Origin of the sequence: Aeromonas sp. FDAARGOS 1408 (genome assembly GCF_019048665.1) — a bacterium.
Taxonomy (GTDB): Bacteria; Pseudomonadota; Gammaproteobacteria; order Enterobacterales; family Aeromonadaceae; genus Aeromonas; species Aeromonas dhakensis.
The window spans coordinates 4,364,689-4,421,519 of the sequence record NZ_CP077394.1 but is presented as its reverse complement, the minus strand read 5'-3'; the positions used below and the strand labels follow the sequence as shown (position 1 = coordinate 4,421,519).

Here is a 56,831-nt window from a genome sequence, read left to right as displayed (position 1 = left end):
ACAACAGCCGCACCCTGGCCGCCGCCGATGCGTTGGCGCAGGGGGATCTGGTGCGCCTCGGTGAGCTGATGGCCGACTCCCACGCCGCCATGCGCGATGACTTCGAAATCACCGTGCCCGCCATCGACGGTCTGGTGGAGATCATCAAGGCCAGGATCGGCACTGAGGGCGGCGTGCGGATGACCGGCGGCGGCTTCGGTGGCTGCGTGGTCGCCCTGCTGCGCCCAGAGAAAGTGGCCGAGGTGATCGCCGCGGTCGATGCCGAGTACCCGGCCCGCTTCGGCCTCAAGGCCGACAGCTACGTCTGCCGCGCCAGCGCGGGGGCGGGAAAACTATGAGCCCATGTATGATGCAGGCCTGCCGGATCGGCAACACAGGTGCAGGCAGACTATGAACGACGCCATGATTCCGTTCGAGCTGGAAAACGAGGAGGGGCTGCGCCTGCGCGGCCTCGACTTCGGCGCCACCCTCACCTCCCTCACCCTGCCGGTGGCGGGTGGGCGCCGTGAAGTGCTGCTGGGCTGCGCCGATGAGGCCTATCCCGCTCAACAGGTGTGGCTGGGGGCGGTGGCGGGGCGCTTTGCCAACCGCATCGGCAACGCCGAGCTGCTGCGCGACGGCCAGCGCTGGCCGCTGGATGCCAACCAGCCGCCCCACTGCCTGCACGGCGGACGGGCGGGGTTTCATCGCCAGCACTGGCAGATCAAGGAGCGGGAGGCGGACCGGGTCAGACTGACCCTGCTCTCCCGTAGCGGGGATCAGGGCTTTCCTGGCAACCTGCGGGTCATGCTGGAGTACCGGCTGGAGCAGTGCGATCTGGTGGTGGATTGCGTCGCCAGCACGGATGCCGCGACCCCGGTCAGCCTCACCAGCCACACCTACTTCAATCTCGACGACAACCCGGACGGTGGCGATGTGCGCGACCACCTCATCCACCTCAACGCCGACCGTTTCCTGCCCACCGACCAAAGCGGTCTGCCGCTCGCGATCACACCGGTGGAGGGGCCGTTCGATCTGCGCCGCGAACGCCTGATCGGACAAGATTGGCTGAGCCACCCCCAGCAGCAACAGGCCAAGGGGTACGATCACGCCTTTGTGCTCAACGGGCCAAGCGCCGAGTGGGCGGCGCGGGTGGTCTCGGGGGATCGTCAGCTGGCGATGGAGGTCTACACCAACCAGCCTTCGCTGCAGTTCTACAGCGGCAACTGGCTGGCCAATACGCCGGCACGCGATGGCCGGCTCCATCGGGATCACGCCGGCTTCTGTCTGGAGGCCCAGCAGCTACCGGACAGCCCCAACCGGCCCGAGCTGGGCGATCCCTGGCTGTTGCCGGGGCAGACCTATCGCCACCAGACCCGCTATCGCTTCATCGCTGCCAGCTGACCCCGGCCCCCTCTTCTCCCGCGCAGACATGCCGAGCGAAGAGGGCTCGGGGTCACCCCTCACATCCGCTCGCAAACAATCCCACGCAAGGAGTCGTTATGGATGATCACTACCTCGCCGCCCCCGACCGTTACCAGCGCCAGCCCTATCGACCCGCCGGTCGTCACGGCCTGCGCCTGCCCGGCATAGCTCTCGGCCTCTGGCACAACTTCGGCGCCGAGAGCGATCCCGCCACCGCGAAAGCCATGATGCACCAGGCGTTCGATCTGGGTATCACCCACTTCGATCTGGCCAACAACTACGGGCCGCCGCCGGGGTCGGCCGAGCAAACCTTCGGCAGGCTGCTCAAGGGGAGCCTGGCGCCCTATCGAGACGAGCTCATCATCGCCAGCAAGGCGGGATACATCATGTGGGATGGCCCCTATGGCGATGGCGGCAGCGCCAAATACCTGTTTGCCAGCCTGCACCAGAGCCTGCGCCGGCTCGGTCTCGACTACGTGGACATCTTCTATCACCACAGGCCGGACCCGCGCACCCCGCTGGAGGAGACCTGTCAGGCGCTGGCCTTGATGGTACGTCAGGGCAAGGCGCTCTACGTCGGCCTCTCCAACTACCCGGCCCTGCTCGCCGCGCAGGCCGCCGCCCGGCTGGCGGAGCTGGGCACCCCCTGTCTGGTCAACCAGCTCAAATACTCCCTCTTTCAGCGCGACATCGAGGCTAAAACCCTGCCGGTCTGCCGCGAGCACAGCATGGGGGTGGTCGCCTTCTCGCCGCTGGCGGGCGGACTGCTGAGCGATCGCTACCTGGCGGGCATTCCAGCGGATTCGCGCGCCGCCAGTGCCAGCCCCTTCCTCAAGCCCGAGCAGATCACCGCCGACAAGCTGGCCACCATCCGTGCCCTGCATGCGCTGGCGCAGCAGCGGGGCCAACCACTGTCGCAACTGGCGCTGCAGTGGGTCCTGCGCGACTCAGTGGTGAGCTGCGCCCTGATCGGTGCCAGCAGCCCGCAGCAGATTGTCAGCGCGGTGGAGGCCCAGGCCCAGCCCCCGCTGGATACGGCGCTGCTGCAGCAAATCGAGGGGATCTTGGCCGGTCAGGGCCCCGCCTGATCGGGGCCGCTGAGCGCCGAACGCCATGTAGGCCCGAATGAAAACCAATGACCTCGCCGTCGATCCCGCCGGCGGGGCCTGGCGCCAACACAATATTCACTGGTTGCCCGCCCGATTTTCCTCCATCATTGGTCGCCCCCGGCTCGGCTCGGGGCCGACTTCAACCGGACCAATAATCAAGAGATCTGAAACATGACAGAGTCTTACGCCCTGTTTGTCGCCTTCGTGCTGGGCATAGTGGAGGGCCTGACCGAGTTCCTCCCCGTCTCCTCCACCGGCCACATGATCATCGTCGGCCACTTGCTTGGCTTCGACGGCCCCAAGGCTGCCACCTTCGAAGTGGTGATCCAGATGGGTTCCATCCTGGCGGTGGTCGCCGTGTTCTGGCGCCGCCTGTTTGGGCTCATCGGCATCCACTTCGGCCAGAAGCCGGCGCAGGGACACGCCACCCTCTCGCTGGTGCACATCATCCTCGGCATGCTGCCCGCCGTGATCATCGGCCTCGCCATCCACAGCTGGATCAAGGCCCATCTGTTCGGCCCGCAGACCGTGATGTACGCCCTGGTGGCCGGCGGCATCCTGCTGATCATCGCCGAGAAGTTCCGCCCGGCGGTACGCTCCGAAACCCTGGACGACATCAGCTACAAGCAGGCGTTCGGCATCGGCCTGTTCCAGTGCCTGGCGCTCTGGCCCGGCTTCTCCCGCTCCGGCGCCACCATCAGCGGCGGCATGCTGATGGGGATCAGCCGTCAGGCGGCGGCCGAGTTCTCCTTCATTCTGGCGGTGCCCATGATGGTGGCGGCCAGCGGACTGGATCTCTACAAGAGTCGCGACTTCCTCTCCATGGCCGACTTCCCCATGTTCGCGGTGGGTTTCGTCACCGCCTTCGTGGTGGCCATGATCGCCATCAAGACTTTCCTGGCGCTGATCCGTCGCCTCGACTTCATCCCGTTCGCCATCTACCGCTTCGTGGTGGCCTTCGCCGTCTACCTGGTGTTCGTGGCCTGATCCGGTCAGCGCACCATGCAAAAAGGGACCCGAGGGTCCCTTTTTTTATTGCTTTGTCGGCTCAGTAGAGGCGATGGCTGATGCCGTTGAGCAGCCGCGACAGCCCCTTGGTGAACTGCACCGGCGCGTCCTGCACCGTGTAGCAGAGGCAGCCGTCCGGCGTGTGTGGACTGTGGGCGTGGCTGGCATCGCGCCAGATGAAGTCCCCCGCCTGATAGCGGGTGTCGCCATCTTCGATGGTGCCGGCCAGCAACAAGGTCAGCTCGTAACCCTTGTGAGTGTGCTCAGGGATGCTGCCACCCGCCTCTATGTGCAGCAGGCTGGCACGGGCTCCCTGCTCGTCGAGCGGCAGGCTCACCTGCCGGATGGCGCCGATGTGGCGCCAGCTGGGGGCGTGGTGACGGGCCAGCACCCGCGGCAACCGGTACGACTGGCCCGCCACCTGCAGCTCGGGCCGGGCCACCGCCGACTGACTCAATGCGGCCGCAGTGGCCACCGGCTGTTGCAGGATGCCGGCCAGCATAGCATCAAATGCCGCAGGCAGCGGCTCGCACTCTTCCGCCGGGGCCAGGTATTGCCGGGCCAGCTCCTCTTCGCAGGCCCGCAGCCGGGCCGCACAGTCGGGGCAGAGTTCGCAGTGGGCGGAGACGCCGACGGCCAGCGGCAGGGGCAGTTCATCGGCGGCAAAGGCACGCAACATGGCCTGAACGGGATGGGCTTTAATCATGGCCTTGCTCCACTTGTTCCTTCAATTTCTGTAACGCCAGTCTGAGGCGGGATTTGATGGTGCCGAGCGGCACGCCGAGCCGGTCCGCCAGCTCCTGCTGGGAGAGCTCCTGCAGGTAGATGCCGCGCACCACCAGCTGTTGCGGTTCCGGCAGGGTGCCGAGGTAGTGGGCCATCTGACGGGTCAGCACCGCATCTTCACCGCCACTCAGGTGCTCCTCTTCCGCCCTGTACTCCAGCATGGGCCACAGCTCCTCGGCGCAGAGCTCTTCCTTGCTGGCGCGGCGCCGGCGCAGCATGTCGAAGCCCTGGTTGCGCATGACGGTGTAGATCCAGGTGGTGGCGGCTCCCTTGTCGGGGTGGTAGAGACGGGCCTTCTGCCAGACCAGCAGCATGGTCTCCTGCACCAGCTCCATGGCGTTGGCCTCGCTGCCGAGGTGGCGCAGCCCGTAGCTGCGGATACGCGGCGCGAAGTGCTGGAACAGGGTGGCGAAGGCAGCCTTGTCGCCATGTTCGGCAACCCTGACGAGCAGGGACTTGAGATCGCCGGCTGGGTCATCCATGGGGGGCGATATCCTGTACGGAGTCGATTGTGATTGGCCAGTATATGCCATTGCGCCATGCCTTGAAGAGGGTGGTGAGTGCCAATACGTGCGGCGCGGCAAAAGGATCACCGGCACTGCCATCAAAAACGGCTCAGTGGCTGGCGACCAGCAATCCGCTCAGCAGGGAGAGCGCCGGCTGGTTGTCTTCCGCCGCCACCAGCCACTGCTTCTGTTCAACGGGGATGGGCAGCACTTCCAGCCAGCGCTGGGCCACCCAGCTGGCATCGTCCCAGTCCGGGTTGCGATAGAGGGCCGCGTACTCCGGATAGTCGTTGAACACCTCCTGCAGCGCCCTGGCCAACGAGTGCTGATCGGCATTGAGCCGGCCGGTGCGCCAGGGGGGCAGCACCTCCACCTCCCCGACCCGCAAGCCGTCCGACTCCTGCCACAGATCGGTGATCCTGACCCGCTCCATGCCGAGCACCGTGATGCCGAGCAGACCGTCCGGCAGCTGATCGAAATCGACTATCCGTACCCGGGTGGCGATGGGGTACATGTTGCGCAGCGCATCGGGCTGGCGAGGATCCAGCATGCAGATAGCAAAACCCTGCTCTCCCGCCTCGGCGATCATGCGCTGATATCTGGGCTCGAAGATGCGCAGCGGCATGATGCCACCGGGCAGCAGGTGGGCCGAGAGGGGAAACAGCGCCAGTTTCATCGACAGATTCCTCGGTAAAAGGTACCTGTTGATACGACCGGGGCGGCGGGGCAGATCATTCAGAACGAGTTGGAATAAAAAACCCCTTAACAATCAGGGGAAAATAGCCTGGACAAGCCGCTTCGATATGCAGTAGAAATGGATAAGCACCGTAATTTCCGTCCAATATTCTGGGATCTGGTGCCAAATGCAGTGAAATATCCGCCCGACCGCGAGCGGCGGGTCATCCCTATAGTTTTCTCGGGCCGATGCGGGTAAAATTCACGCCCTTATATATCAGTCATTTTTCGACGCGCAACCTTGGTGGTCAGTTATGAAAGAGCATATTCATCATCTACTTGAACAAACGGTAGCCAATCTCAAGTCAGCGGGCATCCTGCCGGCGGACCTGGAAGCCCGCGTGCAAGTAGACCGATGCAAGGAGAAGGCTCACGGTGACCTGGCCACCAACCTGGCCATGCTGCTGGCCAAACCGGCCCGCAAGAATCCCCGTGAGCTGGCCGCTGCCATCATCGAGCACCTGCCCGCCTCCGATCTGATCGCCAAGGTCGAGATCGCCGGCCCCGGCTTCATCAACTTCTTCTTCGACCCGAGCTGGCTGGCTGGTCAGGTAGAGGCCATGGTGACCTCCGCCAACGCCAACGTGAAGCTGCCAACCCCGCAGACAGTGGTGGTGGACTACTCCGCCCCCAACGTGGCCAAAGAGATGGCGGTGCACCACATCCGCAGCACAGTCCTCGGTGACGTGGCTGCCCGCGCCCTAGAGTTCCTCGGCCACAAGGTGGTGCGTGCCAACCACATCGGCGACTGGGGTACCCAGTTCGGCATGCTGATCGCCTATCTGGAGAAGATGGCCAACGAGCACGCCTCCGACATGGAGCTGCGCGATCTGGAAGCCTTCTACACCCAGGCCAAGCGTCACTACGACGAAGACGAAGCGTTCGCCGAGCGCGCGCGCAACTACGTGGTCAAGCTGCAGGGTGGTGACGAGTACTGCCGCACCATGTGGAAGAAGCTGGTCGACATGACCATGGAGCAGAACCAGCGCAACTACGACCGCCTGAATGTCTCCCTGACCAACAAGGACATCATGGGCGAGTCCATGTACAACGACATGCTGCCGGAAATCGTCGCCGATCTGAAAGCGCGCGGCCTGGCGGTCGAGAGTGAAGGCGCCACCGTCGTCTTCCTGGACGAGTTCAAGAACAAGGATGGCGAGCCCATGGGCGTCATCATCCAGAAGAGCGATGGCGGCTTCCTCTACACCACCACCGACATCGCCTGTGCCAAGTATCGTTACGAGACCCTGGGCGCCGACCGCGTGATGTACTTCATCGACTCCCGTCAGCACCAGCACTTGATGCAGGCCTGGACCATCACCCGCAAGGCGGGCTATGTGCCGGAATCCGTGCCCCTCGAGCACCACGCCTTCGGCATGATGCTGGGCAAGGATGGCCGTCCCTACAAGACCCGCTCCGGCGGCACCGTCAAGCTGGTTGATCTGCTGAATGAGGCGGAAGAGCGCGCCGCTGCCCTGCTGGAGAGCCGCAACAGCGACCTCTCCGCCGAGGAGAAGGCCCAGGTGGTGCACGCCATCGCCATGGGCGCGGTCAAGTATGCGGATCTCTCCAAGAACCGCACCACCGACTACATCTTCGACTGGGATCTGATGCTCTCCTTTGAAGGCAACACGGCGCCGTACCTGCAATACGCCTACACCCGTATCCAGTCCATCTTCCGCAAGGCCGGCGTCGATGCCGACACCCTGGGCGGCAAGGTGGTCCTGAGCGAGGAAGCGGAAGAGACTCTGGCCCAGAAGCTGATCCAGTTCTCCGACGCGGTCAACGGCGTGGCAGACAAGGGCATGCCGCACCTGCTCTGTACCTATCTGTACGAGCTGTCCGGCAACTTCATGACCTTCTACGAAGCCTGTCCGATCAACAAGGATGGCGTGGACGAGGCGACCCGTCAGAGCCGTCTGCTGCTGTGCGCCGCCACCGCCAAGGTCCTCAAGCTGGGCCTGGGCGTACTGGGCATCCACACCCTGGAGCGCATGTAATAGATGGCGACCCGGGATTATGTCGGCAGCCGCCCGCGACGTCGGGCGGGTGGTCGCAACACCAAGAAAGCGGCACCTCGCCGCTTTCCTGTTATCCCGGCCCTGCTGGCCGTGGTGTTGCTGGCGGGGTTCGGCGGTTTCCTCTACATGATCAGTGGCAAGGGCAACGACGCCCCCACCATTGAGGAGCAGGTGAAAGCCAACAAGCCCAAGGCCCAGAGCAACGGCCTGCCGCAGGAGAAATGGAGCTACATCGAACGGCTGGAGAACAAGCAGGTCGACATCGTCGAGCCGCCGCCCCAGCCGGGCGTGCTGCCGCCACCGCCGGCAGAAACCATGACCCTGCAGCCGGAGAAGCTGCCGCAGCCGGTGCCGACCAATATTCCCCAGCCCGGAACCCCCATCGGCCAGGTGCAGCCCTACAAGCCGCAACCGGTACAACCGGCCAAGCCGGCGACCGGCGCGCCGGTAGCCAGTGCCCAGGAGCAGGTGATCGACCGCAAGGCCGAACGGGATCGGATGGAGCGGGAGCTGCGCGCCGAACTGGAGCGGGAACGGGCCGAGGCCGCCAAGGCCAAGGCAGCGACTCCGCCTGCAACGGCCGACAACGAACGCTACATGATGCAGTGCGCCGCCCTGCGTTCGCAGGATTCCGCGGAATCCCTCAAGGCGCGCATCGCCTTCACCGCCGGGCTCTCCTCCAGCCTGCAGGTGGTGAACGGGGCCGGTGGCGCCGTCTACAAGGTGATGGTGGGCCCCTTCAGCGGCAAGGCGGCGGCCGATGCGGCCAACCGCAAGCTGCAGGGCTCTGGCATCAGCGGCTGCATCCCCAAGAAGGGGTGATCGCAGCGTCCATAAACAGGGCCTGGTGGCAACACCCGGCCCTGTTTCTTTTGGTGCCAGTCGCCACCACTCCCAGCCAACCCCGTTGGCCGCGCCAGAGCGCAGGCTTGAAAAGCCGGATTGCCATCCCCATCTCTCTTGCCATGCACAGTCAGGCCGTCATTCGGCTCAAGCGAGGTAAGTAAAGTGACTACCATAGTTTCAGTTCGCCGCAACGGTCAGGTCGTCATCGGTGGCGATGGCCAGGTTTCTCTTGGCAACACCGTCATGAAGGGCAACGCCCGCAAGGTTCATCGCCTCTACAACGGCAAGGTGCTGGCAGGTTTTGCCGGCGGCACCGCCGACGCCTTCACCCTGCTCGAGCGCTTTGAAGCCAAGCTGCAGGCCCATCAGGGCAACCTGGAGCGCGCCGCCGTGGCGCTGGCCAAAGACTGGCGCACCGATCGCGCCCTGCGCCGCCTCGAGGCGCTGCTGGCCGTCGCCGACGAGCACAAATCCTTCATCATCACCGGCAACGGTGACGTGGTGCAGCCGGAACACGATCTCATCGCCATCGGCAGCGGCGGCAACTTCGCCCAGTCCGCCGCCATCGCCCTGCTGGAGAACACCGAGCTGGATGCCAAGAGCATCGTCGAGAAGTCCCTCAAGATTGCGGGCGACATCTGTGTCTTCACCAACGGCAACCACACCATCGAAGTGCTGGACTACACCGCCAAATAAGGCCGCCAGCCAAACCCCATTTTCCAAGGGGTGGGCCCTGCCCGCCCCGGATACAGGAACACCATCATGTCCGAGATGACCCCGAGAGAAATCGTCTACGAGCTGGACAGACACATCATTGGTCAAGCCGACGCCAAGCGTGCGGTGGCCGTGGCCCTGCGCAACCGCTGGCGCCGGATGCAGCTCTCCGAGGAGATGCGCCACGAGGTGACCCCGAAGAACATCCTGATGATCGGTCCGACCGGTGTCGGCAAGACCGAGATCGCCCGTCGCCTGGCCAAGCTGGCCAATGCCCCCTTCATCAAGGTTGAAGCGACCAAGTTCACCGAAGTGGGCTATGTGGGCAAGGAAGTGGACAGCATCATCCGCGATCTGACCGATGTCGCCATCAAGCTGGTGCGCGAGACCGAGATGGAAAAGATGAAATACCGCGCCGAGGAAGCCGCCGAAGAGCGCATCCTCGACGCCCTGCTGCCCAACCCGCGCAACAGCTGGGGCGAGGAAGAGAAAGCCGACAACTCCAACACCCGCCAGATCTTTCGCAAGAAACTGCGGGAAGGTCAGCTGGATGACAAGGAGATCGAGCTGGAGCTCTCCGCCTCCCCGATGGGCGTCGAGATCATGACCCCGCCGGGCATGGAAGAGATGGCCAACCAGCTGCAGGGGCTGTTCCAGAACCTGGGCCAGAACCAGAAGAAGAAGCGCAAGATCAAGGTCAAAGAGGCCATGAAGGCGCTGATCGAAGAGGAAGCCGCCCGCCTGGTCAACCCGGAAGAGCTGAAGCAGAAAGCGATCGCCTCGGTCGAGAACAACGGCATCGTCTTCCTCGACGAGATCGACAAGATTTGCAAGCGCGGCGAGAGCTCGGGCCCGGACGTCTCCCGTGAAGGGGTTCAGCGCGACCTGCTGCCGCTGGTCGAGGGCTGCACCGTCAACACCAAGCACGGCATGGTCAAGACCGACCACATCCTGTTCGTCGCCTCCGGCGCCTTCCAGATTGCCAAGCCGTCCGACCTCATCCCCGAGCTGCAGGGCCGTCTGCCGATCCGGGTCGAGCTGACCGCGCTGACCACCGAAGACTTCGAGCGGATCCTGACCGAGCCGAACGCCTCCCTGACCGATCAGTACAAGGCGCTGATGGCCACCGAAGGGGTCAACATCGAGTTCACCCAGGACGGTATCCGCCGTCTGGCCGAAGCGGCCTGGCAGGTCAACGAGCGCACCGAGAACATCGGCGCCCGTCGTCTGCATACCGTGATGGAGCGCCTGATGGAAGATATCTCCTACGACGCCTCCGAGAAGTCCGGCGAGACCTTCGTCATCAACACCGACTACGTCAACGCCCACCTCGGCAAGCTGATTGAAGACGAGGACCTGAGCCGCTTTATCCTGTAACAGCTTGATCGAAGACGAGGATCCGAGCGGTTTAATATCCTGCTCAACCCCGTAGCAAGACGCCTCCCCTGTGGAGGCGTCTTCGCTTTCAGCGCTCTCTCAGCTCGCAGCCTTCCCGCGTCGCATTGCCCGGCACGTCGCGTTCACCTCTCCCCGCCAGCCAGAGTGCGCTCATCAGCAGCAGAGCCGTCAGGGCGAAGGTGGCCCGCATGGCGAACGCCAGCTCGCTCGCGCTGGCGACGGCCGGATTGCCGCCTCCCGCCAGGGCGGCAAACAGGGCCCCCAACCCCGCCGCCCCCGTCAGCTGGCCCAGATTGCGCGACAGGGTCAGCAACCCGGCCACGGCACCACGGGTCTGTTCGTCGGCGGCGCCGATCACTAGGCTGTTGTTGGCGGTCTGGAACAGGGCGTAGCCGGCAGTCAGCAGCAACACGGGCAGCAGGTATCCCATCGGGCCCCCGCCGCTGCCCAGGGTGGCCAGCAGCACCACCGCCGCGCTCATCACCAGCAAGCCCAGTCGCACCACTGTGATGGCGCCGACCCTATCCACCAGCCAACCGGCTGGCATCCCGCTCAGTGCCGCCAGCAGGGGTCCACCCGAGATAAGCAGCCCGCTGGTCAGCGGGCCGAGCCCGAATACCCCCTGCAGATAGAAGGGACCGATCAGCAGGGTCGCCACCATCACCCCGGCCACCAGCGCACTGGCCGCCAGAGCGCCGCGCAGCCGCCGGGTTCGCAGCAATGCCAACGGCAACAGAGGGGCGGGGGAGCCCAGTTCGCTGCGCACCAGCCAGGCGGCGGCCAGCAGCGCCCCGCCCCCAAGCCAGAGGGCCAGGATGCCTGTCGTAGTGAGCGCCAGCCCGTAGCCCAGCAGCGTCACCAGCAGCCACCCCAGGCTGGCCAGGTTGAGTCGTGCCCCCTGCCCGCTCGCCCCGTCATCGGGTAGACCGGCACGGGCACAGAGCAGCGCCAGCAGGCCAAGGGGTAGCAGCGCCAGGAAGGCAGCCTGCCAGCCCGCCACCTCCAGCAGCAGGCCGCCAAACGAGGGGCCCAGCGCCGTGCCACAGGCCGACAGGGTGCCGAGCAATCCCATGCTCCAGCCCCGTCTGGCCGGCGACACCAGCTGCCCCACCATGGCCAGCGAGAGCGTCAGCATGCAGGCCGCACTCGCCCCCTGCAGCGCCCGGGCGGCGATCAACCAGCCGATGGTCGGTGCCAGCGCGCAGAGCAGGGAGGCCAGCGCAAATCCCCCCATGCCCCAGAGCAGCAGCCGACGCCGGCCGAACCTGTCACCCAGCCGGCCGGCCACCACTGTCAGGCAGGTGAGCCCCAGCAGGTAAGCCACCAGCACCCATTGCAAGGTGGCGAAGGGCAGATGAAAGGCAGCCCCCAATGCCGGCAGCAAGATGCCGCCCATGCTGGCCGCCAGCATGGGCAACAGGGTGGCGAGGCCAAGCGCCAGCAGACCGAGACGAGGCGCCGCCAGGGGCGGGAAATGGGTTGATGTTGACATGAGCAGGGCTCCACATAGGGGTGATGACGACAAGGCTAGTGGGGCCGGTGAGCAGGCGGAAGACGCACCAGTTGCAGCTTATCAATGCAGCGGACGCCATATGAGGGTACCCGTTCTCGGGTATGATGAAGCTGGCCCCTCTGCTCCCACTCCGATGAAGGCATGCACATGAGCACTCCCGACCTCAACCTGCTGATCACCCTGGATGCCCTGCTGGACGAAGGTAGCGTGGCGGGCGCCGCCAGACGACTGGGCTTGAGCCCCTCTGCCATGAGCCGGGCCCTGGCAAGATTGCGGGAGACCACCGGCGACCCGCTGCTGGTACGGGCCGGCCGCGGCCTGGTGCCGACCCCTCGAGCCCAGTTGCTGCGCGAGCAGGTCGGCCGGCTGGTGCAGGAAGCAGAGAGCATGCTGAGCCCCCGACAGGAGGTCGACCCGGCGCGGCTGGAGCGCACCTTCACCCTGCGCGCCAGCGAGGGGCTGGTGGAACTGTTCGGCGCCGCCCTGCTGAGCCGGCTCGCCACCGAGGCGCCCGGAGTACGGCTCCACTTTCTGGCCAAGCCGGACAAGGAGAGCGGCCCCTTGCGCAGCGGCGAGCTGGATTTCGAGACCGGGGTCATCAGCGCCACCACGGCGCCCGAGCTGCGTACCCAGGCCCTGTTTCAGGACCACTTCGTCGCCGTAATGCGCCCCGGTCATCCACTGTGCGACGGCCTACTCACCGCCAGCCGCTACGCCGGGGCGCGCCACGTGCTGGTATCCCGCCGCGGCCAACCCCACAGCCCGGTCGATGAGACGCTGGCCAAGCAGGGGCTCTCGCGCACCGTCGCCACCCTGGTGCCCGGCTTTGCCACCGCGCTGGCGCTGGTGCGCGGCAGCGATCTGGTGGCCACTGTGCCTGAGCGTCACTGCGCCGCCCTGCTGGGGGAGCTGGTAGTTCGTCCCCTGCCCTTCGCGCTGCCAGCGATCCGGGTCGCCCTGCTCTGGCACCCCAGGCTGGATGCCGACCCGGCCCACCGCTGGCTGCGCACCCTCATCCGCGATATCTGCGCCCAGGAGCCTTACCGCCCCCTTCCCTGACGCCCCCCGGTTCTGCTGGCAACCCATGGCTGCCGCCATCCCATGAAGGAATTTTTCACGCTTTTTGACGGTACGGGCATTTCTTTGCAGGGTCAGCCAGGCAGCCCCTGCAGCGGTGGCTCCGATCCCCACGCCATAACCAATTGCACCACTGGTATACCTATTTATGTATAGCTTTGAATTATCAGGAATTACCCCTGAGGGGATATATAAATAGACACTTGATTTGCATCAATCGCCCGCCCCTGCTGACTGGGTAGCCTAGCCTCAGAATGATGTTTTATTACTCCAAACTAGAGGCAATCATGAGCAAAGTCAGACTGGTCGTTGTGGGCAACGGCATGGTGGGGCACCGCTTCATCGAAGAGCTGATCGAGCGGGCCGACCCGGGCCGCTACGAGATCACCGTCTTCGGTGCAGAACCCCGTCCCGCCTACGATCGCGTCCATCTCTCCTCCTACTTCTCCCACCACACCAGCGAAGATCTCTCCCTCGTCAAACCCGGTTTCTACGACAAGCACGGCATTCGGTTGCTGCTTGGTGAAGCGGTGAAAAAAATCGACAGGGCCAACCGCGAAGTGCACTCCAACAAGGGCACTGTGGTCGGTTACGACAAGCTGGTGCTGGCCACCGGCTCCTACCCCTGGGTGCCGCCCATTCAGGGCAGTCAGCACCACGAGTGCTTCGTCTATCGCACCATCGAGGATCTGAAGGCCATCCGCAGCGCCGCCAAGAGTGGCAAGAGCGGGGTGGTGATCGGGGGCGGCCTGCTTGGCCTCGAAGCCGCCGGTGCCCTCAAGGCGCTGGGTCTCGAGACCCACGTGGTGGAGTTTGCCCCTGTACTGATGGCCGAGCAGCTCGACGGCCAGGGCGGCCAGCTGCTGCGCCGCAAGATCGAATCCATGGGCGTGCAGGTGCACACCAGCAAGAGCACCAGCGAGATCCTGATGCATGGCGGCGAACAGGCGAAACACCGCCTAGCCTTCGCCGACGGCAGCCAGCTTGAAGTGGACGTGGTGGTCTTCTCCACCGGCATTCGCCCGCAAGATACCCTCGGTCGCTACGGCGATTTGGCCATCGCCGAGCGCGGCGGCATCGTCATCGACGATCACTGCCTCACCTCCGACCCCGACATCTATGCCATCGGCGAGTGCGCCTCCTGGCAGGGCCGCTTCTTCGGCCTGGTGGCCCCGGGCTACAAGATGGCCCAGATCACCGTCGACCACCTGCTGGGCGGCGACAGCTGCTTCGAAGGGGCTGACATGAGCGCCAAGCTCAAGCTGCTCGGCGTCTCCGTCGGCTCCATCGGCGATGCCCACGGCCGCACCCCGGGCAGCCACAGCTATGTGTTCCAGGATGACCAGGCCGGCGTCTACAAGAAAATCGTGGTGAGCGAAGACAACAGCCGATTGCTCGGCGCCGTGCTGGTGGGTGACGTGGAGGATTACGGCAACCTGCTGCAGATGATGCTCAACGCTCTGCCCCTGCCGAGCCACCCGGACACCCTGATCCTGCCCGCCTATGCCGGTGCCAAGCCGACCCTGGGGGTGGATGCCCTGCCGGAAAGCGCCCAGATCTGCTCCTGCTTCGACGTCTCCAAGGGCGACATCGCCCAGGCCGTCGCCGAGGGCCACACCACCCTCGCCGCCATCAAGCAGCACACCAAGGCCGGTACCGGCTGCGGCGGCTGCGTGCCCCTCATCAGCCAGGTGCTCAACGCCGAGCTGGTGAAACAGGGCATCGAGGTCAACAACCACCTCTGCGCCCACTTCCCCCACTCCCGTCAGGAGCTGTTCCACCTGGTCAAGGTGGAGGGGATCAAGAGCTTCGACGAGCTGCTGGCCAAGCATGGCCAGGGTCATGGCTGCGAGGTGTGCAAACCGACCGTCGGCTCCATCCTCGCCTCCTGCTGGAACGACTACGTGCTGAGCCCGCTCAACACCCCGCTGCAGGATACCAATGACATCTTCCTCGGCAACATGCAAAAGGACGGTACCTACTCCGTCATCCCGCGCATGGCCGGCGGCGAGGTGACCCCGGAAGGCCTGCTGGCAGTGGCCGAAGTGGCCCGCGACTACAAGCTCTACACCAAGATCACCGGCGCCCAGCGCATCGGCCTGTTCGGGGCCCAGAAGGATGATCTGCCCGCCATCTGGCGCAAGCTGCTGGCAGCGGGCTTCGAGACCGGTCAGGCCTACGCCAAGGCGCTGCGCATGGCCAAGACCTGCGTCGGCAGCACCTGGTGCCGCTTCGGCGTGCAGGACAGCGTCGGCCTCGGGGTCTTCCTCGAGAACCGCTACAAGGGTATTCGCACCCCGCACAAGATGAAGTTCGGTGTCTCCGGCTGTACCCGTGAGTGTGCGGAAGCCCAGGGCAAGGACGTCGGCATCATCGCCACCGACGCGGGCTGGAACCTCTACGTGGGCGGCAACGGCGGCATGAAGCCGCGCCACGCCGACCTGCTGGCGTCTGACCTCGACCGCGAGACCCTGATCAAGCTGATCGACCGTTTCATGATGTTTTACGTCACCAGCGCCGACAAACTGCAGCGCACCTCGGTCTGGCTCGGCAATCTGGAAGGAGGCGTCGACTACCTGCGCGAGGTGATCGTCGACGACAAGCTGGGGCTGGCCGAGACCCTGGAGCGCGATATCCAGACCCTCATCGACAGTTACGAGTGCGAATGGTCGCGCACCCTCAACGAAGAGCAGGCGTTGCAGCGCTTCAGCCATTTCATCAACAGCGACAAGCGCGATCCGGACGTCCAGTTCGTCGCCGAGCGTGACCAGCACCGACCGGCGACCCCGGCCGAGCGCATCCCCGTCTACCAGATCGAGGTGGAGACCAAATGATGAAATTAGCCTGCCAACTCAACGACATCCTGCCGGGCACCGGTGTCTGCGCCCTGCTGGAAGGGCGCCAGATCGCCCTGTTCCGCCCGAACGCGGCCGCCGAGGTGTTCGCCATCGACAACCGGGATCCCTTCTTCGCCGCCAACGTGCTGTCGCGGGGCATCCTCTGCGAACACGACGGCGAGCTCTGGGTGGCCAGCCCCCTCAAGAAGCAGCGCTTTCGCCTGAGCGATGGCCACTGCTTCGATAACCCGGCCATGTCGGTGCAGAGCTATTCCGTTGAAGTGCGCGACCAGCAGGTCTGGGTCGCCGTCTAACACCATGCATATCAGGGCTGCCCACGGGCGGCCCTCTTGAAGGAAACAACGATGTATACAGACACCATCAACAAGTGCGCCGCCAACGCGGCCCGCATCAACCGCTTCGAGCGCAGCGACAAGCTCGGCTTCTGGCTCAGCTCCGCCATGGCGGGGGCCTATGTGGGCCTGGGCATCATCCTCATCTTCACCCTCGGCAACCTGGTGGATCCCACCGTCCGTCCGCTGGTAATGGGGGCCACCTTCGGCATCGCCCTGACCCTGGTCATCATCGCCGGCTCCGAGCTCTACACCGGCCACACCATGTTCCTCACCTTCGGGGTGAAAACGGGCAAGATCACCATGGGTGACCTGCTGCGCATCCTGCCGCAGACCTGGGCGGGCAACCTGCTCGGCTCCATCGTCGTGGCGCTCATCTACTCCTACGGCGGCAGCCTGCTGCCGGATGCGGGCAGTCTGGCCCACAAGGTGGCGCTGGCCAAGACCCAGGCACCGGCCCTGACCCTGTTCATGAAAGGGATCCTCTGCAACTGGCTGGTCTGCCTCGCCATCTGGATGGCGCTGCGCACCGAAGGAGCCGCCCGCTTCATCGCCATCTGGTGGTGCCTGCTGGCCTTCATCGCCTCCGGCTACGAGCACTCCATCGCCAACATGACTCTGTTCGCCCTCTCCTGGTTCGGCGCCCACTCCGAGGCCTACACCCTGGGCGGTATCGGCCACAACCTGCTGTGGGTGACCCTGGGCAACACCGTCTCCGGCGTCCTCTTCATGGGTCTGGGCTACTGGTATGCCACCCCCAAGGCTGAACGCCCTGTCGCGGTGACCGACGCCACCAACACCGCCAGCCAGACCCGAACCGCCTGATCAGGAGGCCCCATGGACTACTTGCCCATTTTTTGCCGACTCGACAACAAACCCGTGCTGCTGGTCGGCGGCGGCGAGGTAGCGGAGCGCAAGGCGCGCCTGCTGCTGGATGCCGGTGCCCACCTCACCGTGGTCGCCCCCGAGCTCGACCCCGAGCTGGCGGAGCTGGCTGCCAACGGGAGCATCGAGTGGCTGGCCGGCGAGTTTGCGCCGGCGCACCTGACGGGCAAGTGGCTGGTGGTGGCCGCCACCGATCGGCGCGAGGTGAACGCCCTGGTCTACCAGAGCGCCAATCAGGCGCGGATCTTCGCCAACGTGGTGGATGACCCCAAGCGATCCAGCTTCATCATGCCATCCATCATCGATCGCTCGCCCCTGATGGTGGCCATCTCCTCCGGCGGCAAGGCGCCGGTGCTGGCCCGGCTGCTGCGGGAGAAACTCGAAGCCATGCTGCCCCAGCACCTGGGCGCCGTGGCGACCTTTGCCGGCAGCCTGCGGGATCGGGTCAAGGCGCGCTTTGCCACCATGGGGGAGCGGCGCCGATTCTGGGAGCGACTGCTCGGGGCCGATCGCCTCGGTCAGGCGCTGGCTCGGGGGGATAGCGCCTCTGCCCACCAGCTGGCCGATACCCTGTTTGCCGAGGAGAGCAAGGCTCACGGCGAGGTGGTGCTGGTCGGTGCCGGCCCCGGGGATCCGGGTCTGCTCACCCTGCACGCCCTGCGCCAGATGCAGCAGGCGGATGTGGTGGTCTATGACCGCCTGGTCTCCGACGAGGTGATGGCGCTGGTGCGCCGGGATGCCAAACGCATCTTCGTCGGCAAACAGGCAGGCAACCACTGCGTGCCCCAGGAGGGGATCAACCAGCTCTTGCTGGACGAGGCGAAGAAGGGGCAGCGGGTAGTGCGGCTGAAGGGGGGCGACCCCTTTATCTTCGGCCGTGGCGGCGAGGAGCTGGAGACGCTCGTTGGTACGGGCATTGGCTTTCAGGTGGTGCCGGGGATCACGGCAGCCAGCGGCTGCGCCGCCTACGCCGGCATTCCCCTGACCCACCGGGATCACGCCCAGAGCGTGCGCTTCGTCACCGCCCACGGCAAGGGGGGTGCCCAGGATCTCGACTGGCCGTTGCTGGCCAAAGATCGGCAAACGCTGGTGTTCTATATGGGGCTTTCATCCTGCGGGGTAATCCGCGAGCAGCTGCTGGCCCACGGCAAGGGGGGCGACACCCCGGTGGCGCTCATCGAGCGTGGCACCCAGCCGAGCCAGCGGGTCATTCGCGGCACCCTGGACCAGTTGCCCGAGCTGGCTGTGGGTGTCGAGAGTCCGGCCCTTATCATGGTGGGCTCGGTGGTGACCCTGGCCGATCAGCTCGCCTGGTTCGGGCAAGGGGCTGCCACGGAGATGGCGCTGGCTTCGGCCTGATATCACCTCATATGCAAACGCCACCCTGGGGTGGCGTTTCTTTTCCTGCATTTACTGTCATAACCTCTTGTTTTGAGTCTGGTATCCTATGGGGTGTGTCAGCCGGACCACAGAATTCAGGAATTCAGTTTCATGTCTCTCCCCGCCAAGAACAACGCCAAGCAGCGTGAACAGGACAGAGCCCGCATCCTCACCCTGCTGCTCGCCGACGACGCCCTCACCGACAGCCTGCTCGACCCGCAAGGGGAGCAGGACGCCGAACTGCGGAACCAGACCAGCGAGCTCACCCGACTGGTCAACAGCCTACCCGCCGCCGATATCGCCGATGCGCTGGAGTCCCTGCCGCCGGACGAGCGCCACGTACTGTGGCAACAGGTGGATGCGGACAAGCACGGCCAGATCCTGGTGGAGGCCTCGGAGACGGTATGGGACAGCCTCATCAGCGGCATGAGCGACAAGGAGCTGCTGCATGCCCTGAGCACCCTCGACATCGACGATCAGATCTATCTGGGCCAGTACCTGCCCCGCAACCTGATGGGGCGGCTGCTCACCTCCATGGCTCCCATGGACAGGGATCGGGTGCGGGAGGTAATCCGCTACGGCAAGCACACGGTTGGCGCCATGATGGACTTCGACCTGGTGACTGTGCGTCCGGATGTGACCCTGGCCACCGTGCAACGCTACCTGCGCCTGCGCGGCCAGATCCCCGACAACACCGACAAGTTGTTCGTCATCGACCGTCGCAACCGGCTGCAGGGAGAACTGCCGCTCACGACCGTGTTGCTGCACAGACCCGAGACCCGGGTGAGCGACGTGATGGAGAAGGATCCGGTCACCTTCGATCCGGAAGACAACGATGAGGCCGCCGCCCGAACCTTCGAACGGGACGACCTGGTCTCCGCCGCCGTGGTGGATGCCAGGGGCAGGCTGATGGGCCGCCTCACCGTCGCCGAGGTGGTGGATCTGGTCTATGAGGAGAGCGACACCGACCTGCGCCGGATGGGGGGGATCAGCGAGGAGGAGGACGTGTTCGCGCCCGTCTCCAAGGCGGTCAAGACCCGCTGGGCCTGGCTCGCCATCAACCTCTGCACCGCCTTCGTGGCATCGCGGGTGATCGGCCTGTTCGAGCACACCATCTCCCAGCTGGTGGCGCTGGCGGCCCTGATGCCCATCGTCGCCGGCATCGGCGGCAACACCGGCAACCAGACCATCACCATGATAGTGCGGGCGCTGGCGCTGCAGCACATCCAGACCGGCAACGTCTCCTTCCTGCTGTGGCGCGAGCTGGGGGTAGCCCTGATCAACGGCCTGGTGTGGGGCGGCACCATGGGGGTCGCCACCTACATCCTCTATCAGGATGCGGCGCTGGGCGCCGTGATGACGCTGGCCATGATGCTCAACCTGCTGGTGGCTGCGCTGATGGGGGTCATCATCCCCATGACCATGAGCCGGCTGGGCCGCGACCCGGCGGTGGGCGCCAGCGTGATGATCACCGCCATCACCGACACCGGCGGCTTCTTCATCTTCCTGGGGCTGGCCACCCTGTTCCTGCTTTAATCCAGTCTGCAACAAAAAGGGAGCCTTCATGGCTCCCTTGTTCATTCTGTGCGGCCGCTATACCCGGTATTTGGCCACCGCCTGGTTGAGCAACTTGGCCTGTTCGGTCAGGCCGTGACTCGATTTGGCGTTCTCCTCCGCCATCAGGCTCGACTCCTGGGCGATGTCACGGATGTTGTTGACGTTGCGGTTCACCTCGTTGGCCACCAGACTCTGCTGCTCGATGGCGGCGGCAATCTGGGTGCTCATGTCCATGATGTGGGTGACGTCCTGGGTGATCTGCTCCAGCAGTTCGCCCGCCATACTGGCCTGCTCCGAGCTGCTGTTGCCCTGCTCGCGGCAGGTCGCCATCATGCCCACTATGTTGCCGGTCTGCTTCTGCAGCGAGCTGATGATGCCGGCGATCTCCTGGGTCGACTTCTGGGTGCGGATGGCGAGGCTGCGCACCTCGTCCGCCACCACCGCAAAGCCGCGGCCCTGATCCCCCGCCCGCGCCGCCTCGATGGCCGCGTTGAGGGCCAGCAGGTTGGTCTGCTCGGCAATGCCGCGGATCACGTCCAGCACAGAGCCGATGGTTTCACTCTCCTGCTGCAGCTGGGCCACTTCGCGGGAGGAGTTTTCCAGGTTGTCGGCCAGGGAGCGGATCTGGCTGACGGTGTTCTCCACCGCACTGCGCCCCTCCATCGCCTTGTTGTTGGTGGTCTGGGCATTGTTGGCAGCCTGCTCGGTGTTGCGGGCGATCTCCTCTATGGTGGAGCCCATCTCGGTGGAAGCGGTCGCCACCATGTCGGTCTCCTGCAGTTGGCGGGCTGCCCCCTCGCTGGTGCGGCGGACGTTGCCGGAGAGGTGATCCGCCGCCTCGGTCAGGGTGTGCACACTCTGCTTCACGTCGCCGATGAGGTGGCGAAAACCTCCCAGCATGACGTCCAGGTTGCTCGCCAGTTGCGCCATCTCGTCCGCCCCCTGCAGCTCGATCTTGAGGCGCAGGTCATTGTCCTGCCGGATGCGGTTGACGGTGTCGTTCACCCGCGAGATGGGGCGATCGATGCTGCGGCCCAGCAGCATGCTCATGATACCCATCAGCACTATGATGACGCCGCCACAGACCAGCATCAGGGTGTTGAGGCGCGAGGTCTGCCGTACCAGCTCGTCGGCGATGTGCTTGTCGACCGCGGCGAACCCTTGCTCGGTCTGGTGTACCAGATCCCGCATCTGGCTGCGCAGCCCTTCCCCCTCATTCAGCCCCAGCACCTGCATTCCCTGCACCAGGGCGATGAAGTCCTGCTTGTACTGCTCGCTGGCCTGCTCCAGCTTGCCGCGTTCAGCCTCCGGCAAAGTTGCCAGCCGCTGCTGGAAATCCTTGTGCAGGGTCTGGAAGCGCTCCAGATACTGGATGTCGGAGCGCAGCATGAAGTCTTTCTCCGCCCGCCGCAGCTGCAGCATGGTGATGAGCAGCCCCTGCTCATCCAGCTGCTTGAGCCCCTCCTCCACCTCGTGCACCGCCGTCCGCAGGCGACCATAGAGTCCATCTTCCGGCCCCAGCCCGATCTTCTGCTGCTGGACCACCAGCTCGTTGAAGGCCTTGCCATAGGCCTCCATCTGCTGATCCAGCATGGTCAGCTCGCCCTGCACGGCACTCAGGTTGTCCTCCTGGCTCAGGGTCTGGTTGAGCCGGTGAAAGTCAGCCAGCACTTCATTGAAGCGGGCAACGAAGGTCGGATCCTTGCGGATCAGGAAGTCCTTCTCCGCTCGTCGCAGGTTGAGCATGGCGATCTCGAGGCTGTCCACATTGCGCTGGGCCTCGGTCAGATGGCGACTCACCTGGTTGGAGTAGAAAAACAGGCTGCTCAATACCAGCATGGCCACGGCGACCAGCGCGGTATTCAGGATCAATTTATGACGGATGAGCACGATGAACCTCTCACAAACATGGGGTGGCATGCATTGAGCTTATGCAGAAAACGTTATCCCTGTTGTTGTTCAAGGAATATTCATTGAAATGCCAGTCCCACTCCTTATACTGGATCCCACCTGTTTCCAGCGGTGGATTTGACACAATGGAATACAACACTTCAGAACTGTGCGACATCTATCAGGACATGGTGGATGTGCTCGAACCCATGCTCTGCTCCTTCGGCGGCCGCGCCTCCTTCGGCGGCGTCATCACCACAGTCAAATGCTTCGAATCGAACGGCCTGATCCGTGAACTCGTCAAAGAGAACGGCGTTGGTCGGGTACTGCTGATCGATGGCGGCGGCTCCATGCGCCGTGCCCTGATCGACAGCGAGATCGCCACCACGGCGGCAGAGAACGAGTGGGAAGGGATCGTCTGCTACGGCTGCGTGCGCGAGGTCGACATTCTGGAAGATCTGGATATCGGCATTCAGGCGCTGGCGGCCATTCCGGTGGGGGCCGACAGCAAGGACGTAGGCGAGACCGATCTGCCGGTCAACTTCGGCGGCGTCACCTTCCTGCCGGACGACCATCTCTACGCCGATACCACAGGGGTGATCCTCTCCCCCGATGCGCTCGACATCGAGTAAGCAGAACAGAGTGAACATGGGAGCCAAGGCTCCCATTTTTTATGCCCACGTGCTGCCGGACGCGGACAAAAAAAGAGGGCCAGTAAAAACTGGCCCCTTAACTGGAAGCAATGTGAGCAATGTCGTGCCTTCACAAGAAGTCCATCACGTTGGAACGAATGAAGTCTTTCCCGGAAAACAAGGTAACAATAATCATTCTCATTTAACTAAGCAACCCTTATTTGCCATAAATGCAAAAAAATTGACCACCCCGAGGGGTGGTCAATGTCGTCAGGCTTGCCGTGTGGCCGTTTGCAAGCCGCTCAAACCGGCCTCGCCCACCAGCTTGCGGCTGAGATAACGCAGTAGCACACCGTAGAGGGGCACAAACAATCCCAAGCTTATCAGCAGCTTGAACACGTAGTCCACGGTTGCGATCTCGACCCAGTGTTCGGCCATAAAGGGATCCGTGCTGCGCCAGAAGGCGATGGTGAAGAAGGTGATGGTATCCACCAGATTGCCGAACAGGGTGGAGGCCGCCGGTGCCACCCACCAGGCTTTCAGCAGCCGCAGCCGGTTGAACACCACCACATCCATGAACTGGCCCACCAGATAGGCCATAAAGCTGGCCAGGGCGATACGTGCCACGAACAAGTTGAACTCGGCCAGATTGCCAACGCCCTGGAAGCTGCCCTCAAAGAACAGCACCGACAGGGCATAGGAGATGGCCAGCGCCGGCAGCATCACGGTCTGGATGATCTTGCGCGCCAGACCGGCACCGAAGATCCGCACCGTCAGATCGGTGGCCAGAAAGATGAACGGGAAGCTGAAGGCCCCCCAGGTGGTATGGAAGCCGAAGATGGTGATCGGCAGCTGCACCAGGTAGTTGCTGCTGGCAATGATCAGGATGTGGAACAACGAGAGGCGCACCAGCGCCGTCTGGTGCTGAGCAGGGGTCAGATTCATATTGTGACCTTTTTGGTTAATGGGGTTAGGGAACCCATACCGCCACCATTGGCGATAATTGAGGGGCGAGATTATACGCCCCCAAATTGATAGTTCAATCTTTATGCGGTGGGTTGAGGCTGCGGCGCCTGCTCAGCCCTGATGCTGGCGGGCCAGCCAGAGCAACACCTCGGCATCGGCCGGCTGCTCCGCCGCCAGCCAGCAGCCGCTGTAGTGTTCGTACTCGAGCCGAAAGCGGCTCCCCTCGAACTCCAGCAGCCAGCTATGACGATCGGCGCCGCACTCACGCTCGAGCGCCACCAGCTCCCACTCCTGCAACAGGGCATCGGCCAGGGTTGGAAAGCTGTCCCAGTCGAGCGCGGGGTGCACCAGCGTCACCACCCCGGCCTCCCTGTCTGTCTGCGTGATCCGCCAGTTCATCGGCTGCTCCTCAACTGCTGCAAGAGAGCTCGCCACCGCAATACCATGCTGGTTGCGGAGTAGCGAGATCCTCGTATTCGGGTTGTTCATCATAGGGGTGCTGCAGGGCCGCAAACAGCCGCTCGAACGGCGCCATGTCTCCTCGCTCGGCAGCCTCGATCACCCGCTGGGCCAGCGCGTTGCGCAGCACATACTTGGGATTGACCGCATCCATCAGCCCCTTGCGCACAGCATCCTCGCTCCCCTCCCGGGCGAGGCGTGCCCGATAGGCCTCAAGCCACCCTTGCCAGGCGGCAGGCTCCGGCAGCAGAGCCAGCAGGCTGGCGGGCCAGTCGCCCTGAGCGGTCAGCGCCCCCAGCCGACGCAGAAACAGGTGGTAATCCACCTTGTGCGCCGCCAGCAGCCTGAACAGCTCGCGAAACAGCGCCGGATCCTCCTCTTCCCACACCGCCAGCCCCAGCTTGGCGCGCATCAGCTCGGAATAGTGCAGCATCAGCTGGTGCTCGTACTGAGCCAGGGCCGACGCCAGCGCGTCGCCATCGACGTGACCGGCCAGCGCCTGGGCCAACTTCTGCAGGTTCCAGTAGCCGACCGCCGGCTGCTGATCCAGCGCATAGCGACCACCCGGATCCGAGTGGTTGCAGACAAAGTCCGGCACATAGGCATCGATGAAGCCGTAGGGGCCGTAATCCAGGGTCAGCCCGAGCAGCGACATGTTGTCGGTGTTCATCACACCGTGGCAGAAGCCTGCCGCCTGCCACTTGGCGATGAGCCGCGCGGTGCGGCGCACCACCTCGGCAAACAGCTCGGCCCCGTTCGCAAGCTCCTGGAAATGATGACGCAGCGCATAGTCGATAAGGGCCGGGATCTTCTCCCCCTGCCCGCTCCAGGCGAAATACTCGAAGTGACCGAAGCGCAGATGACTCGGGGCGGTGCGCAGTACGGTCGCGCCCGTCTCCACCTGTTCGCGGTAGACCGGCTCCTGGCTGTCCACCAGCACCAGTGCCCGGGTGGTGGGGATGCCGAGGGCATGCAGCGCCTCGGAGGCGAGATACTCGCGAATGCTGGAACGCAGCACGGCACGACCATCGCCGAACCGGGAGAAGGGGGTCTTGCCCGCCCCTTTCAGGTGCAGGTCCCAGCGGCTGCCATCCGGTGCCTGCTGCTCCCCCAGCAGCAGGGCACGGCCATCGCCGAGACGCGGGCTGTAGCCGCCGAATTGGTGGCCCGCATAGACCTGGGCCACCGGCTGCATGCCGGGCAAGGGCTGGCCATGGCCACAGCAGGCCAGCCAGTCGGCCTCGCTCACCGTCCCCAGCCCCAGCTCGCCGAGCAGCGCACGGTTGAGGTGCAGCAGGCCGGGGGCATGCAGTGGTTGGGGGGCGACGGGCTCACAGGCCCAGGGCAGTTCGGTGGCAAAAGTGTTGATCAGCTTCATGGTGGTGCGGTTCGTCCCTGCGTATGCTCGTGTCACTCTTTATACCGCCGTCGGCCAGCAGTGGCTAACGGGCGATACGCTATTTCATTTCAAGGAGAAGAAGATGCAAAGATGGTTGGGCGCCCTGCCCCTGTTGCTGTTGTTGTGGGGGCCGGCCCAGGCGGCCGATGTCGAGGCTGGCAAGGCCAAGGCCGCCGTATGCGCCGCCTGTCATGGGGCCGAAGGCAGGGCTCTGATCCCCAATTATCCCCATCTGGCAGGACAGAACGCCCCCTATCTGGTGAAACAGCTGAAGGCTTTCAAGGATGGCAGCCGCAAGGAACCTTTGATGGTGCCCTTCATGGCGCCGCTCACCGAGGCAGACATGGGGAACCTGGCAGCCTATTACGCCAGCTTGAAATAATTCACGGCGTCCGGCCAACGGGCGCCACTCCCCTGATGTACCGCACGGGCCTGAGTCCGCCGCGGCCGATAACGCCTTGCGAATCTCCCCTACCGGCGGCAGTAGTCGATGACCAGGTCCATAAAGGCTTCGCCGAAGCGTTCCAGCTTGCGGTGACCGACGCCGTTGATCGCCAGCATCTCGTCTTCCGTCATTGGCATGAGCTGCGCCATCTCCACCAGGGTGGCATCGTTGAACACCACGTAGGGCGGCACCTCTTCATCCTCGGCGATCTGCTTGCGCAGCGCCCGCAGCTCCTTGAACAGCCGCTTGTCGTAATTGGCGTTGTCGAGCAGGCCGTTGCGCTTCTCCTTGCGGCTGGAGATGGGCTGCAGGCGGGGTACCGCCAATTCCAGCTTCACCTCGCCGCGCAGCACGGGGCGGGCAGCCTCGGTCAGCTGCAGCACCAGGTTGCGGGTGATGTTCTGGGTCAGCAACCCTTTGTGGATCAGCTGGCGGATGACGCTCATCCAGTACTCGTGGCTCTGATCCTTGCCGATGCCGTAAGTCGAGAGCTTGTCGTGGCCGTGATCCTTGATGCGCTGATTGAGCGAGCCTCGCAGCACCTCCACCACATAACCTACCCCGAAGTTCTGACCCACCCGCCAGACGCAGGAGAGCGCCTTCTGGGCGTCTTCGGTGCCGTCATAGCTCTTGGGCGGATCGAGGCAGATGTCGCAGTTGCCGCACGGCTTGTCGTTGTATTCGCCGAAGTAGTTGAGCAGCACCTGACGGCGGCAGGTCTGCGCCTCGGCGAAGGCCGCCATCACGTTGAGCTTGTACTGCTCCACCTGCAACTGCTGGGGGTTTTCGATGTTGTCGAGCAGCCGGCGCACCCGCCCGATGTCGGCAGGATCGTAGAGCAGCAGCGCCTCGGCCGGGGTGCCGTCGCGGCCGGCACGGCCGGTCTCCTGATAGTAGGATTCGATGTTCTTCGGGATGTCGTAGTGCACCACGAAGCGCACGTTGGGCTTGTCGATCCCCATACCGAACGCCACCGTCGCCACCACTATCTCGATGTCATCCTTGAGGAAGGCCTCCTGGGTCTGCTGGCGCAGCTCGAGGGGCAGTCCGGCATGATAGGGAGCTGCCTTGCAGCCGTGGCGGGAGAGCCGCTCGGCCACCTCCTCCACCCGGTTGCGGCTGGAGCAGTAGACGATACCGCAGTTGCCCTTCTGGCTCTGCACATAGCGCAGCAGCTGCTCGGCCGCCTTGAACTTCTCCACCAGGCTGTAGCGAATATTGGGTCGGTCGAAGCTGGCGGTGTGGATAAAGGGATCCTGCAATTCCAGCCGGTGCAGTATGTCGCTGCGGGTCGCCTCATCGGCGGTGGCGGTGAGCGCCACCACGGGCACCTGGGGGAACCACTGCTTGAGCCGGCCCAGCGCCGCATACTCCGGCCGAAAATCGTGTCCCCACTGGGAGACGCAGTGCGCCTCGTCGATGGCGAACAGGCCGAGCGGCAGCTCCGCCAGCCGGTCCATGAATTCGTGCTGCAGCAGGCGTTCGGGAGAGACGTAGACGATTTTTATCTCGCCGCGCCGCATGGCGGCAAAGTTCTGGATCATCTCCTCCCGGCTCAGGGCCGAGTTGATATAGACCGCCGCCACGCCGTTGGCGCGCAGGCTGTCCACCTGATCCTTCATCAGCGAAATGAGGGGAGAAACGACCACCCCGAGCCCGGGCCGCAGCAGCGCCGGGATCTGGTAGCAGAGCGACTTGCCGCCGCCGGTGGGTTTGAGCACCAGCGCATCGCGCCCCGCCACTATCTGCTCGATGATCTCGAGCTGACCCGGCCGAAACTGCTGATAGCCGAACACCGCCTGCAACAGGGCAAGGGGGTTCTCTGGCTGAGGGTCAGGCAGGGTTTCGGCAATGACGGTCATGGGCTCTCCTTTGGGGTCGCCATTCTAAAGCAGCCGCCGCCCACAATAAACCTGCCATTGCGACTGTTATGGAAGTGTTGCAGACTGGCTGGAGTTTTTACTCGGCTATGCCGACAGGGATTGGACTCAAGGAATGAAACAGATGCTCAAGAAGATGGCGCTCAGTGGCATTGCCAACCTGTTCGCCGAGAGGATGCCCTTCAACAAGCTGATCGGCATGCAGGTCACCCACTACGACTTCGACAAGGTGGAGCTGCGCATCAAGATGGAGGAGAAGCTGATTGGCAATCCCTTCCACAACATCCTGCACGGTGGCGTAACCGCCAGCCTGCTCGACGTGGCCGGCGGCATGATAGTCGCCGCCTCCTGCATCGACGAGCTGGAAGACTTCTCCCCCAGCTATCTCAAGGAGCGCTTCTCCCGCCTCGGCACCATCGATCTGCGGGTGGACTATCTGCGGCCGGGGCGCGGCAACGAGTTCATCGCCACTGCCCACATCATCCGGGCCGGCAGCAAGGTGGCCGTTGCCCGGATGGAACTGCACAACGAAGAAGGCACCCATATCGCCTTCGGTACCGGCACCTATCTGGTGGGCTGAACCCGCTCATTGCATAAAAACAGCGCTGCTAATCTGATTTTAATCATTAGAAACCTTACCCCCTCTGCCGCCACGGGGTTCATACTGAAAGTCGGGATTGTGTGCAGAGGGAGGATTGCAGGCGATGAGTGCGAAACTGGCCACCAAACCATCCAGAGCCTTGTTGAGGCAGCTCGAGTCCATGCTCGACGAGGTGCAGACACCCGAGTGTCGCCACTGGCTGGAACAGGAGCTTGAGGGATACTCTCTCTGTTCGCCCCTGCCCTGGTATCGCATCATAGCCTGTCGGCAACGCGGTCACTTCTTGGATCTGAAGACGGGAAAATACCTGACCTGTCACATCAACAGTCAAACGCTAAGCCAACGCGATCTGGCCCAGATTCAGTTCATCTATGCCCGTGAACCCGCCGCCCACTATTTGCTGCAACGCAATTCCGGTATTGAGCCCTGGCCAGAACAGCTGCTGGAAGATTATCAGGAGCAGCTGATCCCTGGCCATCTGTGCCTGCAAGCCTGGCATGAGCCCGTGTCTTCATTACGCGAACAACTGATGGAGGGAATAGAACATTTCATTAGTGAGTACCCCAAGCACGCGGCCTTGCAACCTCAACACAGCTTCAAGGCATTGCGGCATCAGCACTGGCATATCTAACAGGCGCCTGGCGCGCAAGGAGGGCACCATAGACAGAACCCAACGAGAGATTGCCACAATCTAGAGTGCCGGAGTCAGGATCAGACTCCACCCTGGGCCACCGAGCGGTGGCCCTTTTATTGTCTGACACAGGGCAATCCTGCAAACGAGATAGGCGAGGCTGCGAGGCTGCGAGGCATCGCATACCATCGTACGACTGCCAGCGTTGGAGCCAGCCTCTGCTTAGGCGAAAGCCAAATGCAAAAAGGCCGCTCTATTGAGCGGCCTTTTCTAATGTGGTCGGTGTGAGAGGATTCGAACCTCCGACCCCTTCGTCCCGAACGAAGTGCGCTACCAAGCTGCGCTACACACCGATGTCTGCGGGACGGGAATTTACCGAAAGCCCCGACCCGACACAAGCCTTTTTTGCATTAAAAAGGAAAAAAAGTGCTGTTCGCTCAACTATTCAGCACTCCCCCCGCCGTTTTACCGAAATGCAGCCGGACGGTGACATTTCGCTAACCCAGCCTCAGGGCAGACGAAGCGACTCAGGCCCCAGCAACCGGCGTTGCCAATCCGCAATCGTGCCGTGCTCCAGCCAGTCCGCCGCATGCTTGCGCCAGTTGGGCGAGAGGGCCGGATTTTCCAGCAGCAACAGCAGGTCCGCCTCGTTGCGTAGCTGATTGAACAGGATATCGGCGGTACGCTTCACCGTGAGCTCAGGGTAGGGTCTGTCCACCAGCTCCAGTCGCTCCTGCGGCATCACCATCCCCTCCTCCAGCACCCGCAGCAACCAGCCGCAGCGGCCACTGAGCTGCATCACCTGCGACATCTGGCCATAGCCGAAACGCTGGTTGAGCTTGAAACAAGGCGATCTGGGCTGGCTTATCTGGATCAGCGCCTCGCCGAGCCGATAGACATCGCCGATGCAGGCCTGCGCCTCGGTCAACCCGACCCCGGAGAGGTTCTCGCCAAAGGCGGCGGGCTGCCAGGGGGTACGCGGGGCCGCTAGGCCCAGCGCCGTCTGCCAGTTGTGCCACCAGGGGTAGTGATCGGCGGGATAGTAGTGCAGCGCCCGATCCGGGCCGCCATGGTGGCGCTGGTCGCACTGTTCGTCGCCCGCGAGACCGCTGACGCCGCACCAGAGCGGTATGGTGGTGGCTTGTTTGTGGATGGCACTGACAAGACCGGGAACCAGTTCGGCACCCTGGCCGCTAAAGATGGAGATCCGCATTCTCATCCTCCGGATTGACGAGAGAATGCGGATCTTATCATGTGAGGGGTCAGGCGACTGCCTGCATCTGTGTGGTCATGGCGATCTCGGCACGGCGGCGTTTCTCAGCCTTGGCCATCAGATACCAGCTGCCGAAGGTGAACAGCGATACCGACAGCAGGATCAGGCTGGCCACCGCGTTGATCTCGGGCTTAACCCCAAGCCGCACCGCCGAGAAGACCTCCATCGGCAGGGTGGTCGAACCCGGGCCGGAGACGAAGCTCGCCAGCACCAGATCATCCAGCGACAGGGCAAACGACATCATGCCGCCCGCTGCCAGCGAGGGGGCGATCATCGGAATGGTGATCAGGAAGAACACCTTCCAGGGTTTGGCCCCCAGATCCATGGCCGCCTCCTCGATGGAGAGATCCAGCTCCCGCAGCCGCGCCGACACCACGATCGCCACATAGGCGGTACAGAAGGTGGTGTGGGCTATCCAGATGGTCACCATGCCCCGCTCGGCAGGCCAGCCCACCAGCTGGGCCATGGCCACGAACAGCAGCAGCAAGGAGAGACCGGTGATCACCTCGGGCATCACCAGCGGCGCCGTCACCATGCCGCCGAACAGGGTCCGACCGCGGAAGTGCGGGATCCGGGTCAACACGAAGGCCGCCACCGTCCCCAGCGCCACCGCCGAGATGGCGGTGTAGAAGGCAATCTCCAGCGAGCGCAACACGGAGCTGATCAACTGCTTGTTGTCGAGCAGGCCGAAGTACCACTTCAGCGACCAGCCCCCCCATACCGTCACCAGCTTGGAGGCGTTGAAGGAGTAGATCACCATGATGATCATGGGCAGGTAGATGAACAGCAGCCCCAGCCACAGCATCAGCTTGGCAAAACCGAAACGTCTCATCATGCCTTGCCCTCCAGCTCTTTGGCCTGGTTACGGTTGAACAGGATGATGGGGATGATCAGCACCGCCAGCATCACCACCGCCAGCGCGGAGGCCACCGGCCAGTCGCGGTTGTTGAAGAACTCCTGCCACAGCACTTTACCTATCATCAGGGTCTCGGGGCCGCCCAGCAGCTCCGGAATGACGAACTCGCCCACCACCGGAATGAACACCAGCATGCAGCCGGCGATGATGCCGTTCTTGGAGAGCGGTACCGTGATCCGCCAGAACCGGGTCAGGTTGCGGGCCCCCAGATCGGAGGCCGCCTCCAGCAGGCTCTGGTCATGCTTGACCAGGTTGGCGTAGAGCGGCAGCACCATGAACGGCAGGTAGGAGTAAACGATGCCGATGTAGACCGCCAGGTTGGTATTGAGGATCTGCAGCGGCTCGTCGATGAGGCCGATGCCCATCAGCAGGCTGTTGAGCAGGCCGTTGTTGCTGAGAATGCCCATCCAGGCGTAGACCCGGATCAGGATCGCGGTCCAGGTCGGCATCATGATGAGCAGCAGCAGTACGGTCTGGGTCTCCTTGTTGGCCCGCGCAATGGAGTAGGCCATGGGATAACCGATCAGCAGGCAGAGAATGGTGCTGACCAGGGCCATCTTGAGGGAGCCGAGATAGGCCGCAATGTAGAGCTCATCCTCTCGCAGCAGCAGGTAGTTGCCCATGTTGAGCAGTATGGTGAGCTGATTGTCCGCCCAGCTCACCACGTCGGTGTAGGGCGGGATCGCCACGTCCGCTTCGGCGAAGCTGATCTTCACGACGATGATGAAGGGCAGCAGGAAGAACAGGAACAACCAGAAGAACGGGATGCCGATCACCAGCTGCCGCCCCCCCAACGACTTCAGTCGTTTCAATGCCATCATGATTGCAGCACCACGCCGCTGTCATCTTCCCAGTAGAGGAACACCTGGTCATCCCAGGTCGGCCGCTTGCCGTGGCGTTCGGCGTTGGCGATGAAAGCCTGAACGATTTTGCCCGAGGGCAACTGGATGTAGTAAACCGAATGACCGCCCAGATAGGCGATGTCGTAGACCTCGCCCTTGGTCCAGTTGAAGTCCGGATGCTCGATCTCCACCGGCTTTTGCAGGCTCATCAGCAGCTTTTCCGGCCGCAGGGCGTAGGTCACCTTCTTGTTCTCGGCGCGGGAGCTGATGCCATGGCCCACGTAGATGGGCTGCTCCAGATCGGCGCAGGCGATGGTGGCGTGGTCCTGCTCATCCTCCACCAGCAGGCCGTCAAACAGGTTGACGTTGCCGATGAACTCGCACACCAGCCGGCTGGCCGGGGTTTCGTAGATATCCATCGGGCTGCCGATCTGCTCGATGCAGCCCAGGTGCATGATGGCGATCCGCTCGGCCATGGTCATGGCTTCTTCCTGATCGTGGGTCACCATGACGCAGGTAACCCCGACCCGTTCGATGATCTCGACCAGCTCCAGCTGCATCTGGGAACGCAGCTTCTTGTCGAGCGCCCCCATGGGCTCATCCAGCAACAGCAGCTTGGGCCGCTTGGCTAGCGAGCGCGCCAGCGCCACCCGCTGACGCTGGCCACCGGAGAGCTGATGGGGCTTGCGGCGGGCATACTGGGTCATCTGCACCAGCTTGAGCATCTCCTCTACCCTGGCGTCGATCTCCGCCTTGGGCAGGTTGTCCTGCTTGAGACCGAAGGCGATGTTCTGCGCCACCGTCATATGGGGGAACAGGGCGTAGGACTGAAACATCATGTTGATGGGACGCTCATAGGGCGGCATGTCGGTGATGTCGACGCCGTCGAGGAACAGCCGCCCCTCGGTGGGGCGCTCGAACCCCGCCAGCATCCGCAGCAGGGTCGACTTGCCGGAGCCGGACCCGCCCAGCAGGGCGAAAATCTCGCCCTTGTGGATGTTGAGGGACACGTTGTCGACCGCCAGCGTTTCATCGAACTGCTTGCTTACCCTGTCTATCTTGACCAGCACTTCTTTGCGTTGCTGGCTGCCCTCGAGGGCTTTCTTGTAGGCACTGGAGGCTATCGCCATTACCAAACTCCCAAAGGTAATACCGGCCGGGGCCGATCCATAAAACAGTCTGGCGCCCCGGGACGGGCGCCAAGGTTAGGTTCCGGACTTGATCCTGGTCCAACTCCGGGTGATCAGACGCTGCACCGCACGGGGATGTGCCTGCTGCACATAGAGCCGTTCCAGCACCGCCTGGGGTGGATAGACGGATTCGTCTTCGCGCACGCGTTTCTCCATGAACTCTCCCGCCCTGCTGTTGGGGTTGGCATACCCCACGTAATCGCTCACCTTGGCGATGACGTCAGGCTCGAGAATGTAGTTGATGAGGGCGTGCGCCTCTTTCACGTTGGTGGCATCGGCCGGGATCGCCATCATGTCGAACCAGAGGTTGCCCCCCTCCTTCGGAATGCTGTAGGCGATCTTGATCCCCTTGCCCGCCTCCTCGGCCCTCGCCGCCGCTTGCAGGATGTCACCGGAGAAGCCGGCCGCCACGCAGATGTTGCCATTAGCGAGATCACCGATGTACTTGGAGGAGTGGAAGTAGGCCACGTAGGGGCGCACCTTGAGCAGCTGCTCTTCGGCCCGCTTGAGGTCCGCCGGCTCATGGCTGTTGGGGTCGAGCCCCAGATAGTTGAGCGCCGCCGGGATCATCTCGTCCGCCGAATCGAGGAAGGCCACCCCGCAGTGGGAGAGCTTCTTCATGTTTTCCGGCTCGAAGATGGTCGCCCAGGAGTCGATCTTGTCGACCCCCAGCACCGCCTTGACCTTCTCGACGTTGTAACCGATGCCGTTGGTGCCCCACAGATAAGGCACGGCGTATTGATGGCCCGGATCCACCTTGTCGAGCTGCTTGAGCAGCACGGGATCCAGATTGGCCAGATTGGGCAACAGGGCGGGATCCAGCTTCTGGAAGGCCCCCGCCTTGATCTGCTTGGCCAGGAAATTGTTGGAGGGCACGACCAGATCGTAACCGGTACGGCCGGTCAGCAGCTTGCCTTCCAGCGTCTCGTTGGAGTCAAACACGTCATAGACGGTCTTGATCCCGGTCTTTTGCTGGAAGTCGCTGAGGGTGGTCTCGCCGATATAGTCGGACCAGTTGTAAAAATGAACCACAGGGGCTGCCTGGGTCAGATTTGCAAACCCCAGGGTCAGGGCCAGCGTAGCTATCTTGGTCATGTGCACTTACTCAGTCCTCTTTATGTGTGATTTGCCAGTGCGCATCCATACGCGCCGTCCAACCTGTCGGGTGGGTCACCACCCTCCCGGCCGAACTGCGGACCGGGAGGGGCACTCTTCACTTACTTGCCTGACTTGATCTTGGTCCAGCTACGAGTCATCAGACGCTGCACCTTGGCCGGCAGATCCGGGAAGGTGTAGATCTTCTTGAGGGTCTCATCGCTCGGGTAGATGCCCGGATCGTTGCGGATCTTCTCGGACACCAGCGGCACGGAGGCCTTGTTCCCGCTCGGGTAGCTGACGGCGTCGGAGATCTGGGCGATCACCTCGGGCTTCATCAGATAGTTCAGGAATACATGGGCCGCTTCCACGTTCTTGGCATCGGCCGGAATGGCCAGCATGTCGAAGAAGCTGCCTGCCCCCTCTTTCGGGATCACGTAGGTCAGATTGATGCCGTTCTTGGCCTCGATCGCCCGGGACTTGGACTGCTGCAAGTCACCGGAATAGCCGACCGCCACACACAGGTTGCCGTTGGCCAGATCCGAAATGTACTTGGAGGAGTGGAAGTAGGCGGTGTAGGGACGGATGGAGAGGAACAGCTCCTCCGCCTTCTTCAGCTCGTCTGGCTTCTGGCTGTCCGGCTTGAAGCCCAGGTATTGCAGGGCGGCCGGCAGCATTTCAGTCGGCGAGTCGAGGAAGGAGACACCGCACTCCTTCAACTTGGCCATGTTTTCCGGTTTGAACACCAGATCCCAGGAGTCCACCGGCGCCTTGTCACCCAGCACGGCTTTCACCTTCTCCGGGTTGTAGGCATAACCGATGGTGCCCCACAGGTAAGGAATGGAGTACTGGTTACCCGGGTCGCTCGGTTCGAGCGCCTTGAGCAACGAGGTATCCAGGTTTTGCCAGTTGGAGAGCTTGGACTTGTCCAGTTTCTGGAACACGCCCGCCTTGATCTGCTTGGCCAGGAAGGGGTTGGACGGCACCACGATGTCATAGCCCGAGCTGCCTGCCAGCAACTTGGCTTCCAGCACCTCGTTGCTGTCGAACACGTCGTAGACCACCTTGATGCCCGTCTCTTTCTGGAAGTCTTCCAGGGTGTTTGGCGCGATATAGTCGCTCCAGTTGTAGACGTGCAACACCTTCTCTTCGGCCATCGCCGCGCCGCTCATCATGACCAGCGCCACCGAGGCTGCAATCATTCCCGTTTTGAAAGACATCGTCCTTGTCTCCTAAGCAAATTGTATGCGCAAGCCAACCTGCCCGGCGCCCGCCTATCCCCGCAGCTTTGCCGCCGTCAGATCCAGACTGAGCCTGGCCAGATTGACCAATTCATCCACCTGTTCCTCGGTGATCACCAAGGGGGGCGATATGATCATGGTATCGCCGACCGCCCTCATCACCAAGCCATTGTTAAAGCAGAACTCCCGACAGGTCATACCGGCCTGCAGCTCAGCCGGGAAGCGGCTGTTGGTCTGCTTGTCCTGCACTATTTCCAGCGCGGCCACCAGGCCTTTACCACGGGTTTCGCCCACCAGCGGATGGTCCGCCAGCTCCGCCCAGCGACGCTGCAAATAGGGGCCGATACTATCATGAACTCGCTTAACTATGCTTTCGTTTTGCATAAGCGTAATGTTGGCAATGGCCACGGCGCAGGCCACCGGATGACCGGAGTAGGTGAAGCCGTGGTTGAATTCGCCCCCCTCTTCCACCATCACCTTGGCGACCCTGTCCCCCACCATCACGGCCCCCATCGGCAGGTAGCCGGAGGTGATCCCCTTGGCCAGGCACATGAGGTCCGGCTTGATACCGAAGCCTTCACTGGCAAACCAGTGACCGGTGCGGCCAAAGCCGCAGATCACCTCGTCGGCGATGAGCAGGATGCCGTACTTGTCGCAGATGTGCTGGATCTCCGGCCAGTAGCTGTCGGGCGGGATGATGACACCGCCGGCGCCCTGGATCGGCTCGCCGATGAAGGCGGCCACCTTGTCCACCCCCAGCTCCAGAATCTTCTCCTCCAGCTGACGGGCACGAGCCAGGCCGAATTCGTGGGCGCTCATCCCCTGCCCCTCGCCGAAGTGATAGGGCTGATCGATGTGCACTATGCCGGGGATCGGCAGCCCGCCCTGGGCGTGCATCCCCTTCATGCCGCCCAGGCTGGCCCCGGCCACGGTGGAGCCGTGGTAGGCGTTGTGGCGGCTGATGATCACCTGCTTGTCCGGCTGCCCCTTGCTGGCCCAGTAGTGGCGCACCATGCGCAGCACGGTATCGTTGCACTCGGAGCCCGAGCCGGTGAAGAAGACGTGGTTGAGGTGCGGCGGCGTGATCTCGGCCAGCAGGGTCGCCAGCTCGGCAGCGGGCGGGTGGCTGGTCTGGAAGAAGAGGTTGTAGTAGGGCAGTTGCTGCATCTGGCGGGTGGCGGCGTCCACCAGCTCCTGGCGACCGTAACCCAGGTTGACGCACCACAGACCCGCCATGCCGTCCAGAATGCGCTTGCCTTCAGAGTCTTCCAGATAGACCCCCTCGGCACGGGTGATGATGCGGCTGCCTTTCTTGTTCAGCGCCTGAAAATCGGTAAACGGATGCAGATGATGGCTGGCTTCCAGTTGCTGCCACTCACGGGTGGTGTGCTGCATTGCTTGCTCCTCGGTTCCTTCGATGTAAGCGATGTTTGTTCGTCAACGGATGAGGGAGGGGGGCTCCCCCACTCACGCGTGGGAGAGCCTGACCTTGGCCCCGGCATTGTCGATATGAGCGGGAACGCCCTCGGGCGCTCCCGGCAGGCCGATGCGCGTCAGGCGCGCACCCGGGTCACACGTTCAGCAGCAGGAACTCCCGTTCCCAGCGGCTGATCACCCCGAAGTAGGTTTCATACTCCTTGCGCTTCACCGCCACGAAGGCGCGGGTAAAGCGCTCGCCCAGCATCTCCTTGATGGGATCGCACTGCTCCAGGTGGCTCAGTGCCTCCTCCAGCGAGCGGGGCAGGCTGTAGGGCAGCTCGTAGGCGCTCGACTTCATCTCCGGCAGCGGCTCCAGCTTCTCCATCATGCCGAGGTAGCCGCAGGCCAGGGTGGCGGCCAGCGCCAGATAGGGGTTGGCATCAGCGCCGGCGAAGCGGTTCTCCACCCGGCGGGCGCTGGCCTCGGAGAAGGGCACCCGCAGCCCGCAGGTGCGGTTCTCCACCCCCCACTGGACGTTGCGCGGCGCGCTCTCGCCGAAGGTGAGGCGGCGGTAGGAGTTGACGTTGGGGGCCAGCAGCGCGGTCACCGCCGGGGTGTATTTCTGCAGGCCGGCGATGAAGTGCATGAACAGCTCGGAGTTGCCGCCGTTCTCGGCCCCGAACAGGTTGCGACCGTTCTCATCCTCCAGGCTCTGGTGAATGTGCATGGCGGAACCGGGCTCGTCGCTCATCGGCTTGGCCATGAAGGTGGCGTAAATCCCGTGACGGTGGGCCGCCTCGCGCATGGTGCGCTTGAACAGGAACACCTGGTCGGCCAGATCGATGGCATCCCCGTGCAGGAAGTTGATCTCCATCTGGGCGGCACCGGATTCGTGGATCAGGGTGTCCACCTCCAGCTCCTGCGCCTCGCAGTAGTCGTACATGTCCTCGAAGATGGGGTCGAATTCGTTCACCGCGTCGATGCTGAACGACTGGCGGGCCGTCTCCGGGCGACCGTTGCGGCCGGTGGGCGGCACCAGCGGATAGTCGGGGTCTTCGTTGCGCTTGACCAGGTAAAACTCCAGCTCGGGGGCAACCACCGGCTTCCAGCCCTGCTTCTCGTAAAATGACAGGACCCGACGCAGCACGGAGCGCGGCGCTATGTCGATCAGCTTGCCATTGATGTCGAAACAGTCGTGGATCACCTGGGCGGTGGGCTCCAGTGCCCAGGGTACGAAACGAATGGTGTTGGGATCTGGATAGAGCTGCATGTCCCGCTCCAGCGGGTCGATCATGCTGTCGTCATCCGGATACTCGCCGGTCACCGTCTGGGTGAAGATGACCTCGGGCAGGCGCATGCCCCCTTCGCGCAGAAACTTGTTGGCTGGAATGATCTTGCCTCGGGCATTGCCGGTGAAATCCGGAAACAGGCACTCCACTTCCGTGATGCGATTGCTCTCCATCCAGCCCTTGATACTGTCCATGTTAAACCCCGACTCTACGGTTGCCATTGGCAAGGGTGTCTAATATATGGAACACCCTTGTTATCAAATTGTAATCGACACCACCATAAAAGCCCGCCATCAGGGGCAATGTCAAGCGGTGGTGTTTAAAAAACTATAAATAACGGCGCATATAATGACCATGGCGGGAACAAATACTAAACACCCTGTCATGGTAACGACCCACTGCAAAGCCGGTGCCAACGAGGCGTGTTACTCCCGTATGTTCTCAGTCAGACCCTGTCGGAATCGGGCCATTTTTTTGCAAGGGCGCACAATCCTTGTCCTCTTTGCTTTGCATGCCTGCATTTTTTTGGTACAAGGCCCGCCCTGATTTGCACTCTCCTGCATGGATTTGGTGCAAATACAGGACACAGGGCTTGGTCTGCAGGCAGACAGCCCCCATAAACAGGGATAATTGGGTTAGTAAACTGACTGGTAGTAAATCGTATGTGTGATTTCATGACTGAAGACCAACTGGCCTTTTACAAGGGACAGATCGAGCGCCAGATCCTCGAACTCGAAGATCGCCTCAACTCCCAGGCCAGCCAGGCCATCGCCACCGATACCAACGAGATGGCTGATGAAATTGACCGTGCCAGCATCGAGGAAGCCCGCCGTCTGGAGCTGAACCGCATCGAGCATGACAAGCTGCATCTGCGCAAGCTGCGTGGTGCGCTCAAGCGCATCAGCGAAGGGGATTTCGGTTACTGCGAATCCTGCGGTGACGAGATCTCCCTCAAGCGGCTGCAGGCGCGTCCCGAGTCCCGCTTCTGCGTTGAATGCCAGAGCACCAAGGAGTTCAACGATACCCACGTGTATCGTCGCGTCGCCTGACGCCTCCCCACGCCGTCACTGGCGCTCGCCGGCGGGATGACGAGCAGGCCCTGTCTGCCTCGATGCAGGCGGGGTCCCTGCCTCGCCGCTCCCCGCGCCACGGCAGCGCAGCAACAGAGTGACAAGTTCTGTTAGACTCCGGGCAAGCCCCGGAATCTACAGGAGAGCAGAGAGTGAAATGGTTCCTCAAACTGTGCTTGTGTCTGCCGTTGCTGGCACAAGCACAGACCCTCACGGTCAAGGTGCCCAGCCGACCGATCAACGACCTCGACAAAGAGTACCAGCTCAAGCTGCTGGAACTGGCCCTCACCCATGCCGACCAGCCGTTTCGCATCCAGCAGGTCGAACTCAACCTCAACCAGTACAGCCTGCAGCAGCAGCTCAGCAAGGGCAAAACCATTAATGTGTTCTGGATGGGAACCTCCAGCGCCCTCGAATCCTCCCTCATCGCCGTGCCGATCCCGTTGTTTCGCGGTCTGGAAGGGCTGCGGCTCTCTTTCATCCACGCCGATGCCCAGGAAAAATTCAACCAGATCAACTCGCTGGCCGATCTCAAGCAGCTGAAGGCGGCGCAAGGGGTGGGCTGGGCCGACAACAAGATCCTCGAAAACGCAGGCATCCCCACCTATTCGGGGCGCTACAGCAACCTGTTTCGGCTGATCAACGACGGTGACAAGCTGAACTTCTTCCCGCGCAACCTGGTGGAGATCTTCGCCGAGCGCAGCGAGCTGGTGGCGCAATACCCCAACCTGGTCATCGATCAGCATCTGCTGATCCGCTACCCCTTCGCCGAGTTCTTCTTCGTCAGTCCCGAGGCGCCGAAACTGGCCAAGGCGATTCAGACCGGGCTTGAGCGGGCCTATGCCGACGGCAGCTTCATGAAGTTCTTCCGGGAGAACCCCAAGATCCGCGAGGCGCTGGCCAGTGCCAAGCTCGACCAGCGGGTCACCATCGCCCTGCCCAATCCCGACATGACCCCCTTGCTCAAGAGCATTCCGGCCCAATATTGGGAGTATCCCCCGCAGGGATGACGAATCGGCCACCTCAACCGGGGTGGCACACACAGCGCGCCAGGGAGGTGCCATGAAGGGAATCGAGGAGTGGTTTGAGCTGTACGGCCAGAGCCACCAGCACCCGGTCAATGTGACCATCCACAAGCTGGCGGTACCGGGTATCTATCTCTGCGCCCTGGCCCTGCTCTGGTGCCTGCCGGCCGGGCCGCTGCCACCGTCGCTCAACTGGGCTGCGCTGGCTGCCATTCCGGTGCTGGCCTTCTACCTGCGGCTGTCGTTTGCGCTGTTCGTGGGGATGGTGGTGCTGACCGCGCTGGGCTTGGTCGCTTGCCACAGCTGGCAAGGCCCCTTGCTGTGGCCGGCACTGGCCGGGTTCGTGCTGCTCTGGATAGCCCAGTTCGTCGGTCACAAGATCGAGGGCAAGCGCCCCTCCTTCCTCGCCGACCTGCAATTTCTGCTGATCGGCCCCGCCTGGGTGCTGGCCAGCCTCTATCGTCGTTTGGGCATTCCCTACTGAGGGAAGCCAACAGGAGAGACCATGAGATACCGTCACCCCCTTGCTCGCGCCCTGCCGCTGCTGCTGGGTGCATTGATTGCCGGCCCGGCGCTGGCCGACAAAGCCGATCCCGTCGGCGAGGTGAGCACCGCCTTCAAGCTGTTTGGCCCCAACCACAAGATCCTGGTGGAGGCGTTCGACGACCCGCGCATCGACGGCGTCGCCTGCTATCTGGCACGCCCCAAGACCGGCGGTGTCAAGGGCGGGCTCGGGCTGGCGGAAGACCCCTCCCACGCCTCCCTGTCGTGCCACCAGATCGGCCCTATCACCCTGCCTGCCAAGCTGAAGGCGGGGGAAGAGGTGTTCGACGTCAGCACCTCGCTGGTGTTCAAGGAGCAGAAAGTGGTGCGCTTTTACGATCAAAAGCGCAACGCGCTGGTCTATCTGACTTACAGCACCAAGCTGGTGGATGGTTCTTACAAGAGTGCGGTCAGTGCCGTGCCCATTATGCCGTGGGGCTGAATCCCCACCATTTATCCCGTGATGACGCCCCATATTTGTTGTAATTTAACTACATCATTATCTGCGGAGAGCGCACCATGAGAGTCGCCGTTTTCAGTACCAAGAGCTACGACAAAGAGCACTTCAATCAGGCCAACAGCCAGTACGGTTATGAACTTGAGTTCTTCGACGTGCGGCTGGAGGCCAAGACTGCCCGGCTGGCCCACGGCTTCCCCGTGGTGTGCCTGTTCGTCAACGACGATGCCGACCGCGAGGTGCTGACCGAGCTGGCCGCCAACGGCACCAAGGTGATCGCCCTGCGCTGCGCCGGCTACAACAACGTGGATCTGGCCGCCGCCAAGGAGCTGGGGCTGAAGGTGGTGCGAGTGCCCGCCTACTCCCCGGAAGCGGTCGCCGAGCACGCGGTGGGCCTGATGATGACCCTCAACCGTCGCATCCACAAAGCCTATCAGCGCACCCGTGACGCCAACTTCTCGCTGGAGGGGCTGGTCGGCTTCAACATGCACGGCCGCACCGCCGGCATCATAGGCACCGGCAAGATCGGCATTGCCACCCTGCGCATCCTCAAGGGCTTCGGCATGCGCCTGCTGGTGAGCGATCCCTATCCGAACCAGGCGGCCATCGATCTGGGTGCCGAGTACGTGGATCTCGATACCCTGTTCCGCCAGTCCGATGTCATCAGCCTGCACTGCCCGCTTTTCAAGGAGAACTACCACCTGCTGAACAAGGAGGCGTTTGCCAAGATGAAGGACGGGGTGATGATCATCAACACCAGCCGGGGTGGCCTGCTCGACTCCAACGCCGCCATAGAGGCGCTCAAGACCGCCCGTATCGGCGCGCTGGGGCTGGACGTCTACGAGGAAGAAGAAGATCTCTTCTTCGCCGACAAGTCCAACGAGGTGATCACCGATGACGTGTTCCGCCGCCTGTCGGCCTGCCACAACGTGCTGTTCACCGGCCACCAGGCCTTCCTGACCCGCGAGGCGCTGCACGCCATCGCCGACACCACCCTCAGCAACATCCGCGCCATCGACAGTCAGGGCCGTTCTGACAACGAGGTGGAATAAGGGGCCTCCCCTGCCCCTCAGCGGTTCATTGCCGTGCGCCGGGTTGTGAGACCCGGCGCCTTCGGGTAGGCTACCAGCCCTTTTTTGCTCAGGAGTCTGGCTGCCCATGTTTATCGGATTTGATTACGGTACCTCCAACTGTGCCGTCGCCGTGATGGAACAAGGCAGCCCCCGGCTGCTGAACCTGAGCGGTGCCCACTACCTTCCCTCCACCCTGCACGCCCCCCATCGGGATGCCATCGCCGGCCTGTTGGCCGAAGGGCTGGCGCCTGCCCAACAGAGCGAGTACCTCAAGCTGCGCGGCCCCGTGGTGACCCGGGCCCAGGCGGTACGCCGCCAGATGCGTGAAGAGGGGCTGATCGACGAGCTCAGCTTCGGCGCCGCGGCGTTGGAGCGCTATCTGGAAGAGCCGGACGATGGCTACTACATCAAGTCGCCCAAATCCTTCCTCGGCGCCTACGGCCTCAAGGCACCGCAGATCGCCCTGTTCGAAGACATCGTCTGCGCCATGATGCTGCACGTGCGGCGCGAGGCGGAGCAGCAGCTCGGCGCGCCTATTCGCCGTGCCGTGGTTGGCCGCCCGGTCAACTTCCAGGGGTTGGCGGGGGAAGAGAGCAACCGTCAGGCCATCGCCATCCTGAGCGAGGCGGCACGCCTCGCCGGGTTCGAGCAGGTGGAGTTTCTCTATGAGCCGGTGGCGGCCGGCTTCGAATTCGAGGCCCGCCTCAACGAGGATGCGGTGGTGCTGGTGGTGGACATCGGCGGCGGTACCACCGACTGCTCGGTGCTGCGGATGGGCCCGAGCCATCGTGCCCAGCTCGATCGCAGCGGCGATCTGCTCGGCCACAGCGGTCAGCGCATCGGCGGCAACGACTTCGACATCCGGCTGACGGTGGAGGGCATGATGCCGCTGCTCGGCATGCACGAGACCCTCAAGACCGGCAAGCCGCTGCCCCACCCGCTGTTCTGGGACGCCGCCGCCATCAACGACGTCAGCGCCCAGAGCCGCTTCTACAGCCTGGAGACGGGCCGCCAGCTGCAGGATCTGCAGCTCGACAGCCTGCCCGGCAGCAAGCTGGGACGCCTCGCCAGTCTGCGTGCCCACAAGCTGAGCCACCAGCTGGTGTGGCGCGCCGAGCAGGGCAAGATCGCCCTCTCCCAGGAGGAGTCGGCCCAGCAATCTCTGGCCGAGCTGGAGCGCGGGCTGACGGCCGAGCTCAAGCGCGATCAGCTGGCCAGCGCCTCCACCCCGCTGCTGGAGAAGATCGGCGAGCTGATGGACGAAGCCATTGCCGCCGCCGGCGTCCAGCCGGACCGGGTCTTCATCACCGGCGGCAGCGCCCGCTCGCCCCTCATCCAGGCCTTCATCCGCCAGAAGCTGCCCCAGGTACCGCTGGAGGGGGGCGATGACTTCGGCTCGGTCGCCTCCGGTCTGGCCCGTTACGCCGAGCGCCTGTTCGGCAACTGACACCCCGGCGGGGATGCCAGCGACGACGCAGGCACCCTTTGCAAGGCCGGTGTTGCCATTTAACGACACAGGCCCAATCCGCAGGACGACAGAAGCGGTCGGGGGCACTCCCCCTTGCCCTGCCTGGGGGGCCGCACAGAGGGTATGCTTGTCACTCCCACTACCGGAGCCCTTTCATGCCCAGATTCTTGCTACTGCTGCTCGCCCTGCTTCTGCTCAGCGCCTGCAGCAGTACTCCCCGCTTTGCCTCGCAAGACCTGCAGCACCACCACTGGGTGCTCGACAAGCTGGATGGCCAGCCCGTCACCGCGGCGCAAGACAATCCGCCCGATTTCGAGATAGGTGAGCACTTCACCGTCAACGGCATCGCCGGTTGTAACCGCTACTTCGGTCAGGGCCACCTCGAGGGGAACAAGTTCTGGGTGACCAGTCTGGGCAGCACAGAGATGGCCTGCCAGGCCCCGCTCGATGCGGTGGAGCAGGCGGTGCTGACCACCCTCACCGAAGGGGCCACTCTGGACGGCACCACCCAGACCCTGATCCTGCAGGGCAAACGGCATCGTTTGGAATACACCCTGCGCGACTGGGTGCTGTAACCCCCCCTTCGCATCACAAAGCCGGATCACAAACAGGAACATGTGCCCCGCCTGTGGCACAATATGAGGCAGTGCTCGCAATGGAGGCTGCCTCAGCCATGTCGATGGACCGTCTGTTTGACAAGATCAAACAACTCCCCACTATTCCACAGCTGCTGCATGAGTTGATGCAGAGCTTCAGCGATGAAAATGCCCGCATCGACCAGATCGCGGCCAAGATCGCCATGGATCAGGTGATCAGCGTCAAGGTGCTGCGGATGGCCAACTCGGCCGCCCTGCGCCGCGGCAACGAAGTCACCTCCATCGAACAGGCGGTGATCCGCCTCGGTTTCAACCGGTTGCGATCTGTGGTGGTCGCCTCCGGCATCATCGGCAGCTTCAAGGCCCCTCCCAGCTTCGACAAGAACAAGTTCTGGACCGAGACCTTCCAGGTCGCCACCATCGCCAAGACGCTGGCCCAGGAGGCCAAGGTGCTCGACCCCGAGACCGCCTTCACCTGCGCCCTCATCCACAACATCGGCGAACTGCTGATCCAGAGCACCCTGCCGGAAGAGGCGGAGCTCATCAATCTGGCGATCCAGAAAGGGAGCAGCCGGGTCGAGGCCCAGCGCGAGATGCTGGGGTACGACTACGCCCAGCTCGGTGCCGAGCTGGCACGGCGCTGGAACCTGTCGGAGGCCTTCGTCGACGCAATCTCCCAGCAGCTGGATCCCCTCTCCCACGATCCGGTCAGCAAGGAGGCGGTACTGATCCGCCTCGCGGTCTTCATCTCCTTCGCCTGGAACGCCGGGGTGCCGGCCCAGGCAATCATAGCCCGCTTCCCCAAGCCGCTGGCCGACCAGCTGGGACTGGATCCCAAGTCCCTCGCCGGTCAGCTCGAAACACTGCATGAACAGGGTAATGCCCTCGCCGATCTTCTGACTCAATAAGCATCATGACCCATCCGTTTCTGTTTCATCCCCAGGTGGCGCCCTGGTTCAAAGAGAGCGCCGACGCCCTGCAACTCACCCTGTTCAGCGAGCTGGACGCGCCGATCCGCGAGGTGTGGCTGCGCCACGAGCCGGACAACGAGGAGTACCTGATCCCGATGACGGCGATCTCCACCCGCGATCGGCTGCAGGTATGGCAGGGCACCCTGCCGCTTCACAAGGGGCAGGATATCCACCTCTACTGTTTCAAGTGCCTCACCGACGAGGAGCAGTGGTGGCTGCACGGTGCCGGCGTCAGCTCGGCCATGCCGCCGCGGGAACAGCATTTTCGCTTCAACAGCCTGCACCAGCCGCCGGCCTGGGTGCAGGATCAGGTGTTCTACCAAATCTTCCCGGATCGTTTCTGCAACGGCGACCCGTCCCTCAGCGTCAAGCATCACGAGTACGAGTACCGCGGCAAGGCGGTCATCAGCAAGGCCTGGGGCGAGCCGGTCAGCCGCCACGAGGAGGGGCACGGCGCCTGCGAGTTTTATGGCGGTGACCTGGCGGGCATCGATGCCAAGCTGCACTATCTGCAGTCCCTCGGGGTGACGGCGCTCTACCTCAACCCCATTTTCGATTCGCCGAGCAACCACAAGTACGACACCCAGGACTACTTCAAAGTGGATGCGCATCTGGGCACCAACGCCCAGTTTGCCGAGCTGACCCGCAACCTGCACCAGCGCGGCATGAAGATCATCCTGGATGCGGTGGTCAACCACACCTCCACCGAACACCCCTGGTTCTGCCCGCCGCTGGGGGCCCAGCGCAACCCGGACTCGCCGTGGCGCAGCTTCTACACCTTTGACAGCGAAGGGGATTACGTCAGCTGGAAGGGCATCCGCAGCCTGCCCAAGCTCGACTTCTCCAGCGAACAGGTGCAGGACGCCGTCTATCGCGCCGACGACGCCATCCTGCGCTACTGGATGCGCGCTCCCTACCAGATCGATGGCTGGCGCTTCGACGTCATCCACATGTTGGGGGAGCGCGGCACTGCCGAGGGCAACCGCGGCCACGTGCGCGCCATTCGCGGCGCGGTGAAGCAGGAGAACCCGGAAGCCTACGTGCTGGGCGAGCACTTCTTCGAGGCGAGCCAGTGGTTGCAGGGGGATCAGGAGGATGGCGCCATGAACTACTACGGCTTCGCCCACCCGATCCGCGCCTTCCTGGCTGGCCAGGACATCGCCTACCACCCCATCAAGATCAGCGCCGAGGAGCTGGATCGCTGGCTCAAGCTGGCGCGGGCCCACATACCGTTCAAGAACCAGCTGGCCCAGTTCAACCTGCTGGACAGTCACGATACCGCCCGCTTCCTCCATCTGCTGGGGGAGGACAAGCAGCGGATGCGGCTCGCCGCCACCCTGCTGCTCACCTACATCGGCGTGCCCTCCATCTACTACGGCGATGAGGTGGGGCTCTCTGGCGGCAACGATCCGGACTGCCGCCGCTGCTTCCCGTGGGAGACCACCGCCTGGGATCACGTGCTGCACGACCACTACCGCCGGTTGATCCAGATCCGCCGCCAGCGTCCGGCACTGCGTCGCGGCGACATCCAGACCCTCTATGCCGGCCCGCACAGCTATGTGTTTGCCCGCACCCTGCAAAGCGATCAGGTGGTGGTGGCCTGCAACCGCCACCCCAGCGAGCCGCGCACCATCAGCCTGCCCCTATGGCAGACCGCGAGCCCCGCCAGCCGCTTCACCGACGCCTTCAACGGCGACAAGTTCGAAGTGGTGCAGGGAGAAGTACAGCTCACCATCCCCGCCAACTCGGCCAGAGTGTTGCTCTCCAGCTAGGCGTCAAAAAAGCGGAACCCTGTGTTCCGCTTTTTGTTAAAGCCCCAGAGATCGCATAAAGTTGTTTGAGCTGGGTTGGATTTCTCTATGAATCATCTAGTTAGTTCACTCAGAGTGGAATAAAACTGGCATCATACAAGGCCGCTTCCGACCCTTTTCGGCTAAACTGGCCCAAGGCACATAAATTGCTTGTCACTTGGCATCACTAGCGAGAATCCGTCATGTTCGACAATAAAACCCTATTGATTACCGGCGGCACTGGCTCGTTTGGCAAGATGCTGGTCAAGACAGTGCTGGAACGCTACAAGCCGAAACGGCTGATCATCTACTCCCGCGACGAGCTGAAACAGTTCGAGATGCAACAGGTCTTCAACGCCCCCTGCATGCGCTACTTTATCGGCGATGTGCGGGATGCCAACCGGCTCACCATGGCGATGCGCGGGGTCGACTATGTGGTGCATGCGGCGGCGCTCAAACAGGTGCCGGCCGCCGAATACAACCCCATGGAGTGCATCAAGACCAATATCCACGGGGCCGAGAACGTCATCCAGGCCGCCCTGCTCAATCAGGTCAAGAAGGTGATCGCCCTCTCCACCGACAAGGCCGCCAACCCCATCAACCTGTACGGCGCCACCAAGCTGGCCTCCGACAAGCTGTTTGTCGCCGCCAACAACATCGCCGGTCAGGATCCGACCCGTTTTGCGGTGGTGCGCTACGGCAACGTGGTGGGATCGCGCGGCTCGGTCGTGCCCTTCTTCCAGAAACGGATCGATCAGGGCGCCACCACCCTGCCCATCACCCATGCCGAGATGACCCGCTTCTGGATCACCCTGCAACAGGGGGTGGACTTCGTGATGAACAACTTCCAGCGCATGAAGGGGGGTGAGATTTTCGTGCCCAAGCTGCCCTCGGTGCGGATCACCGAGCTGGCTACCGCCATGGCCCCTCAGCTGGAGCAGGAGATCATCGGCATCCGCCCGGGTGAAAAACTGCATGAAGTGATGTGCCCGTGTGACGACTCCTACCACACTTTCGAGTTCGACGACTTCTTCATCATCGGGCCGACCATCAACTTCAACAATCGCAACAATGACTTCTCCGTCACCGCCTCGGGTGAAAAGGGAACCATGGTGGCCCAGGGGTTCGAGTACAACTCCCGTGACAACGATGATTTCCTGACGGTTGAACAGCTGAAAGCATTGAACAGCAAGGTGGTAATGGAATGATCCCGTACGGCAGACAGTCGATCAGCGAAGCGGATATCGAAGCCGTGGTCGAAGTATTGAGGTCAGATTTTCTGACCCAGGGACCCGTGGTGCCCCGCTTCGAGCAGGCAGTGGCGGATTACTGCGGAGCCCGCTTCGGGGTGGCGGTCAACTCAGGTACGGCCGCCCTGCATATCGCCTGTCTGGCTCTGGGTGTCGGCCCGGGTGACTGGGTCTGGACCTCCCCCATCAGCTTTGTCGCCTCGGCCAACTGCGCTCTCTATTGCGGGGCTCAGGTCGACTTCGTCGACATCGAGCCCGATACCGGCAACATGTGCGCCATGGAGCTGGAGCGCAAGCTGGTAGCCGCCAAGGCTCAAGGATGTCTGCCCAAGGTGGTCATCCCGGTACACTTCGCGGGCCTTCCCTGCGACATGCAGGAGATCCATCGCCTGGGACAGGAGTACGGTTTTCGGATCATCGAGGATGCCTGCCACGCCCTCGGCGCCCGCTATCAGGGTGAACCCACCGGCAACGGCCGCTACAGCGACATCACCGTCTTCAGCTTCCACCCGGTGAAGATCATCACCACCGGCGAGGGTGGCATGGCGATGACCAACGACCCTGCGCTCACCAAAACCATGCGCATGCTACGCAGCCACGGCATCACCCGCGAACCGGAAGACTTCATCAACGAACCGGATGGCCCCTGGTACTACGAGCAGCAAATGCTGGGCTTCAACTACCGAATGACCGATATTCATGCGGCATTGGGGTTGAGTCAGATGGCTCGACTCGAGGAATTCTTGGTTAAACGACGGAAAATTGCCGCACGTTATCAGGCTGAATTACCACGTCCCAGTCTGAAAATATTAGCCCGTCGCGACGGACGGATTTCTGCTTGGCATCTGTTTGTGATCAAAGTACCAGCAGAACTCCGCAAGACACTTTTCGTACAGTTGAAAGAAGCAGGAATCGTTGCCAACGTACACTACATGCCAATTTCAGCCCAACCAGCCCATCAGCGAAAAGCGCCCGCAGATACAGACTCAGCCCATCACTTTTATCAAACTATAACGAGTATTCCTCTGTATCCGATGCTATCTGACACTCAACAAAACAAGGTTATAGAGGTTCTCAGGAGGGTTTAATCAAGCACGAGTCAGAACTGCTGGTTTCATTAGGCTAGGCGATATTGCTTAATTGTGAGACTACAGTTGCCTTATGAACCAACCACACAGTACACCACACCAATAAAAATTTACTTATCAATAACTTAATTTGCTATCAGCCCGCCAATCATGACTCCAGCCAAGTTCGGCAATCCGTTGTTCGTACAAAGTTATATCCGAAGGATTATCTACTTCGACCCAACCACCAGAGATCGCAACCGTCGCAATAGGAGCACCTTGAGACAACAATAATCGCAACAGGCTAGTCATATCCAGCTTGTTAATTTGTTCGGTGCTGAGTCCTGCTAACACTGCGGATACTCCCTGCCAACCCTCAGGGGTAAACTTTAACAAGCCCATATATTGCCCTTCGATCTCTTCTCGAGCCTGAGCCTGTTCACCGATAGTGATCAATTGACCCTCCTGCTGTCGGAAGCTTTCTGCGTCCGATAAGGGATCCCCAAACCGGGCCGACCAGAGTGACCACCACTCCCTGTCATAGCTGATGGCTAATGGCGCATCAGATGCCATCAAGGTTCTGATGATCCCAGGACGATAGGCAATATCCCCGTAACAGACAAGTGTTGGCGCCGCCGACAGTACAGCATCCGCACACATTAGGCTACGGACCATGTTAGAACTAGCCCAGTTGGCGTTCATGATTCGGCTGTTACCGTAACCTTGTAGGGCTTCACTGCAATATCCGCAAACAACATGAACACTATCGACACCCGCTGCGGCTAGCGATGCCAACTGCCATTCAATCAACGGTTTACCAGCCAACTTTGCCAACGGTTTGGGTTGGTTTTCGGTCATGGAGCCAAGACGGGAACCTCGCCCGGCCGCTAAAATTATGGCTTGCATATCACCTCACTCAAAAAGCCATCGACATAGTTGCCGATCAAATTCATGGCAGAATCCCTCACGTTCTGGGTGCCACATGACACCAACTAATTTCATGTGCTGATGGGTAAAAGCTTCACAATAACCATCGTCATCGACGACCAGAGTCTGCAAACAGGCAGGTAGCGGTAAGGGTATCCGGTTGGCGTGATAGGAGTTGACCTCATAACACAATGTCTCGCTCATGCCTCCCCATGGCAATGTCCGTTGCTTTGAGACTGAATGCCGAGTTGCCACATGATGGGCACCACCCATAATAACCAGCTCGCCACCAAAGAAGCGTTGAATCAACTGCATCCCTCGGCAGATGCCCAGCACCGGCCACTGGTGGTTTACAGCATGTTCCAGCAGAGCATACTCACTCTCATCCCGTAGAGGATCCGAGCCGAGATCCTCACCGCCAGTTACGATGAGCCCCTCGACCCCCTGAGCCTGGGCGTAAGCCACGCTCTGTGAACCAAGATTGGGTAACAATACCCACTCCCACCCCCAATCTAATTGCAGCAAAAAACGATACCAATCCCGAGCGAGCCCATCACGGGCCTCTTGATAACCCACCGCCTGACATGTCCGTAAAGTGATGCCTATCCGCTTCATGTGTGTCACACCAAATTAATTGTCTTATCCTGACAGTTCAGGACAATACCCCGACAACGCAACAGGCGGCTGAACAACTGCTCACCACAGCCAATAGCCGCCGGGATACCAAATTCAGCACAACGAATGGCCATGTGGGAATTGGCTCCACCATATTGCGTAACCAAACCAGCAATATCCCGTGTAAAGACCCAGTCATAACCAGGATCTGCATTCTCGATGCAGACAATCCGCCCCTGTAATGCCGTGGTGACCGGTGTGTCTTGCTGCAGCAATATTCCCTCGGCTTCCACTCGTTTTTGCGTAATAAAATTAGGCAGGCTGCGATGCATTGGTACAACGAACACATCATCCGCCCCCGAAATCAAATGGCCAAGTTTCAGAGAAATGGCCTGCTGGTACTCATGTCTGGCTCTATCTACCCACTTCAATACGACGCGGTCGATATCATCCAGCAGCGGAGAAACCAGACTATCCAGCAGTTGGAATATATCCAGGTAAGAAAGATCCTCCCGCGATAGACCAACCTCTCCTCCCCAACGATTGAGCAAAGCCAGCGCATCAGATAAGTCTCGGGTGAAGATCAACTTGGCGTACTCTCGCGCTTGGACGGCCTGGCCAGAGTAAGCCAGTAGGCCTGCGGCAGTAACAGGCCAGCTTCGTTCATCCAGCAGTCGCTGCAACGCCTGTTCCTCGTCAGGCTGGAGCTCAAAACCTCTCGCCGCATGAACCGACTCCAGCCCATTCGACCCAGGTGTGGTCGCAAACAGGTCGTGACGCTCATCATAGCGCAGCGAGGTAATGTCATAAGTCCCAGGACGCAGATGACCAAATCGAGCGAGAAAATGGTCAGCAGATTGTGTTCCAGCACAAACAGCCGCATAGTCACTGGTGAGATCGGTTGTCACCGTATGTAAAGACTGCTTCCAAAGCTGCAATCGTTCCGTAGAAATTGCTCCGCGACGGCATGCGGAACGCAACAACGCTTCGGCGATGAAGGCATGCCGAGCGAGGATCGCAAAGTTAACGGTACCGAACTCACGGCACACCATCAAAAGACGTTTGACGGATACCAGATCGGCTCGCCAGCCGTGAATCGATCCCCTTTGCTCTTGATCGACTGCACACGCATGGATACCCGCCATTGCGGCCGCTAGTGAGCCCTCGCCCTCGCCGACGATGGCGCGGCACGTCAATGCACCCAGCTCCTGTCGATAGGTTTGAAACGCATCGGAAGTCAGACATCCGGCATAACGAACCTCAAAATCGGCTTCGAAGGTAAAATCCAGACAGGTTTGCACCACCTCAAACTCAACCTTGTCATGCCATTCCGGGTGCTCGCGTAAACGTTCCAGCCAGGCTGTGACCAAACGATCGCTCGTTGCATCATCAAGACCTGCTGGCAAAAAGGAGTTGAAGCTGCTGCGTACATCGATATAGGGATGATGCCCCAGCATCACCATAAGCACTTGATGACGGGGATGGTAATACCCCATCCTAGCTCGGGCCTCCCGCCATGCCGAATCGGTTACCAGCAGACGATAGAGAGATGAAGCCAGTGGGCGCGGCATAGTTCCGATGATCTCGGCAGGATTCCAATCTGGCATCACCCCCAGTAGTGACTTACCACCAAATAGATCACGCTGAGGAGGCAGGGTTTGCTCAAGGTAATGCCGAATATGGGCCAGTTGACGAGCAACTCGCCGCTCAGTGATCGGATGCCAGGTATTACAAAGAGTGATGCGACGAACTTGCAGAATGTAAACGCACTCTTGGCAATCGATAGCAAATTCGATGTCCAAAGGCACCCGTCCACAAAGAGCCTCCAGCTCTCGACATGCCGCCAACAGTGCCTGAATACGTGTTGAACGCACGAGACGATGAGCAGTATCACGGTAGATCAATACTGTTTTCTGGATTCCGACACCACCCGTAATTGTGTCTGTCAGACCACTTTCATCATCATAATTAATCACATAGTAGGGGGCGCCATGCTCCAGATCGTGGGTCATTACGACCCCACTCATCTGAATATCTCTGAGCATGGGTTGCACTAGTATCTGATTCTCTCCATGTTGATGCTGCCCGAATGAGGCAATCACACGCTCGATCGCCTGCTCCAGTTCCGACTGACTATCCACAGGCACATTCAAACAGCTGGTAAAAGCTCCAGCCATGGAATCACATTGGCTGTCTTCATTTTGAGCACTACTACGGATGATTACGCAGCCACCATGCTCCATACCGGCGATGGCCGCAAGAATCACAGCTTTTTGATATAGCCACTGAGTGGCAGTGAAGTAATAAAGAGGGAGAATTTCCGAACGGCTAACCCTCGTTTGTAAGCGAGCCAGAGTTTCAGATTTAGTTCCAAAATTAAAATCGGGAGCATTGAGACTCATGAGGGCCTCTCCTGCTTATCGATGGCGAGCAGGGCCATATGTTTGAGTAGAGGATGAATGATGAAATAAGGCGGAGAGTCCATTTGCTGAGACATCCGATCCCACGGCAACCCTGACCGCCACTGAGCCAGCACAGTCACCAACAGATCGGCACGAATCATATTGTCATAAAGGTAATCGACATCCGTTCCAGCAGGCGGCAATGGATAGTGCTTCCGCGCCAAAATCGGGCCAGTATCGATACGCTCATCAAGCAGCAAGGCACTGGCTGCACAACCGCCCTGCTCAATGATCTGATAATACAGGGTTGTGCTACCCCGATACTCCGGAAGCCAGCCAGAGTGAACGTGCAACACCGAATAACAACGTAGTAATTCCGCCGGAACCAATTGCCCCGCGTAGCCTGAGTAGACCACCAATTCAGGACGCAGAGATTCCAGCATCACAAGCAATGCTGGATCCGAGAGGGAGTGTGCCGAACACACCTGATAGGGCCAACCCAGCTCATCGAGACAATCTGCAAGCTCCCAACATGGATCTGGAGTGAATAGATCGTCGACCATTACACCCTGTACCTGCCGAGTAGACTGGACCTTCCCCCCTCCATCGCCATATACCAAAATAGCATCTGGAATTATGTTCAAGTTTGCTAACGCCTGTACATAGACGGAGGAACGAACCGTACGGCCACAAAGCAGTACTAGACGTTGTGCACTCATAGACCCATCTCCGAACTCAACTCACTCAATAGTTGCTGTTCCATATTCAAGAGCCAAGCCAAATAAGCCCCCTGTTCTGCATCAAGATGCTGAATTTGTGAAATGAGAGTGTCATTCAACTTGAGAAATCCACTCAGAAAATAACCGACAGATTGACGCTGCCAGGCACGAGAGAGACACTCAGACAGCCACAAATAAGGTTCTATAGCGAAATAGCTGCTTCCAGCCAGTGGTGGATGCGGGGGCTGGGCCTGATAGCCAACATACAGACGTTTACTAACTTCAAATTTTTTCAATAACCGGAGCAACCAGTAATCAACAACCTCCTGATCATCGGTTTCCGCAACAGCCTCCCGTAAGGCTCGACACATCACCTGCAGCAATGACAGAGTGTCATCAGCACTTGCCAAAATGCATGAGGTCACCGGAGGCAACTCAGGGGCAGGCAAACGCTGACAGGCCAACCTTCGCGATAGTCGCCACGCGTGCATAAATTCATCCCCCATGAATGGGGTATAGTGATAACACTGGGGTGTTTGTAGTAAATCACCTTCTGAGTAGGGATAACGCATTAGAGACCTCGCCCACAGACCTGCTGAATGCGGCTAATATATTCAGGCAACAATGATGCATCAAAACTATTGTGTATCACTAGATCGGGAGCAACAGGATGACAATATTCAATATCAACCCCAACGACATTGTGCAGCCGACCACAAAGAGCCGCTTGATAGAGCCCCTTGTCATCACGCTGCATCAACGCAGACAGAGGAACATCCACAAAAATCTCTCGGTAATCAGAGAAAAGATGACGATTACTGTTCCTTATATCAGGAAACATCGCTAGATTACAGCAGACTACATCGATTCCCTGACCATCCAGCCAACGACAAAGTGATTGAATGCGTTCTGCATTAATTCGTCGCCCAGCGATAGAATAAGCGTCGGCAATCTGATCGTGACAGAACAGAGCCCGTATTTCATCACCATCAACAAATACTAAGTTTTTCTGATCGAGCTTCATATTTTCATATAAAGCATGGCCAATGGTTGTTTTACCTGCACCAGACAATCCGACAATCCAAATAACCATAACAGTCCTCAATCAACTATAAATGCAAACAAAAAGCTTACAGTAAGCTACTCAAGCGCACCCAGCGCCAATATTCTTCATTCTTATTATGAATCAAGGTTGAATACAAATCGTGATTTTTAGCGCTGAATGATGCCATCCATTTATTCTGCCGAAGAATAAATTGCGAGGCCAAATCATCACAAGCGACAATACCTTCCATGTAAAATAGTCCTCTATCAAGATCAGCCTTTGAATTACCTCGAACCCATATATCTTTTCCACTTTGCAGTATTCGTTGATAAACCTCAGCAAATTCATCTTTACTTAAATAACGAACAAACTTCCCTGTCCCAATATAACTTTCTTTTGCAGCGCCAAGACTAAATGAATAGTCAAAAACAGTAATTTTCGAGTTTTTTATATAATCAAATAGCTCGGAGCCACTCCGAATTGCATAAAGTAACGTGACGCCTTTGGCAAAAAAAACATCATAACTAACGGGTAGTTCAGAGGAAGCATCAGTTGTAATTACTTGGTATTTTTCGTGCATCAACTTCGCCATTAAATTAAAAAATGGAGAAATATCATAACCAAACCAATTAATACTAGACAAATCGACCTGTATAGATGGCAATTCCAGAGCTAGTTGTAATTGCTGAATAAACTCCATCCCATCGATGCACCCAAGTAAAGTCTGGCCAAGTTCAAAGAAAGAGGAACCAATCAACTCCAACGCCATCAGTTTATTTAAATTAAAAACAAAATCGTCAGCATGATGAATTTCATCGGCATATATATTGGCAATATCATTGAATTCATTGCTACATAAAAGTCGGATCATCCTATGATACGAAAATAAATCATTCGAGTAGCGAGCATGCATTAGCCAATCATATGCTTTAGCATTAGTTCGGAAATCATATACTGTCTTTTTTCCAAGTTCTGGATCAATCGAGCCAAACTCAAGATAACTAAATGCAATGCTTTTTGACTTTAAAGAGTCAGTATTCATGATAATCCTTCATAACTAAAATCAACTATTGTCAGCCCACAAACCCAAGACACAATAATATCTTAAGCATTAGTGTATACAAAAAATCTCTCATCACAAAACATCCATAAATGACAATGCAAATGTATCACCAGAAAAAGTGAATATGTCATTCTTAAACTTATATTTATCAACCAAGTCACAATAAATTTCCGGCAAATATGCCTGAGAACAAATTAGCACATCTGCCGAAGCATTATTTAAATCATGAGGCGCTCCGACTTTCTTCCCTAAAAAAAATGAGCCTTGCTTTTGGGGGTCAGAATCGACAATACCAACTATAATTACCCGTTTTTCTTCTAAATTCCACTCAATAAAGTCTAAAGCAAACTGCCCGGCACCGAATAGAATCACATTACGGATTGAATATATAGGTTTTAATGTGGCGAGATTAACTATTTTTAAATCTCTTGACATGTTTGATTTAGTAACAAT

The 56,831-nt window shown here is 61.0% G+C and carries 54 protein-coding genes and 1 tRNA gene (2 of these 55 only partly in view); 29 read left to right on the top strand and 26 right to left on the bottom strand.

Going from position 1 to position 56,831, the window contains the following annotated elements:
* From galK to bacA, 4 genes are all read left to right on the top strand, one after another.
* Window positions 1–338 carry the end of a galactokinase gene (gene galK / locus I6L38_RS20475; RefSeq protein ID WP_005306510.1) on the top strand. 811 nt of this gene lie to the left of the window's left edge, so the window shows 338 of its 1,149 coding nt (coding positions 812–1,149); the start codon falls outside the window, past its left edge; it ends in the stop codon at window positions 336–338.
* A gap of 52 nt (window positions 339–390) precedes the next feature.
* Complete coding sequence (gene galM, locus I6L38_RS20470) at window positions 391–1,383, top strand: galactose-1-epimerase (protein ID WP_042050097.1); 993 nt, start codon at window positions 391–393, stop codon at window positions 1,381–1,383.
* 98 nt (window positions 1,384–1,481) lie between these two features.
* Window positions 1,482–2,492 carry an aldo/keto reductase gene (locus I6L38_RS20465; protein ID WP_043170603.1) on the top strand — a complete coding sequence of 337 codons (1,011 nt, stop codon included), beginning with the start codon at window positions 1,482–1,484 and terminating at the stop codon, window positions 2,490–2,492.
* Window positions 2,493–2,684: 192 nt separating this feature from the next.
* Window positions 2,685–3,500 (top strand): undecaprenyl-diphosphate phosphatase, encoded by an 816-nt coding sequence (gene bacA / locus I6L38_RS20460; protein ID WP_017764837.1) that lies wholly within the window; start codon window positions 2,685–2,687, stop codon window positions 3,498–3,500.
* A 61-nt stretch (window positions 3,501–3,561) separates the two neighbouring features.
* On the opposite strand, the gene I6L38_RS20455 is transcribed toward bacA, so the two are convergent.
* From I6L38_RS20455 to I6L38_RS20445, 3 genes are all read right to left on the bottom strand, one after another.
* Window positions 3,562–4,227, bottom strand: coding sequence for a ChrR family anti-sigma-E factor (locus I6L38_RS20455; protein WP_043170602.1), 666 nt, complete (start codon window positions 4,225–4,227; stop codon window positions 3,562–3,564).
* Entirely contained in the window at window positions 4,220–4,789 is a 570-nt protein-coding gene (locus I6L38_RS20450) for a sigma-70 family RNA polymerase sigma factor (protein WP_043170601.1), read from the bottom strand. Before I6L38_RS20450 ends, I6L38_RS20455 begins: the two co-directional genes overlap by 8 nt.
* A gap of 133 nt (window positions 4,790–4,922) precedes the next feature.
* Window positions 4,923–5,489: an LON peptidase substrate-binding domain-containing protein gene (locus I6L38_RS20445; RefSeq protein WP_005306528.1), complete on the bottom strand. Its 567-nt coding sequence runs from the start codon at window positions 5,487–5,489 to the stop codon at window positions 4,923–4,925.
* A 313-nt stretch (window positions 5,490–5,802) separates the two neighbouring features.
* Here I6L38_RS20445 and argS point away from each other — a divergent pair, with 313 nt between their 5' ends.
* From argS to hslU, 4 genes are all read left to right on the top strand, one after another.
* On the top strand, window positions 5,803–7,548 hold the full coding sequence (gene argS / locus I6L38_RS20440) for an arginine--tRNA ligase (protein WP_043170599.1): 1,746 nt from the start codon (window positions 5,803–5,805) through the stop codon (window positions 7,546–7,548).
* A 3-nt stretch (window positions 7,549–7,551) separates the two neighbouring features.
* Complete coding sequence (locus I6L38_RS20435) at window positions 7,552–8,391, top strand: SPOR domain-containing protein (protein WP_043170598.1); 840 nt, start codon at window positions 7,552–7,554, stop codon at window positions 8,389–8,391.
* Window positions 8,392–8,577: 186 nt separating this feature from the next.
* Entirely contained in the window at window positions 8,578–9,111 is a 534-nt protein-coding gene (gene hslV / locus I6L38_RS20430) for an ATP-dependent protease subunit HslV (RefSeq protein ID WP_017779534.1), read from the top strand.
* 66 nt (window positions 9,112–9,177) lie between these two features.
* Window positions 9,178–10,506 carry an HslU--HslV peptidase ATPase subunit gene (gene hslU / locus I6L38_RS20425; protein WP_216988887.1) on the top strand — a complete coding sequence of 443 codons (1,329 nt, stop codon included), beginning with the start codon at window positions 9,178–9,180 and terminating at the stop codon, window positions 10,504–10,506.
* A gap of 88 nt (window positions 10,507–10,594) precedes the next feature.
* Here the strand turns inward: hslU and I6L38_RS20420 are convergent, their stop codons facing one another.
* On the bottom strand, window positions 10,595–12,019 hold the full coding sequence (locus I6L38_RS20420; protein WP_201881042.1) for an MFS transporter: 1,425 nt from the start codon (window positions 12,017–12,019) through the stop codon (window positions 10,595–10,597).
* Window positions 12,020–12,187: 168 nt separating this feature from the next.
* Here I6L38_RS20420 and I6L38_RS20415 point away from each other — a divergent pair, with 168 nt between their 5' ends.
* The 6 genes from I6L38_RS20415 to mgtE all read left to right on the top strand — a co-directional run bounded on the left by I6L38_RS20415 (window position 12,188) and on the right by mgtE (window position 20,108).
* The gene (locus tag I6L38_RS20415) at window positions 12,188–13,099 is read left to right on the top strand and encodes a LysR family transcriptional regulator (RefSeq protein ID WP_216988886.1); all 912 of its coding nucleotides are present in this window, start codon (window positions 12,188–12,190) and stop codon (window positions 13,097–13,099) included.
* Window positions 13,100–13,404: 305 nt separating this feature from the next.
* Window positions 13,405–15,951 (top strand): nitrite reductase large subunit NirB, encoded by a 2,547-nt coding sequence (nirB, locus tag I6L38_RS20410; protein WP_201881044.1) that lies wholly within the window; start codon window positions 13,405–13,407, stop codon window positions 15,949–15,951.
* The gene (gene nirD / locus I6L38_RS20405) at window positions 15,951–16,268 is read left to right on the top strand and encodes a nitrite reductase small subunit NirD (protein WP_043170594.1); all 318 of its coding nucleotides are present in this window, start codon (window positions 15,951–15,953) and stop codon (window positions 16,266–16,268) included. Before nirB ends, nirD begins: the two co-directional genes overlap by 1 nt.
* Window positions 16,269–16,319: 51 nt before the next feature.
* A complete protein-coding gene (nirC, locus tag I6L38_RS20400) occupies window positions 16,320–17,132 on the top strand; it encodes a nitrite transporter NirC (RefSeq protein WP_043170593.1) in 813 nt (270 codons plus the stop codon).
* A 12-nt stretch (window positions 17,133–17,144) separates the two neighbouring features.
* A complete protein-coding gene (cysG, locus tag I6L38_RS20395; RefSeq protein ID WP_043170592.1) occupies window positions 17,145–18,551 on the top strand; it encodes a siroheme synthase CysG in 1,407 nt (468 codons plus the stop codon).
* Between the two features lie 132 nt (window positions 18,552–18,683).
* Window positions 18,684–20,108, top strand: a complete 1,425-nt coding sequence (gene mgtE / locus I6L38_RS20390; protein WP_043170591.1) for a magnesium transporter — start codon at window positions 18,684–18,686, stop codon at window positions 20,106–20,108.
* Window positions 20,109–20,165: 57 nt separating this feature from the next.
* Here mgtE and I6L38_RS20385 read toward each other — a convergent pair whose 3' ends face one another.
* Window positions 20,166–22,019, bottom strand: a complete 1,854-nt coding sequence (locus I6L38_RS20385) for a methyl-accepting chemotaxis protein (protein WP_026139115.1) — start codon at window positions 22,017–22,019, stop codon at window positions 20,166–20,168.
* Between the two features lie 146 nt (window positions 22,020–22,165).
* On the opposite strand from I6L38_RS20385, the gene rraA reads away from it, so the two are divergent.
* Window positions 22,166–22,651 (top strand): ribonuclease E activity regulator RraA, encoded by a 486-nt coding sequence (gene rraA / locus I6L38_RS20380; protein WP_005306574.1) that lies wholly within the window; start codon window positions 22,166–22,168, stop codon window positions 22,649–22,651.
* Window positions 22,652–22,921: 270 nt separating this feature from the next.
* On the opposite strand, the gene I6L38_RS20375 is transcribed toward rraA, so the two are convergent.
* The 3 genes from I6L38_RS20375 to I6L38_RS20365 all read right to left on the bottom strand — a co-directional run bounded on the left by I6L38_RS20375 (window position 22,922) and on the right by I6L38_RS20365 (window position 25,454).
* Window positions 22,922–23,596, bottom strand: coding sequence for a 7-cyano-7-deazaguanine/7-aminomethyl-7-deazaguanine transporter (locus tag I6L38_RS20375; protein WP_010635778.1), 675 nt, complete (start codon window positions 23,594–23,596; stop codon window positions 22,922–22,924).
* Between the two features lie 132 nt (window positions 23,597–23,728).
* The gene (locus tag I6L38_RS20370) at window positions 23,729–24,016 is read right to left on the bottom strand and encodes a DUF3630 family protein (protein WP_019841099.1); all 288 of its coding nucleotides are present in this window, start codon (window positions 24,014–24,016) and stop codon (window positions 23,729–23,731) included.
* Window positions 24,017–24,026: 10 nt separating this feature from the next.
* Window positions 24,027–25,454, bottom strand: coding sequence for a YdiU family protein (locus I6L38_RS20365; RefSeq protein WP_216988885.1), 1,428 nt, complete (start codon window positions 25,452–25,454; stop codon window positions 24,027–24,029).
* A 103-nt stretch (window positions 25,455–25,557) separates the two neighbouring features.
* Here I6L38_RS20365 and I6L38_RS20360 point away from each other — a divergent pair, with 103 nt between their 5' ends.
* Window positions 25,558–25,857 (top strand): c-type cytochrome, encoded by a 300-nt coding sequence (locus I6L38_RS20360; RefSeq protein ID WP_216988884.1) that lies wholly within the window; start codon window positions 25,558–25,560, stop codon window positions 25,855–25,857.
* A gap of 89 nt (window positions 25,858–25,946) precedes the next feature.
* On the opposite strand, the gene recQ is transcribed toward I6L38_RS20360, so the two are convergent.
* Window positions 25,947–27,782: an ATP-dependent DNA helicase RecQ gene (recQ, locus tag I6L38_RS20355; protein WP_043170587.1), complete on the bottom strand. Its 1,836-nt coding sequence runs from the start codon at window positions 27,780–27,782 to the stop codon at window positions 25,947–25,949.
* Window positions 27,783–27,915: 133 nt separating this feature from the next.
* Between recQ and I6L38_RS20350 the strand changes: the two genes are divergently transcribed.
* Window positions 27,916–28,380, top strand: coding sequence for a thioesterase family protein (locus tag I6L38_RS20350; protein WP_029306122.1), 465 nt, complete (start codon window positions 27,916–27,918; stop codon window positions 28,378–28,380).
* A gap of 124 nt (window positions 28,381–28,504) precedes the next feature.
* Window positions 28,505–29,032, top strand: a complete 528-nt coding sequence (locus tag I6L38_RS20345) for a hypothetical protein (protein ID WP_005306599.1) — start codon at window positions 28,505–28,507, stop codon at window positions 29,030–29,032.
* 276 nt (window positions 29,033–29,308) lie between these two features.
* Here the strand turns inward: I6L38_RS20345 and I6L38_RS20340 are convergent.
* The 9 genes from I6L38_RS20340 to I6L38_RS20300 all read right to left on the bottom strand — a co-directional run bounded on the left by I6L38_RS20340 (window position 29,309) and on the right by I6L38_RS20300 (window position 38,491).
* Window positions 29,309–29,385, bottom strand: a tRNA-Pro gene (locus tag I6L38_RS20340).
* Window positions 29,386–29,540: 155 nt separating this feature from the next.
* Window positions 29,541–30,245, bottom strand: coding sequence for an MOSC domain-containing protein (locus I6L38_RS20335; protein WP_043170586.1), 705 nt, complete (start codon window positions 30,243–30,245; stop codon window positions 29,541–29,543).
* A gap of 49 nt (window positions 30,246–30,294) precedes the next feature.
* The gene (locus I6L38_RS20330) at window positions 30,295–31,137 is read right to left on the bottom strand and encodes an ABC transporter permease subunit (protein WP_005306605.1); all 843 of its coding nucleotides are present in this window, start codon (window positions 31,135–31,137) and stop codon (window positions 30,295–30,297) included.
* Complete coding sequence (locus I6L38_RS20325) at window positions 31,137–32,042, bottom strand: ABC transporter permease subunit (RefSeq protein WP_010635771.1); 906 nt, start codon at window positions 32,040–32,042, stop codon at window positions 31,137–31,139. The genes I6L38_RS20330 and I6L38_RS20325 overlap by 1 nt, the downstream gene beginning before the upstream one ends.
* Complete coding sequence (gene potA, locus I6L38_RS20320) at window positions 32,039–33,193, bottom strand: polyamine ABC transporter ATP-binding protein (RefSeq protein ID WP_005306611.1); 1,155 nt, start codon at window positions 33,191–33,193, stop codon at window positions 32,039–32,041. Before potA ends, I6L38_RS20325 begins: the two co-directional genes overlap by 4 nt.
* Before the next feature lie 75 nt (window positions 33,194–33,268).
* On the bottom strand, window positions 33,269–34,354 hold the full coding sequence (locus I6L38_RS20315) for a polyamine ABC transporter substrate-binding protein (protein WP_017764857.1): 1,086 nt from the start codon (window positions 34,352–34,354) through the stop codon (window positions 33,269–33,271).
* 116 nt (window positions 34,355–34,470) lie between these two features.
* Complete coding sequence (locus I6L38_RS20310) at window positions 34,471–35,568, bottom strand: polyamine ABC transporter substrate-binding protein (protein ID WP_017779519.1); 1,098 nt, start codon at window positions 35,566–35,568, stop codon at window positions 34,471–34,473.
* A gap of 54 nt (window positions 35,569–35,622) precedes the next feature.
* Window positions 35,623–36,984, bottom strand: a complete 1,362-nt coding sequence (locus I6L38_RS20305; RefSeq protein WP_201881051.1) for an aspartate aminotransferase family protein — start codon at window positions 36,982–36,984, stop codon at window positions 35,623–35,625.
* Window positions 36,985–37,159: 175 nt separating this feature from the next.
* Complete coding sequence (locus I6L38_RS20300; protein WP_005306624.1) at window positions 37,160–38,491, bottom strand: glutamine synthetase family protein; 1,332 nt, start codon at window positions 38,489–38,491, stop codon at window positions 37,160–37,162.
* 468 nt (window positions 38,492–38,959) lie between these two features.
* Between I6L38_RS20300 and I6L38_RS20295 the strand changes: the two genes are divergently transcribed.
* The 11 genes from I6L38_RS20295 (at window position 38,960) to pseC (ending at window position 49,628) form a co-directional block, all read left to right on the top strand.
* Window positions 38,960–39,346, top strand: a complete 387-nt coding sequence (locus I6L38_RS20295) for a TraR/DksA C4-type zinc finger protein (protein ID WP_010635769.1) — start codon at window positions 38,960–38,962, stop codon at window positions 39,344–39,346.
* Window positions 39,347–39,519: 173 nt separating this feature from the next.
* Window positions 39,520–40,377, top strand: coding sequence for a hypothetical protein (locus I6L38_RS20290; protein ID WP_216988883.1), 858 nt, complete (start codon window positions 39,520–39,522; stop codon window positions 40,375–40,377).
* A gap of 52 nt (window positions 40,378–40,429) precedes the next feature.
* Entirely contained in the window at window positions 40,430–40,876 is a 447-nt protein-coding gene (locus I6L38_RS20285) for a DUF962 domain-containing protein (RefSeq protein WP_216988882.1), read from the top strand.
* Window positions 40,877–40,897: 21 nt separating this feature from the next.
* Complete coding sequence (locus I6L38_RS20280) at window positions 40,898–41,377, top strand: CreA family protein (RefSeq protein ID WP_017781235.1); 480 nt, start codon at window positions 40,898–40,900, stop codon at window positions 41,375–41,377.
* A gap of 77 nt (window positions 41,378–41,454) precedes the next feature.
* Entirely contained in the window at window positions 41,455–42,444 is a 990-nt protein-coding gene (locus tag I6L38_RS20275; RefSeq protein WP_010635765.1) for a 2-hydroxyacid dehydrogenase, read from the top strand.
* A 106-nt stretch (window positions 42,445–42,550) separates the two neighbouring features.
* Window positions 42,551–43,912 carry a molecular chaperone gene (gene yegD / locus I6L38_RS20270; RefSeq protein WP_017787066.1) on the top strand — a complete coding sequence of 454 codons (1,362 nt, stop codon included), beginning with the start codon at window positions 42,551–42,553 and terminating at the stop codon, window positions 43,910–43,912.
* 176 nt (window positions 43,913–44,088) lie between these two features.
* Window positions 44,089–44,508, top strand: a complete 420-nt coding sequence (locus I6L38_RS20265; protein ID WP_005306646.1) for an META domain-containing protein — start codon at window positions 44,089–44,091, stop codon at window positions 44,506–44,508.
* Between the two features lie 80 nt (window positions 44,509–44,588).
* Window positions 44,589–45,437: an HDOD domain-containing protein gene (locus tag I6L38_RS20260; RefSeq protein ID WP_017764864.1), complete on the top strand. Its 849-nt coding sequence runs from the start codon at window positions 44,589–44,591 to the stop codon at window positions 45,435–45,437.
* A 5-nt stretch (window positions 45,438–45,442) separates the two neighbouring features.
* The gene (gene malZ / locus I6L38_RS20255; protein WP_043170579.1) at window positions 45,443–47,272 is read left to right on the top strand and encodes a maltodextrin glucosidase; all 1,830 of its coding nucleotides are present in this window, start codon (window positions 45,443–45,445) and stop codon (window positions 47,270–47,272) included.
* 221 nt (window positions 47,273–47,493) lie between these two features.
* The gene (pseB, locus tag I6L38_RS20250) at window positions 47,494–48,498 is read left to right on the top strand and encodes a UDP-N-acetylglucosamine 4,6-dehydratase (inverting) (RefSeq protein WP_216988881.1); all 1,005 of its coding nucleotides are present in this window, start codon (window positions 47,494–47,496) and stop codon (window positions 48,496–48,498) included.
* Window positions 48,495–49,628, top strand: coding sequence for a UDP-4-amino-4,6-dideoxy-N-acetyl-beta-L-altrosamine transaminase (pseC, locus tag I6L38_RS20245; protein ID WP_201881085.1), 1,134 nt, complete (start codon window positions 48,495–48,497; stop codon window positions 49,626–49,628). Before pseB ends, pseC begins: the two co-directional genes overlap by 4 nt.
* Before the next feature lie 117 nt (window positions 49,629–49,745).
* Here pseC and I6L38_RS20240 read toward each other — a convergent pair whose 3' ends face one another.
* The 8 genes from I6L38_RS20240 to I6L38_RS20205 form a co-directional block, all read right to left on the bottom strand.
* A complete protein-coding gene (locus tag I6L38_RS20240; RefSeq protein WP_043170576.1) occupies window positions 49,746–50,513 on the bottom strand; it encodes a phosphocholine cytidylyltransferase family protein in 768 nt (255 codons plus the stop codon).
* A 6-nt stretch (window positions 50,514–50,519) separates the two neighbouring features.
* Window positions 50,520–51,149, bottom strand: coding sequence for a gamma-glutamyl-gamma-aminobutyrate hydrolase family protein (locus I6L38_RS20235; RefSeq protein ID WP_201881088.1), 630 nt, complete (start codon window positions 51,147–51,149; stop codon window positions 50,520–50,522).
* A 5-nt stretch (window positions 51,150–51,154) separates the two neighbouring features.
* A complete protein-coding gene (locus I6L38_RS20230; protein ID WP_043170574.1) occupies window positions 51,155–53,551 on the bottom strand; it encodes a PEP-utilizing enzyme in 2,397 nt (798 codons plus the stop codon).
* The gene (locus I6L38_RS20225) at window positions 53,548–54,270 is read right to left on the bottom strand and encodes a formyltransferase family protein (protein WP_043170573.1); all 723 of its coding nucleotides are present in this window, start codon (window positions 54,268–54,270) and stop codon (window positions 53,548–53,550) included. Before I6L38_RS20225 ends, I6L38_RS20230 begins: the two co-directional genes overlap by 4 nt.
* Window positions 54,267–54,842 carry a hypothetical protein gene (locus I6L38_RS20220; RefSeq protein ID WP_080760859.1) on the bottom strand — a complete coding sequence of 192 codons (576 nt, stop codon included), beginning with the start codon at window positions 54,840–54,842 and terminating at the stop codon, window positions 54,267–54,269. Before I6L38_RS20220 ends, I6L38_RS20225 begins: the two co-directional genes overlap by 4 nt.
* On the bottom strand, window positions 54,842–55,363 hold the full coding sequence (locus I6L38_RS20215; protein WP_080760858.1) for an adenylyl-sulfate kinase: 522 nt from the start codon (window positions 55,361–55,363) through the stop codon (window positions 54,842–54,844). Before I6L38_RS20215 ends, I6L38_RS20220 begins: the two co-directional genes overlap by 1 nt.
* 37 nt (window positions 55,364–55,400) lie before the next feature.
* A complete protein-coding gene (locus tag I6L38_RS20210; RefSeq protein ID WP_043170571.1) occupies window positions 55,401–56,357 on the bottom strand; it encodes a hypothetical protein in 957 nt (318 codons plus the stop codon).
* Window positions 56,358–56,450: 93 nt separating this feature from the next.
* On the bottom strand, window positions 56,451–56,831 hold the 3' portion of the coding sequence (locus I6L38_RS20205) for a nucleoside-diphosphate sugar epimerase/dehydratase (protein ID WP_226009259.1). It continues 1,488 nt past the right edge of the window; 381 of the gene's 1,869 nt are visible here — the last part of the coding sequence; its start codon lies off the right edge, out of view; its stop codon occupies window positions 56,451–56,453.

Excerpts from the sequence above, each read along its gene's own strand:
- I6L38_RS20235 (WP_201881088.1), bottom strand. The coding sequence starts at position 51,149 with ATGAAGCGGATAGGCATCACTTTACGGACATGTCAGGCGGTGGGTTAT.
- I6L38_RS20370 (WP_019841099.1), bottom strand. The coding sequence starts at position 24,016 with ATGAACTGGCGGATCACGCAGACAGACAGGGAGGCCGGGGTGGTGACG.
- I6L38_RS20280 (WP_017781235.1), top strand. The coding sequence starts at position 40,898 with ATGAGATACCGTCACCCCCTTGCTCGCGCCCTGCCGCTGCTGCTGGGT.
- I6L38_RS20305 (WP_201881051.1), bottom strand. The coding sequence starts at position 36,984 with ATGCAGCACACCACCCGTGAGTGGCAGCAACTGGAAGCCAGCCATCAT.
- pseB (WP_216988881.1), top strand. The coding sequence starts at position 47,494 with ATGTTCGACAATAAAACCCTATTGATTACCGGCGGCACTGGCTCGTTT.
- I6L38_RS20415 (WP_216988886.1), top strand. The coding sequence starts at position 12,188 with ATGAGCACTCCCGACCTCAACCTGCTGATCACCCTGGATGCCCTGCTG.
- I6L38_RS20375 (WP_010635778.1), bottom strand. The coding sequence starts at position 23,596 with ATGAATCTGACCCCTGCTCAGCACCAGACGGCGCTGGTGCGCCTCTCG.
- I6L38_RS20455 (WP_043170602.1), bottom strand. The coding sequence starts at position 4,227 with ATGATTAAAGCCCATCCCGTTCAGGCCATGTTGCGTGCCTTTGCCGCC.
- bacA (WP_017764837.1), top strand. The coding sequence starts at position 2,685 with ATGACAGAGTCTTACGCCCTGTTTGTCGCCTTCGTGCTGGGCATAGTG.
- argS (WP_043170599.1), top strand. The coding sequence starts at position 5,803 with ATGAAAGAGCATATTCATCATCTACTTGAACAAACGGTAGCCAATCTC.
- I6L38_RS20300 (WP_005306624.1), bottom strand. The coding sequence starts at position 38,491 with ATGGACAGTATCAAGGGCTGGATGGAGAGCAATCGCATCACGGAAGTG.
- mgtE (WP_043170591.1), top strand. The coding sequence starts at position 18,684 with ATGTCTCTCCCCGCCAAGAACAACGCCAAGCAGCGTGAACAGGACAGA.
- I6L38_RS20420 (WP_201881042.1), bottom strand. The coding sequence starts at position 12,019 with ATGTCAACATCAACCCATTTCCCGCCCCTGGCGGCGCCTCGTCTCGGT.
- recQ (WP_043170587.1), bottom strand. The coding sequence starts at position 27,782 with ATGACCGTCATTGCCGAAACCCTGCCTGACCCTCAGCCAGAGAACCCC.
- I6L38_RS20260 (WP_017764864.1), top strand. The coding sequence starts at position 44,589 with ATGGAGGCTGCCTCAGCCATGTCGATGGACCGTCTGTTTGACAAGATC.
- I6L38_RS20295 (WP_010635769.1), top strand. The coding sequence starts at position 38,960 with ATGTGTGATTTCATGACTGAAGACCAACTGGCCTTTTACAAGGGACAG.
- I6L38_RS20285 (WP_216988882.1), top strand. The coding sequence starts at position 40,430 with ATGAAGGGAATCGAGGAGTGGTTTGAGCTGTACGGCCAGAGCCACCAG.
- I6L38_RS20220 (WP_080760859.1), bottom strand. The coding sequence starts at position 54,842 with ATGCGTTATCCCTACTCAGAAGGTGATTTACTACAAACACCCCAGTGT.
- nirB (WP_201881044.1), top strand. The coding sequence starts at position 13,405 with ATGAGCAAAGTCAGACTGGTCGTTGTGGGCAACGGCATGGTGGGGCAC.
- galM (WP_042050097.1), top strand. The coding sequence starts at position 391 with ATGAACGACGCCATGATTCCGTTCGAGCTGGAAAACGAGGAGGGGCTG.
- malZ (WP_043170579.1), top strand. The coding sequence starts at position 45,443 with ATGACCCATCCGTTTCTGTTTCATCCCCAGGTGGCGCCCTGGTTCAAA.
- I6L38_RS20360 (WP_216988884.1), top strand. The coding sequence starts at position 25,558 with ATGCAAAGATGGTTGGGCGCCCTGCCCCTGTTGCTGTTGTTGTGGGGG.
- I6L38_RS20365 (WP_216988885.1), bottom strand. The coding sequence starts at position 25,454 with ATGAAGCTGATCAACACTTTTGCCACCGAACTGCCCTGGGCCTGTGAG.
- nirC (WP_043170593.1), top strand. The coding sequence starts at position 16,320 with ATGTATACAGACACCATCAACAAGTGCGCCGCCAACGCGGCCCGCATC.
- yegD (WP_017787066.1), top strand. The coding sequence starts at position 42,551 with ATGTTTATCGGATTTGATTACGGTACCTCCAACTGTGCCGTCGCCGTG.
- I6L38_RS20265 (WP_005306646.1), top strand. The coding sequence starts at position 44,089 with ATGCCCAGATTCTTGCTACTGCTGCTCGCCCTGCTTCTGCTCAGCGCC.
- I6L38_RS20450 (WP_043170601.1), bottom strand. The coding sequence starts at position 4,789 with ATGGATGACCCAGCCGGCGATCTCAAGTCCCTGCTCGTCAGGGTTGCC.
- I6L38_RS20345 (WP_005306599.1), top strand. The coding sequence starts at position 28,505 with ATGAGTGCGAAACTGGCCACCAAACCATCCAGAGCCTTGTTGAGGCAG.
- hslU (WP_216988887.1), top strand. The coding sequence starts at position 9,178 with ATGTCCGAGATGACCCCGAGAGAAATCGTCTACGAGCTGGACAGACAC.
- cysG (WP_043170592.1), top strand. The coding sequence starts at position 17,145 with ATGGACTACTTGCCCATTTTTTGCCGACTCGACAACAAACCCGTGCTG.
- I6L38_RS20225 (WP_043170573.1), bottom strand. The coding sequence starts at position 54,270 with ATGAGTGCACAACGTCTAGTACTGCTTTGTGGCCGTACGGTTCGTTCC.
- nirD (WP_043170594.1), top strand. The coding sequence starts at position 15,951 with ATGAAATTAGCCTGCCAACTCAACGACATCCTGCCGGGCACCGGTGTC.
- I6L38_RS20445 (WP_005306528.1), bottom strand. The coding sequence starts at position 5,489 with ATGAAACTGGCGCTGTTTCCCCTCTCGGCCCACCTGCTGCCCGGTGGC.
- potA (WP_005306611.1), bottom strand. The coding sequence starts at position 33,193 with ATGGCGATAGCCTCCAGTGCCTACAAGAAAGCCCTCGAGGGCAGCCAG.
- pseC (WP_201881085.1), top strand. The coding sequence starts at position 48,495 with ATGATCCCGTACGGCAGACAGTCGATCAGCGAAGCGGATATCGAAGCC.
- rraA (WP_005306574.1), top strand. The coding sequence starts at position 22,166 with ATGGAATACAACACTTCAGAACTGTGCGACATCTATCAGGACATGGTG.
- I6L38_RS20240 (WP_043170576.1), bottom strand. The coding sequence starts at position 50,513 with ATGCAAGCCATAATTTTAGCGGCCGGGCGAGGTTCCCGTCTTGGCTCC.
- I6L38_RS20210 (WP_043170571.1), bottom strand. The coding sequence starts at position 56,357 with ATGAATACTGACTCTTTAAAGTCAAAAAGCATTGCATTTAGTTATCTT.
- I6L38_RS20310 (WP_017779519.1), bottom strand. The coding sequence starts at position 35,568 with ATGTCTTTCAAAACGGGAATGATTGCAGCCTCGGTGGCGCTGGTCATG.
- I6L38_RS20350 (WP_029306122.1), top strand. The coding sequence starts at position 27,916 with ATGAAACAGATGCTCAAGAAGATGGCGCTCAGTGGCATTGCCAACCTG.
- I6L38_RS20465 (WP_043170603.1), top strand. The coding sequence starts at position 1,482 with ATGGATGATCACTACCTCGCCGCCCCCGACCGTTACCAGCGCCAGCCC.
- I6L38_RS20435 (WP_043170598.1), top strand. The coding sequence starts at position 7,552 with ATGGCGACCCGGGATTATGTCGGCAGCCGCCCGCGACGTCGGGCGGGT.
- I6L38_RS20330 (WP_005306605.1), bottom strand. The coding sequence starts at position 31,137 with ATGAGACGTTTCGGTTTTGCCAAGCTGATGCTGTGGCTGGGGCTGCTG.
- I6L38_RS20275 (WP_010635765.1), top strand. The coding sequence starts at position 41,455 with ATGAGAGTCGCCGTTTTCAGTACCAAGAGCTACGACAAAGAGCACTTC.
- I6L38_RS20215 (WP_080760858.1), bottom strand. The coding sequence starts at position 55,363 with ATGGTTATTTGGATTGTCGGATTGTCTGGTGCAGGTAAAACAACCATT.
- I6L38_RS20230 (WP_043170574.1), bottom strand. The coding sequence starts at position 53,551 with ATGAGTCTCAATGCTCCCGATTTTAATTTTGGAACTAAATCTGAAACT.
- I6L38_RS20335 (WP_043170586.1), bottom strand. The coding sequence starts at position 30,245 with ATGCGGATCTCCATCTTTAGCGGCCAGGGTGCCGAACTGGTTCCCGGT.
- I6L38_RS20325 (WP_010635771.1), bottom strand. The coding sequence starts at position 32,042 with ATGATGGCATTGAAACGACTGAAGTCGTTGGGGGGGCGGCAGCTGGTG.